Source organism: Kitasatospora sp. NPDC040550 (assembly GCF_055594965.1).
In genome coordinates, this window is the sequence record NZ_JBVIWC010000020.1 from 112533 (window position 1) to 166813 (window position 54281).

Genomic DNA, 54281 nt, shown 5'->3' on the forward strand with positions numbered 1-54281 from the left:
CACCTCGACCCGGTGGCGGGCCTTCGCGGCACCGGCAGCCAGCCTGATCCGACTGGAGATCGAATGGCTCCAGCCCGTGCACGCGACCCTAGCCCTCGTCCTCGACGTCGACGAATACGCTCCCGCCCTCAAGGCCCTCACCCGCTCCGACCACGTGCAGCTGTCCGCCACCGATCCTGTCGGCCAGCCGCGCGACGCGGTCATCCACAGCGTCAAGGTCCCCACCAACGGACCCGCACTGCATCACCTGCTCACCGAGGCCGCCCGACGACGCCAGGACTGAGCACGCGGCCTCACCACGGCAGCTGGCGGAACCGGACGCGGCAACGTCTCCCACGCACTCGTCGTCCCGCTCTGGCCGTTGCGGCGGTTTGACCAGAGCGCCGTCACACCTATCCGCCGAGCGCGACGACGTTTCCGCAGAATCCGACGATGACGCCGGCCAACAGCATCACGGGTCCCCGGACGCTGACTGCCGCCTTCTTCAGTCCGCCTTCCAGATACTCGTTGACCTGCTGGAACTGGGTCTCCACGGACTGGCGGGTGGCCTCCAGGTCGCCTTTGAGCCGGGTCTCCAGGTGAGCCGTCATCTGGCGGTCGCGGCGGTCGAGCTCTTCGGGCACACCGCGTCTCCACGCCTCCAGAGCCTCGACGCGCTGGGCGAGCGTCTTCGGCTCGCCTGTCTCCGCGGTGACGCCGAAGGCCTCCGCGCCGACACCAACGTCGAACCCGTACACGTAGCGGGGTCGATGAAGGTGTGCGCGTAGTCTCCGCCGCGCCTCGTGGATGTCGTAGAAGGTCCAGGCGAAGCCACCCACCTCCAGGACGAGCGCGATCACGAAGAGGACGACTGCCGCAGCCATAAGCACACGTTAGGCCCCGGCAGGTGTCGCAACCGCGAACGAGGCCGCGTGGACGGCCAAGCCCCCTTCTGCCGGAGCCGGGCGCGTGACGCCGGCGGGCCTCCCCGTTCCCCTGCGGGGTGGTGTGCGGTTCCGCTACCGTGTACCGGCATGACGGTGCTGATCATCGGCGGCAGGGGGTTCCTGGGAACCGAGCTGGTGCACCAGGCGACGTCCGCCGGTCGCGTCACGGCCGCGACGTTCAACTCCCGCCCTGGCGACGCCCCCGGCGCCTCGTGGCACCGTCTGGACCTGAGGGAACCCCGTGGGCTCGACGAGGTCATCGACACGGTGGCACCGAGCGTGGTGATCAACGCGTCCAGCGGGGAGGCCGACTGGGCGGTCACCGCCGACGGCCCCGTCCGCCTCGCTCAGGCGGCCGAGCGGCGGAGGATCCGTCTGGTGCACGTCTCCAGCGACGCCGTTTTCTCCGGTTCCGACGTCAACTACGACGAGACGGCCTTCCCGGACCCGGTGACCCCCTACGGGGCGGCGAAGGCCGCCGCCGAGACTGCGGTGCGTCTCCTTCACCCTGCCGCGGTCGTCGCCCGCACCTCGCTGATCATCGGCGATGGCCGGTCCGCTCATGAACGGATCGTGCACGAACTGGCCACCGGCGGACGGGAAGGAGTCCTCTTCACGGATGACGTGCGCTGCCCCGTGCATGTCGCTGACCTGGCGGCCGCCCTCTGGGAGCTGGCGATGTCCGACGCGGCCGGTGTCTTCCATCTCGCGGGACGTGACGCCCTCAGCCGCTACGAACTCGGTGTGCTCATCGCCCGGCGCGACGGAGTCGACCCCTCCCTGCTGCCCGCCGGCCGCCGGGCGGACACGCGCCTCCCGCAAGCCCTGGACGTCCGGCTCGACAGCCGCGTCACGCAACGCCGGCTGCGTACCAGACTCCGCGGCGCCAGGGACTTCCTGGACAAGGGTTGATGACCAGCCAGCCCCGCCGCCCCCGGCCGGTACCCAGGGATGCGCACCGGGCCGGGGGCGCCATCACGTCACGGTGCCCGGATGGAATCCTGGGGGCTCCGGCAGGAAGAGAGGCGGGCCCGGACCTCAACGCCGGATCAGAACTCCCCCGGCACGCGCAGGGTCACCCGCCAGCGACCCGGCGCCGACTCCTCGGCCGCGGTCGCGCTCGCGCCGCGCAGGTCGTCCTCGTACGCGCGGTCGATGTAGGCGAGCAGGCGCGCCTCGGCCTGCTCGGCGGTGCCGGCGTCGAGGGTGAAGTCGGCGACCGCGACCGGCCGCCCTTCGGCGGGACGCTCGATCCCCCGGTCGGCGAGCTTGTCGGCGTTCCACCGGTTGTCGGGGACGGCGGGGAGGCTGGTGGGGTAGGTGGTGGGCACGGTTCTCCTCGGTGCGCGGGGTCAGGCCGCCAGCCCGAGGGCGGCGGTGGGGTTCTGGTCCCAGGTCAGCTTCTTCTTGCGGTAGGCGTCGAACGCGGCGGAGCGCGGCGAGTGCCGGGAGTGGACGGCGACCGCCTCGGGCGGGTTCCCGGCGTCGAGCATGGCCTGGATGCAGCCGCGGCGCATGGAGTGTCCGGTGATCCGGCGGATCGCGGCGCGGGCCGCGCGGCGGGTGGTGCGCCAGGTCTTCATGATGGCGTTGGACTCCTCGGCGGTGGCCGCGTTCTCGGCTGCCTCCTTCGCCTCTCGCGCGGCCAGTGCCTCGGCCGCCCGCTCCTCCGGTGTCTGGGTGGGGGTCAGCTTCGCCTTCTGCGCGGCCGTCTTGACGATGTCGTTGACGGTGTCGGCGGTGATGCCGCCGCGCCGCTTCTCGTCCTTGGTGTGGCGGCCGGCGGCGCGTACGCCGATGTTGCCGTGCCGGTCGATGCGGCGCAGCAGCGGGCCTGGGGTGAGCTGTCCGTCGTCGGCCAGCACGTCGAGCCACGCGCGCAGCGCGAACAGCGGGCACAGTTCCTGGTCGTCCGGGGCGAGGATGCGTACCTCCTGGCCGCGCGCCTGCTGGTCGGCCTTGGAGCGGCGGATCTTGACGATCAGCGCCGGGCGCTGGGTCTTGTTCTTGGTGGCCGGGTCGGTGACCTTGACCGTGGTGAAGTGGATGTCGTGGAGGTTGAGCCGGGCGGGTTCGGAGGCGCGGCCGGCCATCCACCAGTCCAGCAGCAGCACCGCCGCGTCCCGCTTGCCGCGCACCGTGGTGCGGTCCAGCGTGCGCACCATCAAACGGAGTTCGTTCAGGTCGACGCCGTCGGCCTGCAGCGGGCCGGGCTCGACCAGCGGGTCGTCGGCCTCCTCACCGCGGCGCTGGGAGATGATGGCGAGGCAGCTCTTGATCTCCACCTTGTCCAGCGGGGTGCGGTGCATGGCGCGCAGCATCCGCAGGGTGCCGAAGTGCGCGTCCAGGGTGGAGGCGGGGTGGCCCCGGTCGGCGAGGTCGTCGAGGAAGCAGAGCACGGCGTTGGCCTCGGCGGTGTCCCAGCCGTAGGTGTCGCACCAGTCCTGATAGGCGCTCCAGCGCGAGTCGCGGGCGCTGCGGGAGTTGCGCGGCACCGCGTTGTTCAGGCGCCGGGCGGCCGAGGCGGTGATCCGCCCGCCGCCGGGCAGGTGCACATCGGCCTCGGCGCGGGGGCGGCGGCGCACCGCCGGGGCGGGCCCGGCGGCGGGGACGAGTTCGGTCGACGCCATCGGGGTTACGGCTCCTCGTACGGGGTGGGCGGGGCCTGCCAGGTCAGGGTTTCCAGCGGCGAGCGCGTCGTCCGCACCCACTCCGGGACCCGGGCGGCGTGCGCCACGGCGGACGCCTCGTCGCTGAAGAGGACGACGGGCCGGGCGGGCGCGGCCGGAGCGGGCGGCAGGGCTGGGAGGCGGCGGGCGGCGGGGTCGGGCTGGGGTGTCACCGGCTGGCCTCCGGGGGCTCGATGTGGAACTCGGTGACCTCGCGGCCGCCGCGCAGCGCGGTCTCCTCCCGGAAGGCGGCGCCCTCGGCGGTGAGCTGGGCCCGCATCCGGTCGGCGTCGCTGGGCGCCTTGCCGCTGCTCATCGCCCCGAAGACGACCGCGTCGCCGGGGAGGCCGCCGGGGGTGTGCGGCAGGGCCCAGCGCAGCGTGCCGCGCGGGCCGGGGCCGGCGGGGGCGTGGCGGCGGCCCGTACGGGCCAGGCGGTGCAGCAGCTCGGGGACGGTGAGGCCGCGCCGTTCGGCCTCGGGCTCCAGCAGGGTGCGGGCCCGCGCGAACGGGTCCGGCGCCTGCTGCTCTTCGGGCGCGGGGCCGGTCACCGGGCGCCGCCGCGGGCGAGGGCGTGCAGGCGGGCGAAGTCGCCGTCGGTGAGCGCGCCGCCGTCCGGCCGGGCGTAGGTGACCTCGCGGCGCACCGCGGTCACCGTCACCGGGAACAGTGCCTGCTGGCCCGGACCCGTGGGCACCTGCTCCTGCGGGATCTCCCCCGTCATCTTCTCCCCCTGCGCTCTCGGGCCGTCCTGGCGAAGTCGTTGCGTCCGCCGGATACCGGCTGGCGCGTGTTGTCGTGTCCGCGCCGGTTTCTGATTCCAGCTAAGGGGAGCGTATCCCGAATCAGGCCCTCGGGGAGGGCCAACACGGCAACGTCCGGGATTCAACGACTTCTGTGAGCGGCCTCCTGCGCGCGGCACCGTCCCGCCGAGAGCGGGCCCAGCGCCGCAGCGGCCCGGCTCACCAAAGCCATTCTGAGCGCTCCAAAGTGGCTTGCAAGGACATTGGTTCAGGAACCTTCATCGCCTCTCAGATTCGCGTACAGGGATTTCCGCACGTCATGGCATATTTAACCTCACTCATCTCTCGTCAATTTTACTCAAAAGTGAGTTGAGTTAGGATAGTGAGGAAGGTTCGTCGGGCCGGGAAAACGGCAGGCTAGGGGCCCGGCGCGGTACTCGCGGACTACCGGGGTACGTCCCGATCAGGCGACAGGCCCCAGGGCTGGGGAGAAGAGGGGGGATACTCCGGGCATGGACTTCGAAGGACGCATGCACCGCAAGCTCGTCAGCGTGCTGGCCGCCGGCGGGCTCACCGGGATCACCGCCGGGGCCCTGGTCGCCTGGCTGCTCGGCACCGGGGTCCCCGGGAGCGGCGGCGTGTGGGTCTGCACGGGCGGCGGCCTGCTGGGCGTACTCATCGCCGCCGCCCTCGGCTGGCGCGCCGTCAAGGACGTGTAGAAGCGCCCGCCGCCGAGGCCTCGGCCGCCGCTGGGCGGGGCGCCAGGAACGCGGCGAGCGGCAGGCTCGCGGGCTCCGGATGCCCGCCGGGACGTACGAGAGCGGACAGCAGGGCGCTGGGCGGCATCGCCCGGCGCCGGGCCGCCCGCCGATAGGATCGACTCGCCCGAAAGCGGGCACCGGAACATGAAGGGGACATGGTGGCGGACCAGTTGAGCGTCGCGGAGGTCGTGGAGCATCTCACGACCAAGGAGGGCAACCAGTTCCTCGCCGACGCGCAGTACGCCGCGGCCGACGCCTGCCATCGCCGGGAGATCCGGCGCGGCGTCGCCCAGAAGGTCACCGCCCTGCTCGTCGACGGCGCCAACGGCGACCTCGTCGACGGCGCGGTGGCCGCCGAGCACCTGTGCAACACGATGTGGCACCTGGCCGGCCTGGCCGCCCAGGAGGACGAGCTCGCGCGGACCGAGACGGAGGCCTCCGGTGCCGGAGCTCACTGACGGCGTCGCCGCCACCGTCCCTGCCCCTGGTGCCGGGGACCCGTGGCTGGAACGGAAGTTCGCCGGCCACGCCGGGGCGGCGGCGGACTGCCGCTACCCCGACTGCACCGAGGCGCGCGAGACCCCCGCGAAGGGCCGGCCCGGGCCGCCCCCGGAGTTCTGTCCCGCCCACAACAACAAGCGGGACAAGCAGTACGCGTACCGGCAGGAGAAGAAGGCGGAGGCGGAGGCCGCTGCACGACGCGCCGCCGAGGAAGTCAGCGAGTCCGCCCCCGCGCCGGACCCGCTGCCGGTCGTCCTCGCCCGGCGGGCCCGCGAGCAGAGCGTGCTCGCCGAGTTGCTGCCCCGGGTGGCCGCCGCTCTGGAGACTGTCCTCGCCGGTGAGCAGGCCGCCGCCGACACCGACGCCGTCGCCGCCCACCTCGCCGCCGTCGACCACGCGGCCGCCGTCCGGGTCGAGGAGGCCGCCTCCGCCCGCGCCGCCGCCGAGCAGACGGCGGCCGCCGCGCAGGCCGCCGCCGAGGCGTCCGCCCGTGCCGCCGCCGAGGCGGACCAGGAACGCGCCGCCGCCGTACGGGAGGCGGCGACCGCCCTGCGCGAGGCCGCCGAGGCCGACCAGCGGGCCGGCGCCGCGACCGAGGCCCTGCGTCAGCTCACCGACGACCACCTTGCCCTGCGCGATACGCACCAGGACCTCCAGGGCGAGCAGCGGCGCCTCGCCGAGCGGCATACCGAGCTGGTCGAGGCCCATACCTCCCTGAACCGGCAGCACGTCGAACTGACCAAGCACGCCGGGCGCCTGGACGGCGAACTCGCCGCGCTCCGCCCCCGGCTGGAGGAGCAGACGGGTCGGATCACGGCTCTGGAAGACGAGCTGCGTACCACGAACGACGCCCTCGGCGACGCCCGCGAGCGCGCCGGAGGCCTCCAGACCGCCCTCGACGAACTCCAGCGGGCACGGCAGGCCGACGCTGACCGGCACACCGAGGAGCTGGACGGCGTCCGCGCTGAGCGGGACGAGGCCGCGGGCAAGCTGGCCGCCACCACCACGAACCTCGGCGTGGCCCGCGAGCGCGCCGAGGGCCTTCAACGGCAGCTCGACGTCCTCGATCGGGACCGGAAGGCAGAGCAGACCCGACACACCCAGGAACTGGCCGAGCTGCGCGCCGAGCACGAGCGGGCCCTGGCCGAGCTGCGGGAGGGCGTCACCCGGCTCACCGCCGAGAACGCCGCCCTCACCGCCCTGGCGGCTCCGCCAGCCGTCGCCGAGGCGGAGGAGACCGGTCAGGCCGCCCAGCAGGACGTGTCCGCAGGGCAGATGGACATGTTCACGCTCAATACGGCCGGCCAGCCCGTGCCCGGCCCCGCCGCACCGCCCCAAACTCCGGCCGAGCCGAGCCCGCAGGAGCAGTCCCCCGGATCCGACACCGTCGGCAGCGGATCCGGAGCGCCGGACGAGGCCGACCAGCTACCCGCGGCCATCGAGGACCTCGGCTTCCAAGCAGGCTCCGGCTGGTGCATGGCCCGCTACCCCTCGTCCGGGGACACGTGGACGGTCCTCCGCGACGGCCAGCAGGTGGGGACGGTGACGCCCGAGCGTGCGAGCACCGGGCGCCGCTCCCTCCTCGGATGGTCGGCCCGGGAACAGCTCACGGCCGTGCGCCCCACGAAGGGCAGGCACTTCAACAACCGCGACATCGCCGCGAAGGCCGTCATCAAGGCGTCGTTGCGCCGACAGCCCGAGCTGGCCACCGCGATGCCCACCTGGTGGGCCGCGCTGACGGAACAGACAGCCACGGCGCTGGCTCGCGCCGCGGCGCCCTTGGCGACCGCGTCCGCCGGCCGTGGCGGGCACCTGTCTCTCTTCGCGCCGGCGCTTCGCCACGCGGCGCTCCGCATGGCCACCCGCGCCCCGCACGAGGGCGACCTTGCCCAGCTCCAGAGCATCTCGGAGTCCGTCCTAGACCGCAGCAAGGACGGTGCCCGGCTCATCGCCGCGCTGCGGGCGGCCGCCGTGGCGAGCGAGACCACCGCCCTCGGCACGGTCGACGGCCGGGCCTGGACCCTCGAACCCGACCTGGACCACGGCGACGTGCTGATCGTCTGCGCGGACGGCCAGCCGGTGGGCACCCTCGAACCGACTTCCTCCAACCCGGGCGGGCGCTGGACAGCCAAGCACCGCCGTTGCACCCTCAAGCCGGCCACCGGCCGCGCCTTCGCCGACCGCGACACCGCCCTCCAAGCCGTCATCGCCGCCGAGCGGGACCACCGCCCCCTGCCCGCCCCCCACGACCCGGCGTGGCACCGCATCCAGCCCGGATTCCGCGGCTCCCTCTACAGTGCCGCGCGTGCCGCCATGGACCTGAAGAACTCCCACTCCCAGCTGGAACCGATCGAGTACAGCCGGGCGGTCACCAACGCCCTCGTGGAAGCGAGGCGGAGCGTCAACGCGCCCGTGGAGCCCGCACACCTTGCCGTCCTGCTCGACGCGCCCCGGGAAGACCTCGGCCCGAAGCAGAGCGCCCGCGCTGACCGGCTGTACGAGGTCCTCCAGCGGATCCGGGACGACCTCCTCACGCAGTCGGCCCGGGGGAAAACCGACCAGGCATAAGTTCAGGGTGGTGCCCTGCGGGAGGGGCGCTGTCAGGTGCGCCTCCCGCAGGAGCGGCTCATGACGAACCTCTGCGGCCCGCCGAACACCACACTGCTTCCCCGCTGGCAGAGCGAGCAGGCGGTTGCTGATCCGGGGCGTCGGCTTCCCCTTCGGCTCTGCAAAAACGTCCGTTTTTGCAATCCCTCACGCTACGCTACGGGGCGTACGGGAAGCTGTGGCAGAGGGGATGACCACCATGACGGCAGGGCAGTTCGAGGACGCGGACAGCACCGCGCAGCGGCTGCGGGCCATCACGTCCGAGCTGACGGACCGGTACTACGAACGAGAGGACGTCGTGCGGACTCTCGTGACCGCGATGCTCGCCGGCCAGCACTCCCTGCTGCTCGGCCCGCCCGGTACCGCGAAGTCCGAGCTCGCCCGGGAGCTGACCGGCCGCATCGAGGGGGCGAACCTCTGGGAGATCCTCCTCTCCAAGTTCACCGCGCCCACGAGGATGTTCGGCCCGATCGATGTTGCGGCCCTCAGCCGCGGCGAGTACCGACAGGTCTACGACGGGCGGGCCACGACCGCGCACATCGCCTTCATCGACGAGATCTTCAAGTGCAGCACGGCCGCGCTCAACGAGACGCTGGGGCTGCTCAACGAGCGGATCTACCACCCGGAGAACGGCGGCGCCCCCATCGCGTGCCCGTTGATCAGCGCGATCACGGCGTCCAACGAGCTGCCGTCCGGCGAGGACAGCGCGGCGATCTACGACCGGCTCCTGGTCCGCCTGGAGGTCGACTACCTGAACGACCCCTCGAACTTCGCGGCCCTCATCCGCTCCGCGGTCACCGAGGCCGCCCCGGTCGCCCGCACGACCATCACCCTGGCGGAGCTCCAGCACGCGGTCTCCACCGCGGTGCCCGCGGTGGAGGTCCCGGACGTGATCGTGGACGCCATGTGCACCCTGCGCGCCTCCCTCCGGCGCCGCGAACTCATCTCCTCCGACCGGCGCTGGCGGGTGTCCGTACGACTGCTCCAGGCATCCGCCCTCCTCGACGGCCGGACCGAGGTCAGTGAGAACGACCTCTCCGTGCTCACCCACGTGCTCTGGGACTCCCCCGCGCAGCGGCCCACCGTCGAGCGTGAAGTGCTCCAGATGGTCAACCCCGACGCCAGGGAAGCGCTCGACCTCGCCGACGCGATCGAGGAACTGGCGGCCGACCTCGACGCCAAGGCCGGTCAGTCCCGTGAGGCGCTGTCGGACTGGGCGATCAAGGAGGCGAACACCAAGCTCGCCCGCGCCGGCAAGAGGCTCGGAAGGCTCCGCGCGGACGCAGAGCAGGCCGGCCGCTCCACCGCGTCCATCGACCGCGCCATCGCCCGCCAGAAGGCCGTCCACGCCCGCGTTCTCACCGAAGCGCTCGGTGTCGACGCCTCCCTGGTCCAGGCGCAGGTCTGAGCCGGCGGAGGGAAGGGCTGTGGGTAAGAAGCTGACCAAGCTCAAGGACCTGGCTGCGCGGGCCGGACGCTGGCTGGGGCTCGCCAGCTCGCCGCCAGAGCCGAAGGCCACCGCCGTGGTGGTCTCGGACCGGTTCGACGACATGACCTGGGCGGAGACCTTCGAGGAGGCCTCCGCCCTCCAGGATCTGGCGGAGGAACTCAACGACCGGTTCGACCACACGCCGGACCTGCTGCGCGACCTTTTCCTCTCTGCGTTCAAGGCGGCTCCCCAGCTGCGCGAGCGGGCGGACATGGATGAGTCCCGCCTGATCAACCACCAGGTCGTCACCGCGATGGTCGGCAGCCCGGAGTACGGGGAACTTCACCGTGCGACCGTCGGCGATCCGTACGCCGCGGCCATGGCCGTCCTCGCCCAGAGCGACGCCCTGCGGCGTCTGCTCGAGCAGACGCGGGACGCCCAGGAGAAGGGGCGCCAGGCCCACGACGCCCAGGACGACGTCGGAGACGCGGCTCGCGCTGTCGCCGAGGCGCTGGCGCGGGCCGGGGGCACGGAAGACGAGAACGGCGCCGTGCCCGATGACGTGGCCGCCGCCGTGGACGAGGCGATCGAGGGGGCCGAATCTGCGGACAAGGCCGCTCAGCAGGCCGTGCAGGCGGCCGCGCACGCCCTCGCCGCGGTGACCCCCACCATCCGTACGGCGATCCGGCGGGCGATGGCCCAGGCCGCGGAGGCCGCCCACGAGGAGGACGCCCTGATGCGGGCCTGGGGCGTGGACCAGGGGCAGTTGGAGCGGATGCCCTTCGAGGAGCGGGCCCTTCTCGCCGAACGACTCCGTACAGGACGCCTGGGACAGTTCGCGGACCTCATTGGGAGGTTCCGCCTCATGGCCCTCGGCGAGCGGGCCCGGAAGGTGGAGAACGCCCCCGGAGAACTCGTCGGGATCACCCTCGGCGACGACCTCTCCCGCGTTGTGCCCTCCGAACTCGCTCACCTCGGCATTCCGGTGATGCGGGCCGTCTTCGCGGCCAGGTACGCCGAGGCCAGCCTCATGCTCTACGACAGCCGAGGGGAACAGAACACGGGGCAGGGCGCGATCATCGCCTGCATCGACACCTCCTTCTCCATGACCACCGCGGATCCCGCCGGCATCACCAGGGAGGCATGGGCCAAGGCATGCGCCCTGGCGCTGCTCGACCAAGCCCGGCAGGCCAAGAGGGACTTCGTCGGCATCCTCTTCAGCTCGGCGAGCGAACTGAGCGTCCACCGCTTCCCCAGCTCCGCCCCGGCCGGCATCGCCGACGTCGTCGACTTCGCGGAGTGCTTCTTCGGCGGTGGAACGGACTTCGAGGCGCCGCTCACAGCGGCAGTCGACCTGCTGGAGGCGGAGTTCAACGAGGTTGGCCGGGCGCGCGGAGACATCGTGCTGATCACCGACGGGGAATGCGGCGTCACCGAGGAATGGATGCACCGCTGGAACGAGACCAAACGGCGGTTGGACTTCCGCACCTTCGGCATCTCCATCGGCAACGGGCCGGCGACCGCGCCCGGGGTCGTGCTGGACGCGCTGTGCGACAACCTCCGCGGTCTCGACGACCTGACCGATCCCCGGGCAGTGTCCGACCTCTTCCGGCTGCTCTGAGCAGGCTCGCCGCCCTTCTCGTCCCTACCCCAACGCACGTTTTCGCACGGAGCCGAGCGATATGACTACTCCCCCGCCCTCAGCGGCCGACCCTGAACTCAAGACAGGTGACACGGCCTTCGACGCCTACGCCGAGGCGATGTCCGAGGAGGGCACCCCGCTCCTCGGCCACCTCGTCCTCTACTCAATCTTCGACGGCAAGGTGACCCGCGACGATCTCGTCCGGTGGTTCACCGAGCTGGACCTGGACGAGGCTCTCCTGCCTCCGCCTGTGCGCCACGTGGACGCGTTCGAGCGAGTCACCGGCCCCGACGGCGTCCGCGTGACATACCCCTTGGACGACCCGAGCGCAACCGGCCCGGCGAGCAAGCGCGGCCGGCGCCGCGGGCGCAACGAGCTCCTCAAGACGGCCACCCTGATGGTCCGGCCCGTACGCCGAGACGGAGGCCAGATCGTGCGGCACGTCGTCCGTGAGATCCGCGACGAGGAACGAACGAGCCTGGAGTACGACACGCGCATCGCGATCTGCACCTTTGACCGGGACAACTCCGAGAACAGCCCCGAAGGGGCCGGCGCCCTCACCATCGAGGAGGACCGTTCCGCCATCGCCAAGCTCCCCGAGGCCGAGCAGACGACCGTCCGACAGATGCTCACCGACATCAACGAGGCGTTCCGCCATCGATGCACCTATCTGACCAGCGACAAGCTGCGCTCGGTGGTCCGACGGTACGTCGAGCACCTGAGTGCCATCCGGGTCCGGCCCACCGGCGGGGTGTACTTCGTGCACCGCCAGCACGCGGAGGTCCTCGGCTCACTGCGGGAACTCGTCGGCCGGTTCGGGGAGGGCAGCCACCTCGTACGAGTCCCCCTGCCGGATCAGGAGGAGATGCGCGAGATGATCATCATGGCGTTCACGACCAAGGCAAAGGACGAACTCGACGAACTCGCCCGGGACATCGCCGCCGCCCAGCGCAGCGGGAAGGCCGACGAAGCCAGGAAGCTGTACGAGCGCTTCACCGCTCTCCAGGAGGCCACGAACGAGCACTCCGACCTGCTCTCCACCTCCCTGGACGACACGCGAGCTGCCCTCCAGCTCGTGAAGGTCCAGTTGGGGGGTCTCCTCGCCACAGCCACCGACGAGGGATAGTCGTCCCGGCGTTGCCGGGGCCGTGTTGTCTCCGTACGGTCCTTCGCTGCGCTGCGGTCCGTACGGGTTTCCCCCGCCCTCCCTGCTTTTCGATTCTGGGGGCCGGGCGGCTGCGTGCAAGGTCGTCCGGTCCGTGTCCTCGCCGGCCCGCTCCTTCGTCGCTCTACCGGCTGCGGTACTCCCTTCCTCCCCTGCACTCCGCCGCCCGGCCCCCGACATCTCACAGCGCAGGGAGGGCGGGGGAAAAAGGGTCCGCGGTCATCAGGCCGTACACACCACCCGCCGCACCCGACCAACCCGAACGAGCACCCGGAAGAGGAACCCGATGAACACGCAGCTCCCCGCCCTCGTTGCCGACCACGCCATCCCGTCCGAAGCCATGAACGAGGCCGTGGACGAACTCGCCCACCTCGTCCACCGAGCGGCCCAGCGGAACGACACCACGGAGGAAGCCGTCCTCGGCGACCTCACCGACGCGATGCTCGGCGCGGCGTACCTGGGATACGCGCTCGCCATCAGCCAGCAGCTCACCGGCGAGGCCAAGGAGGACGCCGCCCGGCGCGCGGCGTACCGGAAGCTGCACGAGGCAGGTTCTCCCGGTTTGGCCTACCGAACCGTGCTGCGGCTCTGGGGGAGGCCCCGCCGTCGCCCGCTCACGGGAGCCAGCACGGTTGACAACCCTCAGCCCGTGCAGTAAATTAGTACATGTCGAGAAGGGGAGGGCAAGCCCCGCGTCGACCACCACAACCACCCGTGAGGAGTGCATCGTGAGCGCCCACATCGAGACGCCCGCCGCCACCACCGCCCGCCCTGTCGAGCGACGCTTCCCCCGCTTCTGGGCGCGGCGCCAGCCGTCTCCCCCGCCGTACGCGGAGCTGGACTGCGCGTGCGGGGTGCGCATTGCGGCGGCCGGCCTGGTCGGCGTCCTCGCCACGCGCAAGAGCATCTTCCATCACACCTGCCGAGTCGAAGCCGTTCCTGCTCCCGCGAACGCCAAGTCGTAGCCGCCCGGGTGCCCCCTCGCGCCCGCCGGTCAGGAAGGTCCGCGGGTGGCGCCGCCTGAGGGTTCGCGCGAGCGCGGCTACCCCCACAGCAACGACCCACCCCGGCGGCGGGGTGGGATCCCAGAAGGAGGAGACATGGCGGTCCTGAACTATCGCCTCGTTCCGGCATTCCCCGACGAGCGGCACCCCGGACCGCGCCAGCGCGGCGCCCGGCGGCGCCGTGCGCGCCGCTGGGCCCGTCGAGAGGCGAAGCGAGCCGACGAGCGCCTGTGGCGCCGCGAGCTTGCTGAACGGTCGACCTCCGCAATCAGGGAGAGTTGACACCCACACCTCATAAAGGTAGATTAGTACACGTCGAAACGGGGAGGGCAAGCCCCGGGTCGAACACCACGAACCACCGTGCTCCAAGGAGATCGCATGACCACCCCTGACCGTCGGCACCTGATCGTCGTCCTCGATCGCTCGGGCAGCATGAACCGCGTCCGAGAGGACACCGAGGGCGGACTGAACGCGCTCCTCGACGAGCAGCGCAAGGCGCCCGGCGTCACCACCGTCACTCTCGTGCAGTTCGACGACGAGATCGAGACCGTCTACACCGGCCGTCCGCTGGACGAGATCCCTGAGTTCACCTTCCAGCCGCGCGGCATGACCGCCCTCCTGGACGCCGTCGGCACCACGGTGTGGCAGGAGGGGCAGCGAATCGCCACGCTGCCGCCCGCCGAGCAGCCGTCCGAGGTCACCCTCGTGATCCTCACCGACGGCAAGGACAACCGCTCCAAGCGCTTCGACCCCGGCCTGGTCCGGTACCTGGTTGACGGAGCCAGGGAGCATCAGGGGTGGACGGTGGTGTTCCTCGGCGCCAACCAGGACGCGTTCGAGGTCGGCGGCAGCCTGGGCGTTCCCGAGGCGACGACCCTGGGGTTCGACACCTCGCAGACGCGGGCCACCCTCACGACGGCTGGCCGAATGGTCTCGCGAGGCACGCGCACCGGTGAGTTCACCTTCACTGGCGAGGAGCGGAACGCCGCCGTGGACAGCGTGAAGTAGCCGAACCCCGGTCACCGAGCCCGGGGCGCACCGCGCCGCCCCGGGCGCCGTCCCGACGAAAGGCGCATCCACCCATGTCCACCCCGACTCATGCCAACCCTGAGGCCAACGCCGATTTTGCACGTGCCGTCGCCGCCGAACTGGGACCGCAGTGGGCACCCCGGCCCGCGGACTGGCCCGGCCACTACCAACTGACCGACGGCCGCGGAGCGCGTCTCGTCCTCCTCCCCGGGCTTGTGCGCGGCCTCCTGCCGGCTGCGAACAGCCATAGGGTCCGCTACGGACCTTCATCCCCTCAGATCGGCGTCACGCACCGCGATCCCGTGCATGTCGCCCGACATATCCGCCGCAGGCTCCTCCCTCAGTACGAGGCCGCACGCGCCCAGCACCAGGCGCTCGTAGGGGCCGAGCGCGCCGAGCGCCGCGCGCGTGCCCGAGTCGCGCAGGGCCTTGCCGAGACGCTCGAGACCCCTGCTGCGACCGTCGTGGTCGTGCCGGACTCCCCCCGCAGCGGGCAGACCACCGTCCGATGCGCATACATCAACGGCGGCTCCGTCGAGGCGGTCGTTGAGGGAGGCGGGGCGGGTGTCTCCCTGGATCTTCCGGGCTTGACGGCTGATCAGGCCAACGCCGTCGCCGGAATGGTCAGAAGCCTGAACGAGTCTCGCAAACGGGAGTTGACGCCAGGACCTCAGTAGAGTAAATTAGTACACGTCGGAACGGGGAGGGCAAGCCCCGGGCCGGACACCACAGACCACGAACCAAGGAATCTCGTGACCTCACACCGGGCCGAAGGCCCCATCGTCCAGCTGCACGTCGTCGTGACCGAGCGCACCGCCCCCGAGCCGGAGCCCGTTCACCTTCACCCGCTCGACCTCATCGCCGCGATCCTGCTGGCCCACTACGGGCCGGACACCGGACCGGACACGCCGGAGCCGCAGGGAGGTCCCCGTCCCCGGTGCCGTCACACGACCTGGGCGGCCCCGCTCACCGAGGCCGACGTGTACGGGTTCCTGATCGATCTCGGCTGATCCGCCACCGGGGCCGGGAAGGCCCGGCCCCGCCCCCCTCCCGGAAAGGAAGGCCATGGAGGCCAGCACCATCACGTTCGACGACGTACTCGCGTTCGTCCGCAGCCAGGCCACCGACGTTGACCTGGAGCGCTTCGAGGACACTGCCAGGAAGCGGCGCAGCTCCCTGAGCAAGGAACGCGCGAAGAACCTCGCGCCGGGGCAGAAGGTCCGGCTCGACTCCTACAAGGACGCCCGCCTCAACGGACTGACGGGCGAGGTCGTCCACGTCGACCGCCAGCCGCGGAAGGCGGCCTACGCCGCCGTACGCCTCGACGAGGAGTCCACCCGGCGGCTCGCGAACTTCCGGCATGTCCCGGAAGGCGAGAAGGAGTACACCCTCACCCGCCTCGCAGCCTCCGGCTGCTACCCGGCCTGAAGCCCGCCCACTCGAAAGGAGCCCACCGTGATGGGACTCACCGCTGACGCCGTCAACGACTTCCTCGCGCAGCACGCGAACGACAGCCACCTCGACGCGCTCTTCCCGGCCACCAAGAAGCGGCGGGAGGCGCTGGAAACGCTGCGCGTGACGATGCTGAAGGTCGGCGACGAGATCACCGTCGCGCGCATCCGGCCCAAGTACTTCGCCGGACTGAGCGGCACCCTGATCAACATCTCGGCACCGTCCCGAGGGCGGCAGAAGACGGTCATCCGGCTCGACGAGGAGTCCACCCGGCGCCTCCGCCAGCACGAGTGGGTGCCCGAGGAGGACAAGGAGCACGAGATCGACTGCATCCCTCTCAGCGCGTGCTTCCTCAAGGGGGAGGCCCCCACGAAGTAGCCCGAGAGATCGCGCGGCGGCTCCGTCACGGCCGCCGCGCCCCGCCCACCCGGAAGGACACGATGACCACCCAAGGGCTGCCGCCCTTCAGGCCCACCGACTTCGAGGAGCCGTGCGAGGGGTGCGGAGCTCCCGCGGGGGCCTACTGCCGCCCGGGCTGCGACTGCGGGTACACCGCTGAGAACGCTCGCGCCGACGCAGTCCGCGCCCAGCGCCGCTCCCTACACCAGACGTGACCGGCTGCCGGGCTCCCGACTCCTCCGCCGGGAGCCCGGCAGTCGGCCGTACCGCAACCGCCGAAAAGGAACCCCGTGTTTGTCGTCGCCCCCCGGCTCCCCAAGGAGCTCAGGCCCTCCCACGCGGCATGGCGCGCAGCACAGCACGCCGCCGCCCTCGCCGGGGCCGCCCTGCTCCGCTCCGCCTACCCCGAGCTCGACGCCGAGGACCCGGAAGACCCGCTCTGCCTCACGGGCCGCGCCGCCGAGGATGGCAAGATCACCTTGTGGCCAAGTGCGCCGGACGACCTGCCGGGATTCCACCTCGGCGCCGAGGCCCTGCCCGTTCCCGTCGCCCAGCTGATCACCGACATCGTGCACGGCCGTGACTGGTTCCCCCTGGTCAGGGCGGGGACGAACGAGCCGACCAGCGACATCGCCGCCGCGGAGCCCGGCCGGTACGCCCAGGCCGAGGCCGGGCGACCGGCGGCACACGAGCTGACCATCGACGACGACGGAACGGTCGCTCTCCACTTCCCCGGCCTCACCATGAACGCCGTCCTCGGCGCCCTCGCGGTCCTCCGAGACCCCGGCGCCGTGCGGGTCCACCAGGCCGGCTGCACCCTCAGGCACTGCACCTGCCAATGCCCCACCGTCGACGACTGCCGCCCGTGCGACAGCTGCGCCTGCCAGTGCCAATGCACCGGCGTGGCCACCTGACGGCCTCCCCGCACCGCCGAGGCGGCCGGAGCCGACCCCGAGTCCCCCTCCAGACCAACCCGCGGAGACACAGATGTTCCCGACGTACAGCGCCCTTCTCGGCCGGGCCCAGGCGGCACAGGACCCCAAGGTCCGGTGCGCCTTCCTGGTCGCTGCGATCACCCACGCCGCCGACCTCCAGGCCCGGGAGACCGGAGACGGCCACCGCCGCGCCCGGACCGTCACCGTCGAAGTCGGCGCAGACCCGGACACTCTCGTCGTTCTGCACATGACGACGGACGACGGAGCCCGCCTCGACCTGGACGGACTGCACTTCGACCAGGTCGCGGAACCTCTCGCCGACCTCGCTCGGCACCCGTATGAGGACTGGGCTGATCACTGCGCGCGCAGCGACGACGAGCTCGGCGTGTACGAACTCGACGTGCAGGCCACGGCCCGCGAGGCGCTGAGACTCCTGTGTCCGTGGAGTGACCTCCGGACGGGGTTGATCACCATCGACAAGTAAGGTAAATTAGTTAATGTCGGAACCGGGGAGGGCAAGCCCCGGCCGTCCACCACAGGCCCCATCCGCACAAGGAGTGCCATGACGAACCACTGCGACGACTGCCGCCGCCCCGAAGCGCTCAAGCGCCACTCCCGCGTGGCCCTGAACGGCGCGATCATCAGCGCCTGGCTCTGCCTCCCGTGCGGAAGGCGATTCGATGAGATCACGACGCGGCTCAACTCGGCCGCCCTGCTCGGAGCCTGACGCCGCCCCCGCTCCAGGGTGCCGCACTGACTCGGCGCCCTGGGGCGTCATCCCCGACCCCACGGACATCCAATGCCGAACCTCCTGTCCGCAGCGACGAAGCGCCTCGCCGGCGCGGCGTCGCGCACGCTCCTGGCGAGCGCTGACCTCGCCGCCCGCCGGACGGGCACCCTCAACCCCTTCGACGTCACCCGCATCGTCCTGGAGGAACTGTCGAAGCCCGACGCCTCCGGCGCCGACTTCTTCAACGAGGTCCAAGGACGCGTCCACGCCGCTGGCTTCCGGTGGTCGTGCGGCACGTGCGCCTGCGGGCGCCCCGCTGGTGAAGACGAGCTCAGCCCGTGCGACGCCTGCCAGAGCGACGGCTGACTGGGCTACGCGTTCGACGCGGTACTGCGGTCCTCTGCCCGGCACGAGACGGGGCGCGCGGCGCGCCCGTCGCGCCTCGGCCGGCCCAACCTCGGACAGCCCGGTTACGCCCCCCAGTCGTAGGGGTCGTCCTCAAGGCCCGCTCGCTCGCCGAATCCTTCGTCGAAGCCCTTGAGGACGGGGTCGAGCTCGGCTGCCGCACACAGGGAGCAGAGCCGGACGCCCGGGCGCTCGGCAGCGTCGAGCGCCTGCTCCCACGTCAGAACGGGGACTCCCTCCGGGGCTTCGGCGCAGTCGACGGCGTGCACGACGCCCTGGGCCGGTCCTCGGCGGCCGCCGAGCTTCTGCAGCACCCATCCGGAGGGCCGGCGGGGCCCGAGGATCTGCTCGACGAGGGGTGGCGGGGCCAGGCGCTCGATGGGGATGGAGTCGTACGCCGCCCCGTCGACGGGGCGAAGGTGCTCTTGGGGACGCAGCCACATCCGGTACTCCGCAGCTTCGATGCCGCCGTCCTCGGTGGTCCTGTAGACCGGGATCGAAACGAGGTAGAGCCAGCCGTCGGGCAGCTGCCGCCGGGCGTGGAGGCGCCCGACGATCTCCTGTTCGCCGTCGGGCAGCAGGATCCGGATCGGCGCCGGCCGGGAGTCGGACAGGGGGGTAGTCACCTTTCCACCGTAGGCACGAGCGCGCCGTCCGTCGTGCGACCGCGCACCCGCCGAGAGGGAGCGGAGCTCCCTCGGGCCCTGCGGAGCCGAAGGGAGGGTCACCGGCAGGTCGCCCGCGGCCCGCTCGGTGGAGTACGAGGTGCGGCACCGCGTGAGGCACCTCGCAAACGGGGCGGTGGCCGCCCGTCTCCCCTCACTCAAGGCGTCGGATCGCCCGAAGGGGGATCCCCTGGTCGGTGAGCAGGTTGCCCTTCATCCCCAGATGGGGTAAATTAGTACACGTCATGAAGGGGAGGGCAAACCCCGGCGTGACGAGACCACCACAAGCCGCCTCGACCCAGGGGACCTCTATGACCGAGCAGCACGTGCCCGCCACCCAGTCCGACCAGATCCTCACGCCGGAGGTCTGGCGGCGCGAGCGCGGACACGACTTCTACCCGCCGAGCGAGGTCCTGCGGGACGTCCCTGCGATCTATGCCACGGACGGCATCCCGTGCGAGCACAAGACGATCCACGCGCACTACTTCGCCGCGTGGGGCGACTGGTACGTGGCCGAGTTCGATCCGGCCAGCGGGGAGGCGTTCGGCTGGGCCCGGCTCGGCGCCGACGACACGCAGGGCGAGTGGGGCTACATCGACCTCCCTGCCCTGGAGTCACACCGCTCCACCACGGGGCTGCCCAACTTCGTCGAGCGGGATCTGGACTTCGAGCCGCAGCTCGCTGCCGACTGCCTGCCGAAGGGGCGCCGCCGCCTTGGGTGCGATGTCGAGGACTGCGTCACGTGCGCGCCGCAGTCGTAGGGCCCCGCCGAAGGCGGAGCCGCCGCACCGGCTGAGAGCCGGTGCCCGGCCCGGCTCTCAGCCGGTGCGCTGTCGCGTGAGCGGTTCCGCCGGCATGGTCCGGCCCGTGGATCCGGCCCCGGCCTTCCGGGTCGGACGGGGCTGTCAGCGGCCGTCCGCTCGGTCCGTCGCCCTCATGATCTCGTCGATCAGGGCCAGGTCGGTCGGGACCGGCTCGCCCGCGGGAAGGTCCAGGACGACGGCGCCGTACGCCGGCTGGGGCTGGGCGACGAGCCGCGCGGGCGCGACTCCGTCGCCCGGGATGATCCCGCCGGTCGCGCTCGATGTCTTGGCCGTGCCGCCGCGGGTCGCGTGCAGTTCCATGCTTCCCCCTCGAATGTCGTCGGTCGAGCGTATCGGCGAGTTGGGGGTTCGGGGTCGCGCCGTCGACAAAGGGGCCGGAAGCGGAAGTTGACAGCCTCACCCCAGATGGGTAAATTAGTATACGTCGAAACGGGGAGGGCAAGCCCCGGATCGGTCACCACACGCCGCCTTCCTCCAAGGAGTTGCGCTCATGCTGCACCAGCCTCACGCCAACGGCCCCTGCGAAGCCTGCCTGGCCACGGGCCTGCCCGCCGTCGCGGCCCGCGACCTCAAGGTCGGCATGCTCATCCAGGACAAGTTCACCCCCGGGCCGTACACCGAATACTCGGTCGGCGAGATCGGCACCGTCGAGGTCGACGAAGGCAGCTACTTCGCCGTCCGATGGTCCTTCCGATGGCACCGGGTCTACCGGGGAACCGAGCTGATCTACGCCTACCCGGACAGCAGCCGCTGCACCTACAACGTCACGGGAGCTCACGAATACCTCCCGCTCGAAGCCGGCACTGCCGCACCTCCGACCGAGAAGTACGTGAACCCGACCTACCCCTGAGTCCAGCGCGCCCCCGCACCACCGGGGACGCAGCGACTTCGCCGGTCCGGGAGGGCGAACCCGGACCGGCGCACCACAACCACCAGCCCAAGGAGGAATCCCGATGGGAGCCCGAGCCATCGTCGAATGGCACCAGCCCAAGAACGAGTTGCCTGCGCTCCTGCAGCGCAACCCCTGGCTGAGCCCCAGCACCTTCCTGCCTGCGCTCGCGGACTTCGTCCACGTGGCTCGCGAGACCGACCAGGCGCCCAGTGCCGAACTCTTCCGAGGTTGGGCCGCCGAGCGAGTGCCGTACGTGCTCGGCGAGGACGAGACGCGCGACCGGATGACCTTTCTCAGGCCCGGGGCCGACGTGCAGTTCCACTACCTCGTCCAGCTCGCCGAGGATGACCAGCCCGCCGGGCGGGCGCTCAGTGTGACGGTCCGCGAGAAGAACCTCTTCCAGCCGGGCACCGGCGGTCGCTGGGAAGTCATCCACCAGGCCGGGGCCGACGAGGAACTGTTCGAACTGGCCGCCGGCATCCTGGAGCGGCAGGCTGCCCGCATCCGCCGACTCGCAGCCGAAGGCCGCGGCGGACCGATGCCCGCGGCCCACGAGGTCGCCGACCGCGCCGCGCAGATCCGGGCGCGCATCAGCCAGCCCGCCGAAGCGGATGGTCGCGCGCACGCGGTCACCGGGAGCGTGACCGCGTGAGCAGCCGACAGACCCTGTGGGACCCGCCACCGACGCTGAGTCCGAGCAACCTCGAAGGACTCAGCGTGCTCGGGCACGCCCACGGACCGACCCACGCCCCATGGACCGGCAGGGGAAGGAGCCGCACCCGGTACTCCATCCACGCCGTCGACGTCGAGCAGGGCAGGCTTCTCGTCTCGATCAGCAGCATCGTCCTCTCCGGGGGCGACACCGAGTATCCGCATCCCCAGCGCGGCATCACCGGCTGGGCGAAGCCCAGGAGCTTCGAGCTGATCCTGCTGTCCCACCTGCGCGCCGAAGGCGCACATGCGGGGTACCAATGCCATCACCATGTCACCACCTACCCCGATGCCCGGCCATGCTGGCACTGCAAGGTCCACCCGCCGGCGGACGGCTGCACGTACTTCTCCGTCGCCCGCCACACGTTCGTCGAGGACACGGCGCGGTGAACGGGATGGCCATCGTCCAGAGCAGGGTCAGCGACCGCCAGGGCCGCTGCCTCGCCGCTGCGGCCCGCGGTCGCCTCTTCGCCGCCCGGGAGTACGGCGCCGTGCGCTACTTCACGCTCCGGCCAGGTCCTGACGCCCCTGCCGTCTTCAGACCGGACGACATCCACGAGTGCGTCAGCCGAGGCTGGCTGGAGTGGGCCGACGGGGGCGCGGCCGCGGTCATCACCGAACCCGGACGCGCCGCCCTCGACGAGTACCGGCTCGACGCCCAGCGCCGAAGCGAACTCCCGTACACCATCACCAGGAACGCCATGCGGGGCGAGCTGCACGCGCCGCACGAGCCGATCCGGATTCTGCGCGACGCCCGGACCGGCCGGGAGATCAAGCCCGGCGACAGGGTCACGGACCCGTTCGGCGAGCCGATCACCTACCTGGGCCCGACCATGAGCCGGACCGGCGACACCGGAGCGTGGCGGCCCAGCCGGATCGCCCGCGTCCTGTACCCCGGAGAGATCCCGTGGGTCTTCCTCCCCGCCGAGATCGGGGCCGCCTACGACGACATGCCGCCCGCGGGCGGGGCCTGAGCCGGGGCGCGGCCGAGCGGGCGCCGGCCACCGTGCTGTCGAACGCGGGGCTCCGCCCCGGACCCCGGCCTCACTCCCAGAGGGGGGGAGGGCCCCGTGTTCGACAGCGGCACGTGGGGGGTGAAGGGGCGGGGCGCGGGGTGTCCCTCCGGCCGATCGACGTCCGAACCCTGCCACACCCGGCCGGGACCACTAGCCCAAGCCGCTGCGCGGTCGCTGCGCGAGGCCAGCGGCCCCGGCCGGGCGCGGCACCACCGCGCCGCCGACCGACCGGAGGGACACCCCGCTCACACGGGGGCGCAGTCTGCGGGCCGCAGAAACCTGCCGAAAAAACCGGCGAAATCGCTGGTCAGGAGTTGCGCCGACTCCCCCAGTGAGGTAAATTAATACATGTCGGAACGGGGAGGGCAAACCCCGGGCCGGCCGCCACAGACCAGCCTCACAAGGAGCGCACCATGGCCATCGAGACCGCCGAGCAGTTCACCCGCCGCGCCGCCGTCGTCATCCCGACCGACGCCGCGTCGAACGCCCGGAACGCGGACCTCCCCGACCTTGCGCAGATCCTCAAGCGGCAGCAGGACGCCAAGATCGACATGGTCGCCCCTGCCTCCGCCCTCACCTTCCAGGGCGGCAACCTCAACGTCCAGGGCCTCTCCCCCATCCTCACCGACACCGGCGTCACCATCGCCGACGGGACCTACCGCCCCACCACCGTCGCCGACGAGGGCATCGCCTCCAAGCTCGGCATCCCGCTCGCCTACCTGCGCCGGATGCGCGCCGAAAAGGTCGACCTGTACGACGCGAACGTCATGGGGTGGCTCGCCGAAGACCCCGCCCGCAAGTTCCTCCTGCGCGGCTTCACCGGCCACCAGGGCGGCGAAGGCGTCCTCCGCGCCTTCCTCTCCGACAGCTACAAGATGATCGACAACTTCGACGTCCTCCTGGCCGCGCTCAGCGGCGTGAAGGCATCCGGCCACGACGTCCGTATCACCGGGTGCGACCTCACCGAGCGCCGCATGATCGTCCGCGTCGAGTCCGAGCACATCAAGGTGCTCGCCCCCACCCTCCTGCGCGGCTACCGCTCCCCCTTCACTGGCCAGACCGGCGACGAGCTGCCCATCGTCAGCGCCGGATTCGTGATCGCCAACTCCGAGGTGGGCGCGGGCGCGTTCACCATCACCCCCCGCATCACCGTCAAGGTGTGCGAGAACGGCATGACCATCCAGAAGGACGCCCTGCGAGCCGTCCACCTCGGCGCCAAGCTGGACGAAGGCGTCATCCGCTGGTCCGGCGACACCGAGACCAAGAACCTCGAACTGATCACCGCCCAGGCCCGCGACGCCGTCGCCACCTTCCTTGACCGCGAGTACGTCGAGACCAAGCTGACCCAGATTGAGAAGGAAGCGGGCCGCCCGATCACCGACCCCGTCAAGACGATCGAAGTCGTCTCCAAGAAGCTCAAGTTCACGGACGGGCTCCGTGAGTCGATCCTGACCCACTTCATCCAGGGCGGCCAGACCACGGCGGGCGGCCTCATGCAGGCCATCACCGCCACCGCCCAGACGCTCGACGACGCGGACGCGGCCTTCGAGCTGGAGGGCCAGGCCCTCACCGCCATGAGCCTCGCGGCCAGCGCGTAACCCCAAGACCGCCGCTCCGGGACACGGCCCCCACCCCATCCCGGAGCGGCACCCGCCCGGCCCGTCCGACCACCCCACCCCGGACGGGCCGGGCTCCCCGGGCCGGGGCCGCGATCACGGCGGCATCGAGCCGCCGCGCCCGCGCGCGCCCACCGCCGCCGGCCCCCGCCGCCGTACGCGGCCCACCGCAGCACGTCGAAGAGAAAGGCCCGCCGCCCATGCAGGCGACCGCCACCCGCCCCCAGCCCGCCCGCCACCTTCCCCTTCGCGTCCCCAGCGACCGCACCACCACCTCCACGTGGTGGTTCGTCGTGACCGAGTCCGGCACCGAGATGCTCACGCTCTGCCCGGACACCTCCTACGCCCCCGTCAACGTCTACGAAAACGGCTATCTCGTCCCCATCAGGGCCCGGGAGCGCTGCACCCCCGACCAGCGCCCGGACATCCGGCTCGAAGTCCGCCCCGACCACAGCGCCGCCAGTGCCTCCTGCCGCGTCCCCGTCCACCACCCCGTGTGGCAGATGCGGCTCCACCAGGAGAACTGACCACCGGCTTCACCTCCCGGCCCCGGCCGCAGTCCCGACCGCCGGAGGCCGGGCGCCCGCCAGCGCGGCAGCCGCGAGCGCGGCGGCATCGAGCCGCCCCGCCCGCGCACGCCCCGCTCCCGCCCGCCGCCCCCGGCACCGCGGCGGCAGCGCGGAATCCCGAAAGGCCCAAACCGTCATGCCCACCCTGATAGCCGTCGACCCGCCCGGCTGCGGCTGCACCGAGTGCATCACGGGGCAATACGTCCCCCTCGACCGCGCGACACCCCAGGACATCGCCGCTCTGCTCAACGGCCGGCTGCGCAACCACACCGGCGCCGCCCTCCGCGTGACCGTCGTGTACGCCCTCAGCCCCGGCGGTGCGCTGGACGACGCCGTACCGGACACGGTCCGAGTCGACTGCCAAGGGCTGCCCTGGGACCTCGAGCCCCAGCACGCCGCTCCGCGAGAGCGGTAAGGCCCCGGCCCGTCCGCCAGCCGCGGTTCCGGCGGCATCGAGCAGCCAGGACCGCGCACGCCACCGCCCGCCCCACGCCGGGCCGCCCCGCTGCCCACCGAGAGCAAGGACACCATGATCATCACCCTCGAACCTCCTCAGACCATGCACCATGAGGAGCATCTCGGCCAGTACGGCCTGCTCCGAATGGACATCACCACCAACCCGGCCGACGGCAGCAGCACGTACAAGCTCCGCGCTCCCCACGTCCACGGTCACGCAGTCCTCTCCCCGGGAACCCTCCTCGCGGACCCCACCGAGTCACCCCGCCCGCGGACGGTCGACCTCCTGGTCCTCTTCGGCACAGAACCCGCAACCCCTGCCCACCGACGAGAAGACCCGCTGACGATCAACGGGATCGCGCTCGCCAGCCTGACCCGCGTGTTCTTCGAAGACGTCGACGCCGGCGCCCGGGTACCAACCTTCCGGCGGAACAAGAACTCCAACGCGATTCCCCTGCCCCCCGCCACCGGCCGGCACGCCGCGGCCGTGCTCGGCGCAGTCGTCGCCCACTGGCGAGCCCGACCCGACCGAGAAGCCCTCGAAGCCGCAGGACGCCGCATCGCCGCCGCCACCTACCTGGAGAGGTACACCAAGGAGCTGCACCAGCTGGACCAGACCCTCAACGAGACCCGGGCCGCCCGGGTCAGGACCTCCCAGCGGGTCGAGACCCTCCGCGCCCTCCTCCCGGGCACCGAGCACGCTGCCGCGTAACCGACAGGCCCCCGCATCAGGCCGAGCGCCCGAACCGCTCAGGCACGCCGCGGACCTCGGCTCCTCGTTCACCTAGCCGCCGCGGGCGAAGGCTGACCCGGCCCCACCGCGCCGGGTGCCGCCCACGACCCGGCCAGCTCGGTGCAGCCTGGCGTCCCCCGCGGGGGATCCGCTGTCGGCGGGGGGAGAAGCACGGGCCGGGGGCTCCGCCCCGGGCGGAGCCCGGCTGGCGCCGGGCGCTGCTCCCCGGCGCCAACCTTCGCTGCGCTCCGGCCGGCACCGGGGTCTACCTCCATCCCCGGCTTTCTGATTGTGGCCGCGCGGGCCTGGCCCTCAAGCGCTCCAGTCCGTGTCCTCGCCGGCCCGCTCCTACGTCGCTATACCGGCTCCGGTACTCCTTCCCGCGCTTGACCGCCAGGCCCGCGCGGCCTGGAACTACCTTTGCCGGGGCGGGAGGAAGAAAGGTCGGCGGGTATCCGCTCGTAGGGGCTTCGGCCGTCCCCCGGCGGCCGGGCTGACGGGGGTGCTCCGTAGAGGCACACAGCCGCTCCGCGCCTGCTCCACCCCGGACGATGGCGCCGAAATCGGGGAAAAGTCGCTGTTCAGAGATTGTGCAAAGGTCACCGCAATGGTAAACTAGTACACGTCGGAACGGGGAGGGCAAACCCCGGGCCGGCCGCCACGATCCACCGATCCAAGGAGTCGTCCCATGGTCGCCGTCCTCACCGAGGCCCCGCCCGCGCAGATCGCGGTCGCGCCGCAGCTCGAAGAGTACGACCGCATCCAGTGCGCACGTGAGGACTGCCGGGCCGACTCGGGATTCCCCGACGACGCCGACGAAGGGGCCTGGGCCGCCTACGACCAGGGCTGGCACATCTCAGACTTCAACCGCGACACCTGCGGCTGCCCGCATCTGTGCGCCGACTGCGCGCACGACTGGTGCGGCGTGATGGACGACAGCCCGCGCCTGATCGGAATGCGCGTCGTCGGTTAAACGCCGCCGGGCGGCCCGCGCAGGGCCGCCCGCCCCGCCCGCACTGGCACCCCAAGGTAAGGACGTTTTCCGTGAATGCCATCTATGTCGCCTCCCTTTCCGACTACAACGCCGGACGGCTCCACGGAAAGTGGATAGCGATCCACGGCGATGCAGACGACGTTTATGGCGAAATAGACGCCGTACTCAGGGCCTCTCCGCAGGGAGGAGCGGAAGAGTACGCGATTCACGATTTCGAAGGATTCGGCGGAATCGAGCTGCGGGAAACCGAAAGCATTGAAGATCTGGTCCTCATCGCCGAAGCCCTGGACCATTACCCCGCCGAAGTCGTCAGGTACTTCCACGAGAAGGTGAGCGCCGAAGATCTCACGGAGAAGTGCCAGGATGGATACATCAGGACGACTGAATGGAACCTTGACCCGGAATCGGCCGTCGCTGAATACGCGCTCGACTATCTGACCGACCACGGCGCCGAGGGGGTGCCGCAGCTTTGGCGCGATCACATCGAGGCCGTAGCGCAGTCGCTCGCGGTCAACTGGATAAACGACGGCGGTGTCATCCCCATTTATGCCGGAGCCGGGACCTATCACCTTGTGCGCGGCCATTGAGTCTCTCGATTTCCCGCCCGGAAAGCGCCGGGAAGGTTGACACACCTTTCCTGTGAGGGTAGATTAGTACATGTCGGAACGGGGAGGGCAAACCCCGGGACGGCCACCACGAACCACCGAGTCGAGGAGACCTCATGCCCGCCGTGATGCTGACCGCCGCCGACCAGCTCGACACCATCCGCGAACTCGTCCACGAGCTGTACGGCAACCGGGCGGAGACCGTGGACCGGGGTGGCTTTGGGTACTACCGGGTCGACGACTACGAGTACGGGGCCGAGTTCGTCGCCCGCCCCCTCGATTCCCTCGACCCCATCCAGGCGACCGAGCTGCGCCACGAGCTCTCGCACCACGTCGCCGAGTACGCCGACGACCCCCAGGCGGACCCCGACCGGGTCGAGGACCAGGGCCAGACCGTCCGTCTGTAGCCCGCACACTCCCCCGCGCCCCTCGGCGGGTGCGGGGACGCCCTCTACCGGCCGGGCATTCCGGCCGGCCTCAAGCCCCCACATGCACCCCTGAACGGACCTCCAATGACCCTCCAGAGCCCCGGAGACCCGCAGGCGGACCTGCTCGCCCGCGCTGCCGCAGGCGACCGCGCCGCCCAGGTCGCATTCGCCGCCGGGCGCGCCGCCCGCATCCGGGCCCGCCACCTGCTGACCGCCAGCGGCCGGGCCGCCGCCTACCGCATGATCCGGCGCAACCCGGAGAGCGAGGCCGACTGATGAGCACCGACACCGCCAAGTCGCCCCTGCCCGACCCGTACGCGGACCCCGCCGCCCACCTCGCGGCCCGCGCGCATCGGCTCCACGAGGCCCATACGGAGATGGCCGGTGCCTTCCTCCACTCCGCCGCCCCCGCCATCCGCGCGCTGTGGCCCCGGGCAGAGCGCGTGATCTTCGACCGCACCGCCCACGACGCCGACCCCCGCCACCCGGTCACCTTCCTGCGCATCGAAGGCGTGTACGGGGCCGTCATCGCCACACGCGAGGAAGCCGACGCGCTCGACCGAGACGGCCAAGCGCTCCTGCGTGACGCACTCGCCGAGGTCTACGCGGCCGTCCTCCACTGGGACGCCGGGGCCGTCCCCGGGGCCCGCCCGTGGTGCGTGCACTCCACCTACGGGTTCCAGGACGGGGCCACGCCACCGTTCCTGTGCACGGTGACCCTCCCTCCTGCCGGAGCAGCGGCCTCGCGGCTTGATGTGCTCGACCGTATCGGGTAAACTAGTAAACGTCGGAACAGGGAGGGCAAGCCCTGGGCCGCGCACCACGAACCACCGAACCGAGGACCGTCTCACGGGATACACCCACTACTTCGCCTACGCCCCGCAGTCGGAGACCTTCCGGGTCAACTGGCTCCAACTGCGCATGGACGCCGCCGCCGTCATGGACTTCACGAAGGCGTCCGGGATCCCCCTGGGCGGATCCGACGGGCGCGGAGCGCCGGTGATCGGCGAAGGCCTGATCCTCTTCAACGGGCGAGGCGACGAGACGTGCGAGGACTTCCGCCTGGAGCTCGACCCCGACCGGCTCTCCCCGTCCGGTCCGTTCGTCTGGGGTTTCACCAAGACCGCCGCATGCCTCTACGACGTGGCCGTCACCGCCGTACTCCTGCGCGCCCACGTCCTGATGCCAGAGGTGTTCGCCATCGACAGCGACGGCGCTTGGGCCGACTGGCTGGAAGCCCGAGCCGTCAACCAGGCCCTGTTCCCCGACTCGCCCCTACCTGTGGCCGAACCGTTCACCGACACCACCTGCGGCCCCCTTGCCGCCCGCCGCTGACCATCGCCGCCGGGCCCGCCCGGGCCCGGCGGTGGCCGGCCCCCCGCGCCGCTCATGGAGCGCGTACGCGGGACTGGTGTTGACACCCCACCCCAAAGCTAGTAAATTAGTACACGTCGGAGAGGGGAGGGCGAACCCCGCACCGGCCACCATAAAAGCACCGCCGCAGACGAGGAGCACATCATGGCCCGCACCGACCGCGCCGTACGCGACCGCAAGGCATTCGAGGAGCGCCTGAAGACCGCCGCCGAGGCCGGCCGGAAGAACGCCCGGCGCTACGCGAACGACTGGTGGGGTCGCCTCCATGCCGAGGAGCTGACGGCGGAGAACGTCCGGATGGACAGTTTCTTCGAGGCCATCACCGGCTACCAGTTCCAGATCGAGCTGTGGGTGAACCTCATCGAGGCCCTGGAGGTCAGCGGCGACGTCGTCGCGACGTGGCACGAGAAGATCGCCGAGGCTGAGCGGAACTCCGAGCGAACCGGGGGGAGTATGGGCAACCCTGTCGCCGACGCCCGGCAGCACCTCTGGCGCGACGCGAATGAGAAGTTCGCCCGATACGCCGCCGACTCCTTCCGGCGCGTCGGCTGAACCGTCCCGCGCCCGTCCCCTTCGGTCTTCCGGTTGAGGTCGGGCGTGCGAGGTTGCCAACTCAACCCGCAAGAGGTAAATTAGTATATGTCGGAACGGGGAGGGCAAACCCCGGGTCGAACACTACGAACCATCGAGCGAGACGAGCGAACATGTCCACCGCCACCCGCCCCGCCATCGGCCCCCGCCTCCTGGAGGCCGTCGACGAGAGCCCGTACGGCGAACTCAGCAAGACTCACGTCCGCTACATCAACGGCCGTCCGTACCGCTTCCACTGGTGGGAGTACCGCTCCGGCGACACCTTCGTCGACGTCTCCGTCCCCGACGAGCCGACGTCGGCGTTGATCGACATCTTCCCCGAGTACGGCACCATGCCCGAACACTTCGGCTGGACCCTGCTCCGCCAGTTCAGCAGCTACATGTTCGACTAGCCGCCGCCCGCCGGGGCGGCGAAGCCCCGGCACTCCCCGCGGAGCGCCCGCCGAAACGGCGGGCGCGCCGCGTCCGCCCACCGAAACGAGACAGGGCATGACCATTCCCGGAATCCTCGCCGCGCTCAGCCTGGGGTACGCGCTCGGCCGCCTCCGCCCCTGGGGCCGGCTCGGCAACTGGGCCGACTGGCAGGTGCGGCACCGCCCCGGGCGCTGGATCGGGAGCCGCGCGCGCGAGTCGGCGCTGTTCGTGGCTCTTGCCGCCACCCAGCCGCGCGCCGCCTTTGCCGCCCTGCGGCAGGTGCGGGGCACATCACCGCGCCAGGTTGACACGTTCACCCGCGAGAAGTAAACTAGTACACGTCGAGAAGGGGAGGGCAACCCTGGATCGGCCGCCACAGAACCACCAACGAGGAGAGACCCCCATGGCAGGCGAGACCACCATCACCCTGATCGGCAACCTGGTCGACGACCCAGAGCTCCGCTTCACCCCCTCCGGCGCCGGAGTCGCCAAATTCCGTGTCGCCTCCACCCCGAGGATCTTCGACAAGACCACCAACGAGTGGAAGGACGGCGAGAGCCTCTTCCTGACCTGCTCCGTCTGGCGACACGTCGCCGAGAACGTCGCTGAGTCCCTGACCAAGGGCATGCGCGTCATCGTCCAGGGCCGCCTGCGCCAGCGCAGCTACGAGACCAACGAAGGCGAGAAGCGCACCGTCTACGAGCTCGACGTCGAGGAAGTCGGCCCGAGCCTGCGCAACGCGACCGCCAAGGTGGCCAAGGTGCAGCGCAACGGTCAGGGCCAGCAGAACGGCTGGGGCCAGGCGCAGCAGAGCGGAGCCCCGCAGGCGGACCCGTGGGCGACCGCCCCCAGCGCGGACGACCAGCCGCCGTTCTAGCCGCCCCGGGGGCCGCGTCGCGCGATGCGGCCCCCGGCCCGCCCGCCGCCCGTCCGCGCGGGACCGCGCCCAGACCGGCATCGAGCCGGCCCGGCCGCGTCCGCGCCGAACCGCCCGAGCCGCGCCCCGCCGTACGCACCACCAGGCCGCTGACAGCCGCCAGCGCGCGGCCACCATGAGCCCGGCGTCCGTTTGCTCGCCGGCCGACCGCGTCCGCGGCGGCATCGAGCCGCCTCGTACGCGAACACCCCCACCACCCCCGCCGTCTGCACAGGAAAGCCCCATGCCGTCCCGAACACCCCCGTCCCCGACGGTCGCCCCGGAAGACGAGTTCGACATGTACGGCGTCCAGCTGCCCCTCGGGGGTTGGACGTACGCCCTCGACGACACACCCGTGGTCTACGGACCCGGCTGGTACCCATTCCACCGGCACGTGCAGCGGACCGAGCCGCACCCCGAAGCGCCCCTCCTGACCCGCTCGGCCAGCACCGGGCGGACCGTGTCCACGAGCGTGCGCATCTCGCCGGACACCGAGTTTCGGTCCTGGCGCAACGAGTACACCCTGCTCCGCCCCTACGACCACCGGGTCCACGCACACCTGACGCTGTTCGTCGAACCGCACGGTGGGGGCGCGATGATCCGCCGTGTAACCGCCGAGATCGACCTCCGCACCTCCCGCGTCACCGTCCCCGCACAGTGCCCCGTCCACCTCCGAGAGCAAGCCGAGGTCAAGGCGCAGCGGGCGATGGACCTCCTCGCCGCTGCGCGCGCGGAACGACGTCACGGCCGCCCGGCTCCGGCAGCCGTACTCCACCCCGGCCTACGCCACCACGGCCCCCGCTACCCCGACTACACCGACACGGTCGAGGCCCCACGGCTCGCGGCCGCCATCACACAGGAGACATGGTGATCGTCTACGTCCGCTTCCGCCCCAACGACCGAGCCGAGTACGGGCCGCTGGAGGTCATCTCCTCCCTCGGAGTCGCCCAGGGTGAGCTGTCCCGCAGGGCCCGCGATGGGCAGGGCACCATCAACACCGCCACCACCGTGCTCGGAGTCGCGAAGGAGCGGAACGCGACGATCTACCAGGCACTCCGTAGCTTGTGGTCGCTGAACCGCGAAGCCCTGGACGGCTGCGACGACACGGCGTCGATGCTCGTGTGGGAGCCCGGCCCGGACAACACCCTGCCGTCCGAGGGCGCCGAACCGGCCGAGCGCTGGACCGTGCGCGGGCCGGCGTGCGTGGTCGAGCGTGAGCCGCTGCGCGGCAGGATCCAGGCGAAGCGAGGCCTGTGAGCCGGCCGTCTGCCGGTGCTCTCCAGCGCCCGCAGACCAGGCGGCGCCTCTCCGTGGGGCCGTCTTTCACTTCTGGCACCCCTGCGACGTACGCGGAGCTGCCCTACGCCCAACGAATTGGTCAATCAAGACGGTCGCCCGCGCGGCGGCCGGGAACGGACACCTCATGCCCGAGCGGGCCATCCTCGACTGGCTCGGACCGGACGACCGGACCGAAGCCCGGATCTACTCGCGTTGGGCACCCCCGACGCACCAGGTCCCGGCCCTGGCCGACTACATCACCACCCTCGCGCGGCCCGAGCAGATGACCCTGGCCGGATACCGGGCGTGGGTCCACGCCCGGGCGCCCCACCTCATCACCGCCGTTGTCCCGCCGTCCGTACCGGAGAGCCCCGGCCAGCCCGACTACCGGTACACCCTTCGTACGGAGCCGTTCCGTGTCACCGTGCGGGGCCAGCGCGACGGCACCTGGGCGGACCTCGTTTCGGCCGACTCCCTCGGCGACCTCTTCGCCGCCGCTGCGCGCATCCTCTCCGAACAGGCCCTCCGCATCCGATCCCTCGCGGAAGCCCTCCCCGCCTCGCCGTTCGCCGCCTACCTGGGAAGCCCCGACACCCTGGAGACCGCCGCGATCGGGCACGAGGCCAACGCCGCCGCCGCCGGCTGGTGGCCTGACGAGCACGAGCTATCGGCGGCGTCGCTTGACCAGACTACTCAGAGTAGGTAATTTAGTAAACGTCGGAGACGGGAGGGCAAGTCCGGACCCGGCCACCACAACCACCGAACAGGAACAGACCATGACCACCACACTGGACCTCCAGCACGACAACGCCACCACACACGTGCTGAACCAGACCCGCACCATCGCGCCCGCCATCGCCAAGGCCATCGGACACGTCAGCCCCTGCACCCACCTGCCCGCGTGGCACTGCGCACCGATCACGCTTCCCGCCGATCTCCGTGAGCACCAGGAGCACGCTCGACGCTTCCGCACCGAACTCACCGAGACCGCCTGCACCTGCCTCCACGGCCTCCCCGAACAGCTCCTCGCTGACCTGGCCCGCCGCTGGGCCGACGCGCTCGACGCCGGAGTCTGGTACGGCCAGTCCGCGCACCGATCCTCGCCGGAGGTCCGCGACCACAGCCGTCGCGAGTTCGACCGAGCCCTACGCGACATCCGAGCCCTCGCCGACTGGATCACCAGCGGCACCGCTGCGCACACAGCCCGAGGAGCGTGGTGAAACAGCCATAGCCACCCGTACGAGCAACCGCACCGAACCGCCGTGCCACACACCACCACGGCGCCTCGGCCGACGACGGACACGAACCTCTCGTCCTCACGAGCGAGAGCGCCGCCCCGTCGTCGGCCTCTTGGCGTCCCCCCAAGCCGCCGAGCGCCGGCCACCACCAGGAGCACCAGCCCATGAAACCGATCAACGAAGTGCGCACAGCCTTCGCCGAACTCCCCGCGAAGATCACCAACAAGCAGATCGCCGACGCGACCGGCCTCACCCTCCACGGCGTCCGGAACTGGGTGTACGACAAGGAGCTGTTCGCCGACTTCCCTCCCGAGCTCCCCGAAACCGGACCCCGCGGCGTCAAGTTCCGCGACCGCGACCTCGTCCTGAACTGGATCGTCGACAGGTTCGGCGGGGAGGACATCGCCTCCGGCCCTCGCGATGTCGCGGAAGCAGCGCGTCGCGCTCGCCCCCGCCGCGCGAAGATGGACAGCAAGGACCTCGCCCGTACCCTCGGGATCAGCGTCCGCGGCGTGAACTACTACGCCAGCGCCTACAGCGCGGAGAAGACCGACACCCCCTTCCCCGAGCCGGACGAGAGCGGCGAGCGGGACTGGCAGGCCGTTCGCGAGTGGATCCTGCAGAACGCCGAACGGGAGCGGAAGCCGTCCAAGACCTCCACCCGCGACGCCCGCGGTCTCACCACGAGGGAGCAGGAGGTGCTCGAGCTGGTGCAGGGCGCCGAGAACGCCGGCACCACCGTCACGCCGGCCTGGCTCGCCGAACAGCTCGGCCTGAAGACGACCGACTCCGCCAACCGGCTCCTGCGGGCCATCGAACCCCACCGCGGCCAGACCGCCGACAGGCTCCGACCGACCGCCCTGGCCGAAGCCGTCGGCACCACCACCGACATGCTGAAGTACTACGCCACGACGTACGGCAACGACCCGGATGACCCGTTCCCGGCGAAGGACGCCAACAGCGCCCGAAGCGTCACCGAGGTGAAGGAGTGGATCGGGCGGCGCGAGAAGGCCGCCAAGGCCGGCCGCCGGTCCTAGTGGGTACGACCCGGTGAACAGCAGACGGCCCTCCTCGCTGCGCAGGTGCGCGGCAAGGAGGGCCGTCCCGTGTTGAACTACGCAGCCGACACCTCCGCCGCCGGTACCACGTCGCTCGCGGCCGCGGAGCTGGTGACCGCGGCAGCCCCACCCGCCGCCGGGCCGTCCCCCGTAACCGTGCCTTCGGCTGCGCCGGCCTGGACATCAGCAGCACCCTTCGCTCCATCCGTACCGTCAGACGCCTCAGCCGCCTCGTCATCGTCCTCCTGGTTCAGGAAGCGACGTATCTCCCGAAGCGACAGACCGAGCTCATCAGCGGCGCTCTGCTGACTGCCGAACACGTCGACGGCCTCGACGATGGTCTTCGCCATCTCCCTCTCGACAGTGGCCGCCTCGTCCGCCGCGTCCTTCTCGATCGCGGCGATCTTCCGCTCCTTCTCCTCCTGGATGGTGGCCAGCTTCTTCTCGTGCTTCTCGACCGCGTCCAGGACCTTCAGCTGCCGCCTCTGCTTGTCCCGGAGCCTCTGCTTCCGGGACAGCACCGATTCGTTGTTACGTGAAGTCATGCCGGGATCTTAGGCAGACGCCCAGACCACAGGTAAGGCCGGACCCCGCCCCCGACCTGCGGCGATGCTCACACTCGACCGAGAGTAAGCAGATCGACCGCCCTGCCCGCCTCCGTTTCCACCGCCCCGAAGGGTCGTTGAGCAACGAGCCGCAGACGACGACCGCCACGTGAAGGAGCGACCGGAATGACGGACCCTGTGCTCTACGCCGTTGAGTACGACCCCAGACCCGCACCGCTGCCCTGCCTGAAGTGCGGTGTGCTGGTCGAGCACAGCAGCGAACCGTTGATCTTCGCCTACCCTGCCCAAGGCCCGAGCGGTGTCCTGTGCGAACCATGCCGCGATCGAGCACCTGAACCGGTGAAGACCTACTACCTTGCCACGCTGGCCGGCAACATCACCCTCGCCGCACAGGTGTGCAACCTCATGGGCGTCGAAGCAGGTCCCGGAGAGGCCGCCTCAGCCATCCCCATGCCGGCCCCGGCCATGGGCCTTGACGAGGCCCTGCGGCGCGCCGCCGAGACGCCGGAAGTTCGAGCAGCCCTTGAGCAGCGGGAGAAGGCACGAAGGGCCGCCTCCGTCTACCTAGTGCCGGCCAGCTGAGCCTCAGTCGCTCGTACGGCGGCGTCAGGTCAGAGGCGCCCTGCACCGCCGCGGAGCTTCCGCAGGAGATCGCTCAGCAGCTCGGCGTCTGCCGCGTCCATCAGCGTGATCACCGCGGTGCCGCGTAGTGCGGAGGCGACGGTGCGGAGGTCCTCATCGCTGTAGCCGGAGGCGACGACGAGCAGGTCCGCGTCGCTGTAGTCGTTCATGCGCAGGCCCAGATCGTTCATCCGCTCGACCAGCACGCGGAGCGCACCCGCGGTATCGACAGCCTGGCGGGTGAGGTCAGCAAGATCATCGGTCCGGTTCGCCATGTCTCCAGGATGGCCTGGGGGAGACCAGCCGTCAGGGCGAGGTATCGGGCACTTCGCGGACGAGGGGTTCGGGGCCGGCATACAGGGCGGTCCGTGCCTGCTCGGCGTCGAGGAGTACCGCGAACTCTTCGAACGCCACCGCCATCACCTCTTCCGGGTGGGCTGCTGGCCCTCGGGCGCCCGACGTACGGCCAGTTGCGCGGCGCCGCGAGCCACCATTTGCTCACGGGCCGCGTCGTCCAGGGTGTTGTCGGTGAGCGCGGCCAGGACCTGTCGCCACAGCATCACCGCTCGCGCCCGATGTGAGGCGAGGGCACCGCGGTGTCGGGCGCGGCAGCGTCGTGCTCCTTGTCGTCACCGGGCCAGCAGCCGAACGGGCCATCGGGCTGTTCAGGCGTGGCACCGAGGATGCCGGGGCCCTTGGTTCGATGCGGCGGCAGCGGAATCACGTCGGTCACCCTACGCGGCCGCCAGCAGTCGGTGGAGACCGAGGCCCTCCTCTCGCCACCGCGGACCTAGTCATGCGACATCGCCGACCTGCTCTCCGACAACGTCGCCCGCAAGCTCCGATGCTCCCTGACCGCCACCACCAGCTGACACCGCACTGTGCCTCCCGCTGAAGCAACTCTGCGTTCCGCAGTTGCTCTGACCTGCACCGACGCTCGTCATCATGATCTGTGCCAGATCATCCAGCCACACCATGTGCATTACCTTTGGCATATGCGTCCCGATCAAATACGATCACCATCATGAACGACTCGCTCACGCTCTCCTCGGCCCCGCGCCTGAGCGTGTCGAGAGGGCGGCGTGGACGCCCTTGCTGACGATCCATCCCGTCAGCGCCGGCACCGGTATCGACTACCTCCTCAGCACCGTCGCGAGCGACGACCGGACCCTCGGCGTCAAGGAGAACGCGGACCACTGGGCCGCCGGGGCCGACACCCCTGGAACCTGGATCGGCCTTGGTGCTGATGCCCTCGGCCTCGCCGGTGAGGTCTCCCAGGAACACGCGGACGCCCTGTTCAAGTTCGGCGAAGACCCGATCACCGGTGAAGCCCTGGGGCGCCGCTGGCGTCAGTACAAGACGGTCGAACAGCGATACGCCGAGCGGCTTCGCCTGGAGCCCCAGGCATCCGTTGCCCGCAAGAAGGAGCTCCGGGACCAGGTCGAGCGTGAGGGCGAGCGCTCGGCCCGCGCCGGATGGGAGATGGTCGTCGCCCCCGTCAAGTCCTTCGCCGTGGCGTACGCCCTGGCGGACGACGAGGGACGGGAGAAGCTCCTCCAGATCGAGGAGCGGGCCTTCCTCAAGATGTGGAACCGCATCGAAGCCGACGCCGCCTACGCGCGCATCGGAGCCAACGGCGTGGCCCAAATACCCACCGACGGACTGACCGCAGCCATCTTCGTCCACCGCTCCAGCCGTGCCGGCGACCCCGCCTTCCACCGGCACATCGCCATCAGCTCGAAGGTCTTCGCCGACGGCAAGTGGCTCGCCCTCGACGCCCGCCCTCTTCACCGTCAGCGCGTCACCTTCGGCGAGATCTACGCCGCCGAGCTCGAACGCGGCATGGCGCAGGACCTCGGGATCACCGCTGTCGAACGTGAGGACAGCCTCAGCTTCGACAAGCGCCCGGTCCGCGAGTTCCGCGGCATCGGCAAGGAGCTGATCAGCGAGTTCTCCACCCGGCGTAAGCAGACCGAGCGCCACCTGCGGACACTGATGTCCACGTTCCGGCAGCGCGAGGGCCGGGAGCCGAACCGTGCCGAGGCGTACCAGCTCGCCCAGGCAGCCGCCCTCACCGACCGTCCTGACAAGGAACTACGGAGCCCCGAGGACGAACGCGCCCACTGGCGCGACCGGGCCCGCCGCCGAGGGCTCCGTCGCCCCGAGCAGGTCCTCGCTCTCGGCCGCGAGGAGTCCGACCGTGCCAGCCGGCGGGCCACCGACACCCCGGAGGCCCACGCTCTGGAGGCGCGTCGGGTGACCCGCCTGGAGGACATCCCCGCCGCCGCAGTGAGAGTCCTCGAACAGCAACGCGAGACCTGGACCCGGCCCAACGCCGAGGCCGAGGTCGTGCGTCAGCTCGTCTCCAGCGGACTGCACATCACCCTCGAAGGCCGCTTCGAGGAAGCCGTCCAGCAGCTCACGACCGCCACGCTCTCCGTCGAGCACTGCGAGCTCGTGGACATGCCCGAGCTGCTGCCCGTCCCTGCCGCCTACCGGCGCGCGGACGGCACCTCCCTCTTCCACGACGCCGGGTGCACGCGCTTCACCTCCCACCGCATCAAGGCAGCGGAGCGAGCAGTCGTGCAGGCCGCGAAAGCCCCGGCCGCCGTGCGCCGCCTGACCCACGCGCAGATATCCGCCGCGCTGCACGCCGGCCACGCGCAGCGCGGGTTCACCCCCAGCGAGGAACAGCTCGCGATCGTCCACGGCGTGTTCACCGGCGACCGCCAAGTCCAGGCGATCATCGGCCGAGCCGGCGCAGGCAAGACCACAATCATGGCCCTGATCCGCGAAGTGGGCGACGCCTACGGCATCCCGGTCATCGGCATGTCCAACGGACAGATCCAGGCGGATGTCCTCGCGGAAGAAGCCGCCATCCGTACGGAGAACATCCGACGCTGGCTCACGATGAGCGAGCTGGTCTCCCCCGGCGCGCCGAACTGGAGCCTGCCTGCCGGGGCCATCGTCATCGTGGACGAGGCGGGCCAGGCGGCCTCGACCGACATGGCCAGCCTCCTTCACCAGGTGACGGCCGCAGGGGGCCGACTCCTCCCCGTCGGTGACCCGCTCCAGCTCGGTGCGCCTGGGCCCGGTGGCCTTCTAGCCCAGATCGAGGAAGACGCGGGTGCGCTCTACCTGACCGAGGTCCGACGCTTCCGCGACCACGACGGCAAGCTTCGGACCTGGGAGATCGAGGCATCGAAGGCACTCGCCGAGGGCGACTCCACCAGCTCCTTCCAGGCGTACCACTCCCGCGGCCGCATCCACTTCGGCAGTGCCGACGCCATGGCTGCCGAAGCGTACGAGGCATGGCTCAGGGACACCAAGGACGGCCTCGTCTCCATCCTCATCGCACCCGACAACGCGACCGCCTCGGCCCTGTCCGCCCGCGCCCGTGACGATCGCGTCAGCGCCGGCCTCGTCGACTCGGCCAGGACCATCCGCCTGCGCGACGGAAACGAGCTCGGCGCCGGCGACCGAATCGTCACCCGAGCCATCGACCGCCGAATCCGCGTCCGCGGAGGCCGCGGATACGTCCGCAACGGCGACCTCTGGACCGTCACCAAGGTCCGTCGCGACGGCAGCCTCGTCGTACGCTCCGACCAGTCCAAGGCCAGCGCCGTGCTGCCTGCCGCGTACGTCGAGCAGTCCGTCGAGCTCGGCTACGCCATCACCAAGGACCGTGCACAGGGCATCACCACGGACACCGCGCATGCCCTCTTCTCGGCCGGTATGACGCGCAACGCCGCGTACCCCTCGGCGACGCGCGGCAAGTACGAGAACCACATCTACCTCGTTGTCACGCCGGAGATCGAGCCGATCGTCGGTGCCCCGGACCCGGTGCGGACCGCCCGCCAGGCGTGGGCTCAGATCGTCGGCAGGGACGGCACGACCCGCTCGGCCACCGTGGCACAGCGCGAATCCCTCGACGCCGCCGAAGCCCTTCACACCCTGGTTCCCCGGCTGCGGTTCACCCTCGACGACATCGTGGGCGAACAGCTCCTCCGTGAAATCGGCGACCGAATCCCGATGGCCCAGGCCATCGTCACGGCCGAGGCCTGGCCCGCGCTTCGGGACGTCCTCACCCGGATCGAGGCCGGCGGCGAGGATCCGGTCGCCGCGCTTGAGCGCGCCATCCCCACGCGCGGCTTCGGCGACGCGGACGACGTCGCCGCCGTCCTCCACTGGCGTCTGCACACCGACGACCGGGTCCTGCACGCCCTCGACCAGGCGGAACACCAGACCGGCGCCCTGGGGACGGGGGCCGATCTTCTCGCCCGCCTCCACCTCGTGGTTCCGGCCAGTCACAAGGGCGAGAAGGCGGAGTACGCCCACGCCCTCGCCGAGGCCATCGCGGCCCGCACGGAGGAGCTGGCCACCACCGCTGCCGAGGAAGCGACCCTCGGCGAGGGCTGGGCAGCCGCCTACGGCCGACAGCCCGAAGACCCCGAAGACGTTCGCCTCTGGCGCTCCCGATTGGCATCCGCCGCCGCGTACCGCGACCTCGCCCAGCTCGTTGGCGACGAGCCGCTCGGCCCGGCCCCCGCGCCTGGCCCCGATCACGTTCGCCGTATCTGGAGGGACGCCCAGCCCACCCTGGAGGAGGCCGTGTCCAGCGCCCGGGTGCTCGCCGCCGCCGACGCGGGTGCCCGCTGGCTGGACGCCCTCGGTCCTGTCCCCTTCGACGGCGACCCGCGTCGAGAACTCTGGATCCAGGCGGCCACCGCGATCGACCTGTACCGCGAGCGGTGGGACTACGGCCGCGAGGACCTGTCCCTGGGGAGCCGGCCCGCCGAGCCCGTACAGGCCCTCGACTACGACCTGGCCCATGCCGCCGTCGACCGCTTCCGCCAGGCGACGCCTCCCTCCAGCGCGCCGGAGGAGGACGACCGAGCACGCCTCCAGGACGTCGCCCGGCGCGGGGAACTCGGCACGATCCGGGCGCGGGAGGCCGCGCGCGCGGCTGACGAAGCACATGAGGCAAGGCGCTCCGCCGAGGCATCCGAGCAGGCCGCCGAGGACATCCGCAACCGGGCCGCGGCCGCGCGAAAGGCCCTGGAGAACCCGCAGCGGCGCGACGAGCGCGACGCCCTTCACGCGCGTCACGAGCGTCTCGCCGAGCTCGCGGCGCGTGCCGCCGAGGTCGCAAACGCGTCGCAGGCCCGGGCGCAGCAGGCCGAGGATGCCGCCCGCCGTCTAGCGGCGGAGGGCCTGGAGGCGCGTGCCGCCGCTCAGGCCGGACGTGATGCCGAGCGGGCACTGGACGCGCTCGGCCAGGAACCGGTCCCGGCTCCCGCAGGCTGGCGACAGCGACCGTTCGGGGCCCTCATGGGGAACGCCCTGCGGACCGCGGAGTCGTCTGCGCTGTCCCGAGCGCGTCTTGCCGACACGGAAGCCGAGGCGGCATTCGCTCGTGCAGACGAGCTCGCCGCGGACGCCGCGCCCGGTGGTCGGATCGACGTGGAGACTGCTGCACAGGCGCGTCGCGTGGCGGCCATCCGTGACCTGCGTCATGCGCAGGATCAGTTGGCTGTGGCCGAGTCGGACCATGCTGCTGCAACGGACCGCCTGGTCGGCTCGACGTCTCAGTTGGAGGAGACCGGACGCTTCGGACGTCTCTTCCTGCGAGGCGACGACAGGCGTGCCGTCGAGGAGCAGCGGGCCCAAGCCGTGGAAGATCTCGCCGACGCCAAGCGGCGCAGGACCGCGTGGCGCGAGGAGATCGAGACGGCCGCGCCCGTTGCTGGCGAGCCCAGTGAGCACGACCAGTTCCTGGAGCAGTGGGAACAGCTCGGCGGAACCGAGGAGGCCGTGGCCGCCAAGGAGAAGGAGATCGCCGCAGCGGACTCCACGCGCGCCCGTACCACCGGCGACCGGATGCGCCGCCGGGCTGAGGCGCAGCGGCAGCGTGCCCTCGAACTCCGCAAGGAGGTCGCCGTACGGGCCACGATGGATCCCGAACTGCGACGGGCGGAAGAGACTGAGCGTGCCCAGGCGGCCGAGGCCGAGGAGCAGCGCCGTGCCCACGACGCTGCCCAGGCGGCCGTACGGCAGCAACTCGACGACGAGCAGAACCGGCGCGACGGGCACCGGTACTGACGAGGCCGCCCACCGGCGGTGTTCGCGCCGGGGCCGACTTCGGCCCCCTCCGCGCAGCGGCTACCTGTGCGCCGCCTCCGGGGCGTCGACGAAGCCGAAACCGTGAAGCATCCGGTCCAGCGCCTCCCGCAGCAGGCGCTTCCGGTCAGCGGGCGGCAGGAGGACCCCCGTTCGCAGGGTGACGGACATGCGCGTCAACGGACGCCGATCGGTCGCCCCCAGCGGTGCCAGATCCACGACGTCGTCCAAAGGCATCTGCGGTGCCCCGTCGTGGCGCTGGCCGGCGGAGATCCCCAGCTCGACTGCCGGGACATCAGCCCACCTCATTGCCGCGGGGTCGTCGACAAGCACCCGTGCGGCGTGATCGGAAGCGGTCTCCCAGGCAGCCTGGAACACAGCCTCCACTTCCTCCCAGGACAGGCGCTCCTCCCGGCCCGTGCCGTCACCGGGGGACACCGCCTCCCGCCACGACGGCAGATCAACGCACAGCTCGGCGCAGGCCACGGCAGCCGGATCGAGCTGAGTGGGAAGCGTCGCCATCACGTTCGCCGCCAGTGCGCGCCCACCCGCGGCACCCACGAAACCGCTCGAGTAGCTGACGGCGTCCGAGGCATTCCTGTGCGGCCCCGATTCCCAGGAGGAGGCCCGCCAGGACATCCCCCGACGCTCCGAGAGGATCGACGCCACGCCGGCGAGCGGCGAGAACGGAAGCATGTCGGCGAGCTCCCGGCGGCGTGCAGGGCTGATGACGGAGCCCGACAGATCCGCCCACGGCAAGGTGACCGTCGCCCGCACACGCAGCGATGGCTCCGGCCCGCTCGTCCAGTTCCGGGACCCCCGCGTCACCTCGAAGCTCGGCGGCTGGCGCGGCTCCCACCGCCATCCAGAGCCGTCGGCCGCCCGTACGAGCTGTCCACGGCCCCAACGGCCGCCGTCAAGATCCACGCGTTCCGCGTCCTCGCCGATCACCTCGTGCGCCATGGATCTCGGTGGCGCGTACGGGTAGCCGATCGCTGCGAGCGGAGAGCCAGGAGCACCACTTCCAGCCTCGACGAGTGCCCGCCACACCGGCTCCGCTACGGCGACCGGCCGCTGATGAGGGAGTGCGCACAGGACCCATCCGGTGCGCGCCGGCGGCCGCGGCGCGAAGTGCTGTAGGACGCCGACTCCGCCGTCGTCCCAGTGGACTTCGGAACTTGGCTCGCCCACCGGAGCGTCGCGGGTCAGAGCGGCGTACGCCTCACGGAACTCCTGTTCCCGCGACGGTAGTCCCTGTCCAACCCGGTACCGAGGTTGCTCAGATCGCCGGGCCTCCGCTCTGCCGACCGCGTCTTCGACGAGTTCCGCGAGGGCCGCAGCCCCGGGACGTTCCTGAGCTGCCAGCCCTGCGGAGAGCAGGCGGTGAATATCCGACCGGGGCAGCCAGGTCGTGCCATCCGCTTCGCGGATCGGCACCGCTACCTTCGTATTGCTCAGGCGACCCGGCTTTCCGACAGGCGCCTCGACGAGGTACGGAAGGTTCCCAGCCGGCTGCGGGGGGATGTCGATGTAGACGCACAGCAGCTCGCCGTCGCGGTCGATGCGCTCGATAGCGACGTCCCGCGGGGCAGGTGTGATCCGCTCCTTCATGAGGTCGCGGAGCTGCTTGACATCGAGGGTGACCGGCCCGAGAGGAGCGAGTTCCTCCAGGACCTCGCGGCCGTGCTGCTCAAGGGTTCGGATGCCGAAGACGATGAGTCCGCCGTGCTCGGTGTTCGCAAAGGCCGCCACGTGCTTCGCCAAGGACTCCGCTCCCTGGGGACTCCGGAGGTCGTACAGCTGGGCCTTCGCGTCGAGCCACTGGGACTCGCGCAAACCGAGAAGCGCAGCGGGGTCTCCCGCCCGCAGGGCGGCCCGTGCGCCGCCGAGGTCTATCGCCATCGGGTCAGTATCGCCGCGCCGGGGACCTTGAACGACGAGGTTTCTCGATCTGGAACGACGATGGGCGGCCCCGGAGGAGCCGCCCCTCGTCAGCGTGCTGCTTCAGCCCGTGGAGCGGGCCTTCACCACTGCGGCCGGCAGCTGAGCGTCGACGAGACCGGGCGCCCCGGTGAGCATCACCACGACGTTGCCCGTGCGGACGGCCACCTGCTTGAGCACCGTGGTGGAGGCCCCGCTGGCGACGGTCATGGTGTGCGCGTACCGCTCATCGCCGAGGTCCGAGGGCGCACTCGCGCTGCCGATCTCGATCTTCACGGGAGTGGTACCTGACGTCATCGTGAAGCTCGGGCAGGACTCGTACGCCTTGAACAGGGCCCGGGTGCCCTCGGACAGCTTGGCCGGAGTATCGCTGTGAAGCTCCTCGCCCAACGTCGAGTTCCCCGTTGATCCAGCGGTGTATGCGAACCCTGCCTTCGCCTTCACGGCGAACGCGAGCTCGCCGTCCTGGGCGCTGTCGCCTAGCTTCTCCAGGGCCGGGCAGCCCGTGATGCCGACGTCGCTTCGCTGCTTCCCGCTGTCCGGCACCTCCGTGTACCCCTGGCCCAGATCGGCGGAGGTGAGGAGCCGCCGGTGCAGCTCGGACTGGCTCACCGGAGGTGTGGTCGTGTCCTCGCCGGCCGCGGCGCTGTTGGCGGCGCCGGGGTGGCTGGTGCCGCTCGCGCTGCTGCAGCCGACGGCGGCCAAGGCGACGAGCGCGGCCAGGGCGAGTCCGGTGGTGCGGTTGTTCATGGAGACCCCCTGGGTGTGTAGGGGGCGACTATAACCACGAGCCCGGACAACGCCGGAGGTCAGGCCCCGTCGTCGGGGCAGCACTGGGAGGCCAGCTTGATCATCCGGAGAGGGTTCCCGGCTCCGGTGTGGACCTCGCAGTCCGGGGACCATTCGGAGATCCCGCCGCAACGGTGGCGCGGGCACGGGCACGGTGGGTCAGGCTTCCCGTTGGGCATGAAGCTGTGCATCTCGGGCCAAGACGGGGGGATGGTGCTCATGGTGCTCTCGATCTGTTCGTCGTACGTCGCCGGCGGCTGGTGGAGTTCGCGCGTCAGGCGCGGACCGCCCGCTGCTGATGAGGTGTCGCTGCCGTGGCGCGCGCCATCACCGATACCCGGGTGGGCTCGGCCTGGGCGGCGACCTGACCGTTAATCTCCCGTCGGATGACGGTCTCAGCCGCGCGCTCCTCGGGGGTCAGTTCCGACCGGCGTGCGACCTCCGTCTTCGCGAGGTCGGCTTGGCCGCGGAGTTCGTTCGCCTGCCCGCGGAGTTCCTGAGCCCGGGCCTCCTTCCGCTCGACGTCTTCACGCTCGCTGTTGGCGGCGCGCTGGACGATCTCGTCGTCCGCACCCATGTCCCGAAGCGATGAGGCGAGAGAGCCGCCGCCCGACGCCTCGAAGTTGTCGCGCATCCACTTCGCCTCGCGCTCCGACTCCTCTGCGACGGCCTCAGCCGCATCGGCGAGCTGCCGGGACTTCGCCCCGGTCACCATCAGCTCGTGGTCGGTCATGAGTGACTGCGGGGAGTTCTCCGCGATCCGGTCCGCAGCCCCCTCGGCCTGATCGGGCAGCAGCGCGCTGATCCCGGCCGCCGGGCCGGCGGCATCGACCGCCAGTGGATTCGGCTTCGCCGGTGCCAGCTCCCCGGCCCACGAGAGGATGTTCTGGCGCACCTCGGCGGCCTTGAACGCGTCCACCGCGTACACGGCGAACTTCTCGTCGGGGATCTCCGCGACCTTGCCCAGTTGCGAGCGGAAGACGACCTCGTTGACGGGGTGAGGGTTCGCCGCCAGGTACTCGTCGACGACCTCGGCCCCCAGCATCGCGTTCATCTCGGACAGGTCGACGTAGTCCTTGGCCTCGGTACGCCAGGCCACGGCTTCCGCCTTCATCTGCACGCAGTCCTGGACCGACATGACCCGGATGCCGTCGATGTCGGCGGGGAAGTACCGCATCTCCATCGGGACCATCTGGATGGTCACCGGGGAGACGTCCAGGCGCTCGGGGTCGCGTACGCCCAGGTTCGCGGCCTGGTCCATGGCCCAGACCTTCTCGACCTCGACCTGGTAGCCGGCCGCCGTGAGCGCGGCGATCACCTCGGCCCGTGCCTGCACGGCGTCCGTGCCGGTGTCGGGCATGTTGAACAGGTCGATGTCATCGACCGGTCTCTCGGCCAGGCCGTGGGCCCGCAGCGCCATGCTGCCGGCGAGCGCGTAGTCGTACCTCTCCCCCACGGCATCCAGGGCGATCCGGGCTATCCGCCACTTCTCGTCTTCGTGCACGCGTCAGTCACCGCCCGGTGAGCTCGGGGAACCGGCTCTCCCACACACGCATGATCGGTTCCTCGGCCAGCCCGGGGCCCCAGAGGGACTTCAGCAACGTGCGGTTGAGCAGGCTCGCCTGCTGTTCGGCGGTCCCATCGGTCAGCACCAGGCGGTACAGCTCCCAAAGGGCACCCGAATCGGTCGTGTCGACCTCAGCGGGAACTGCCTCCCGTACGAGGTCGTCCGGGACCTGGATCTTGCCCGTCGAAGGACCGGTCAGGGCTTCGATGTGGGTGACGACGGCGAAGCCGTTGGACGCGCGCCACCGGCTGAGGGCGGGATCGGCCATAGCGTGTGCGATGTCCGGGGCGATCCGTCCAGCCGCCACCGCCTGCTGGAGCCGCTCCTGCTGAGCGGCTCGGGCGCGCTCTCCTCGCTCGCGGGGAATGGGAGTGCTGTTCATCGAGGTCTCCTTGTCGTGGTGGGGCAGTCGAGTCAGCCTAGGAAGCCTGCGCGACGGGCATGGTAGGGGCGAGCCACCGGAAGGCCTGCCGGTGCGCGAGGGTGATGTCGCCCTCCACCAGACCTTCGTCGCCCTGGGCGAAGCGCCACAGCAGCTTGCGCAGTTCCGCAGACCCGGCGGCCGCGGCACGACCCGAGTCCCGGGTGGTACCGACGAGAACGTGGACCAGCGCGGCGATGTCGCTCTGGACCTCGGAGAGCTCGATCGTGGCGGTACGTCGGCCGCGGAGTACACCGCCCGTGGGCTGCTCGAACGTCACAGAGGCCAGCGACCGCGACACCGAGGCGTTGCGCGCCGGGTATGGGACGGACCAGTGGGTGGTCAGCCAGGGCGCGACCACCTCCGGGACCCGGATGGTCCATGTGTCCGTCGAACCGTCCTGCTGTGCGACGGCGGTGGACAGCGCGGAACGACGCGCCTGGTGCCAGGCTTCGTCATCCCCGTCGTACGCGACGGCAGGTGACCGGTCGGGGAGGATGGCGAACAGCGGGAACGCGTCAGCCACATCGAGGATGGACACGAGCCCGTCGCGCCGAGGCCACCCCGGCTGGGCCGGCTCGGCGTCGGCGGTGCGCCACCACTCGATCGGCTGGTTCAGGGCGTGGCGGGCGTACGGCCAGCCCATGACCTTGGTGAACTGGTTCCCGACGGCGTCCCGGCCCAGGAGCAGGGCTACGGACTCTACGTAGGGCGGGATCGTCAGACGCATCTGAAGCTGGCGGCGCAGGGCTTCGCCGGTGTCGCCCGAGAGGTCGGCGCCAGCGGCCCAGCGGGGCCAGATGCGGCCAACCGGGGTGGTGGCGGTCGTCGGCGGCACGGGTACGGTCACTGCTCTACTCCCTGTCGGATCATCTCGTGCAGGCCGGGGTGCTGGGCCGCGGCCGTCATGTCGTCCGAGACCTTGGAATGGACCTCGAAGACGCGGTCGGTGTCCTTGAACTCCCGCGCCCGCTGCTCGGTGTGCTTCTGCGGACCGCACTCCTGAAGCGACAGGCGCGGCATCGTCCGGTACAGGGCGTCGATCCACTCGACCTCGGCCGTGTCCCGCTTGCTCCCCGGGGTGTATGTCCTGACCCAGGAGACGAACAGTGCCGTCAGGTGCTCCCGGACGTCCTTGTGCTCGTACCAGCACGGCGTGACGTGGGCGTGCGTCCACGGGTACGTACGGACCAGCCAGTGGACCCAGGTCCGAAGCTCGGCCAGGCGCTCGCGGCGGACGGGCGGCTCCATCGCTTCCCAGACCCACCCGGCCAGGTCGACCTCCTCGTCCTCGGCATCGTCGAGGATCTCGCCGGTGGTCTCGTCGACGTTGAGGTCGGCGGGATCGTCGAGGGACAGTTCGTCAGGCACGTGCCAGCTCCTTCTGGGCGGTGGGCTCGTTGATCAGCTGTTGGAGGTCCTCGTCCTTGAACGTCATCCGCAGGCGGACCCGCACCGGCTTCTGGTTGCCGTACTGCACGACGGCGGTCCCGTCCTCCAGCTGCTGGAGTTCGTGGATGGGGGCGAGGTCGCGTTCGCTCGTGGAGGTGGTGCTGGAGTGGCCGCCGTCGCTGCCCCGCGTCACGGTTGCCCGTTTCACCTCGGCGCGGCCGAGCATGGTGTTGAAGTACTTCAGCGTCTCGGGGTCGGCGACGCCGGGGAGCAGCATCCGCAATGGTGAGGCGGAGAAGACAGTGTTCGCCTTGTCGTCGCCGAGCGAGGTGCGCAGCTGGGAGAGGTCGTGCCAGATCGTGAGCATCACGATCCCCTGGCCGCGGCCGGTCGTGAGCACCGTCGCGAGGTCCGGGTACCGGAGGACGTTGCCGGCCTCGTCGATCAGCAGGCCGAGAGCGGGAGACAGCGGCTTGCCGGTGCGGCCGTACTGGGTCTCGGCGGCGTGGATCACCGAGGCGATCAGCGCGGTGATGAGCGGCGCGAAGCGCTTGCTGTCCGACGCGGAGGCGACGATCGCGATGGTGCCGCCCTTGGCGAGGACCTCTTCGGCGGTGAAGTCGCTGCCCGAGCTGGTCTCCCGTACGGCCTTGTCCTGGTAGACGCGGGCGATCACGTTGAGCGTGAGCTGGACCGATCCCTGGCCGTCGGCGTGCAGTCGCCGCCACGGTGAGGCGTAGTCCTCCGCGGCCTCGGTGAAGCCGGCGTCGAGCAGGATGCCTTCGACGGTGTCGGCGGCGTCCTTCCCCAGCGACAGCCAGCGGCGGAAGGCGGTGATGCCTTCCCCGGACACGCGGGCCGCCAGGAGGAGGCCCTTGATGATGGGCTGCGCCTGCTCCAGCCAGGTCTGGGCCTTGGGGTCCGAACTGTTCGAGGAGGCCTCGGCGAGCCACTTGGCCATCTGGTCGGCGTCTTCTTCGGTCTTGCAGTACTCCACCGGGGACCACCGGGCCGTCGCGCGGCCGGGTATGCCCTTGGGGGCGACGACGTAGACCGGCCCGAGTGCCGCCCGGCGGGCGTAGATCATGTCCAGGTCGGACGCCTTGACGGTCGTGATCACCAAGGGGCCGGCCCACTCCAGGGCGTTCGGCAGCAGGAGGCCCATGGACTTTCCGGAGCCCGGGACACCGAAGGCCAGACCGGACAGGCAGGGCTCACCGGCGACGAGCTTCTTCGTCACGGTGCCCCGTCCGGCGATCAGCCGGTCCGTACGGGTGGCGAGCTCCTGCTCGGCACGCAGGTGCTTCTCCACCCGGCGGCCGCCCCAGGTCGCGCCGTCGCCTTGGCGCTCCCACGGCTTGAGCACCATCGCGGCGACCGGGGCGGCGACACCGAGCAGCGCCCAGGGACCGTACTGCATCAGACCATCGCCCCCGAAGAGCGAGGGAACGTCGGTCATGAGGGCCTCCTGGACACGGAGTTGATCGGCAGGTTGAGGGAGCGGGCGTCCTTCGCGGCGGACAGGGCCGCACGGACGCGGGCGACCCCTGTGGCGTTGGTGTCGGGATCCACCGCAGTCACCAGGTCGAGAGAGCTGTAGGGCGGAGGCGTCGGCGTGGGGGCCGCGTGGCGCTCGGGCCCCGTCGCCGCGCGTCGCTCTGAGGCCTTGATCCGGTGGTGGTCCTCGCTTCGCTCTGCGCAGCGGGGGCACGGAGTCCCCGTGTCGAGCCCCACGCCGTCCTCGCACCGCGGGTCCGGGCAGGCTCCGGGCCGCAGCAGGGCTATCGCGACCCCGACGGGGCTCTGGATCGAGGCAGCCTTGACCGCGTAGCCGTGCGCCCACCAGCGGCGCAGCACCCGGGCGCACAGGTCCTCGGGTGTACGACCGGCGGCGAGAGCAGCCTCTGCGGCGGACTGGATGGCGGTGGGGAGGGGGGACGGCAGCAGGGCGGTGAGCTGTCCCGGCAGGGAATCGAGTACGGCTCGCACCGATGCGGCGGTGACCAGCTCGATGTCCTCCGGGAGGACTCGCGGTTCGGCGGGGCGCCGCGGCGCGGTGCCCCGCTCGGCTGGGGTCGTCGGCTGTGCCTCCGAGGTCTGCGCCGATTCGACGGTGACGGTGACCGCGTCAGAGTGCCGGGCCCGCACCGCTTCAAGTTCCTCGGCGGTGAGCGGGGTGTCGAAGGCGAACAGGTCGGTGGCCCACCGCCCGCCGCGATCCTCGTGCTTGACTCGGACCAGGTGGCCGGAGGCGATCAGGGCGCGGGCGGCGGCGTGCAGTCGCCGCGCGGGCAGGCCGCGCTCCTCCGCGATCGCGGCCAGAGCGACCGGATGCCCGTCCGGAGCTTCCAGGAAGGTGGACAGGAGGCCATCGGCGACCGCATCGAGTCCGGGGCGTCGGCCAGCTCGCTGGACGACCCGTTCGTCGCGGCCTCGGAAGATCCTCACGATTCACCTCCAGCGGGGTAGACGGCGAAGCCGTCGTGGAAAGGCAGCAGTACGCAGGGCTGGGCCCAGAACGCGGTGGCGTGGCGGGCCAGCGCCTCCGCGGTGGCGTCGGCCGGAAGGCAGACCAGCGGCTCGTAGCGCTGCTCGTGGCAGCAGCCGCAGGTGAAGAAGGCCCACCAGCCGCCGACCCGGCCCGGGGCCCAGCCGGGCCCGGAGGCCGGGTAGGACTGCTCGAAGACCGTCTGGCCGAGCAGCGGAGGTCCGGGCGCGTGGGCCCGCACACCAGCAGGGGCAGGAGCGTTCATGGAGCAGTCCCCCGGCGGTCATGCGGCCGCGAGCTCGGCCGACTCGTCTTCGTCAGCCGCGATCTCGGACATGGCGTTCGAGGAGAAGCAGAGCTGCTCCTCGGTGGTTGTCAGCAAGTGCTGGACGCCGGGGTAAACCGTTTCTCCTACCTTCCACAGCGCCACGCCGCGCCGAAGACGCGGGATGTGGTCGGCCGTCCAGGCCGGCAGGTTGAGCCGGGCCACCACCTCGCGTGCCTCGTCCGCCTTCATCGAGTAGATGACGAGGGTGTCCGCCATCTTCAGTGCGGCGGCGGTCTCGGTGCTGTCGTCCACGTCCGAGAGATGGTGGACGATGAAGATGCAGCTCAGGCCGTACCCGCGGGCGAATTTGAGGAACTTCTCCAGCAGTTTTGCGAGCTGCGGGGTGCCGAGGATGTGCCAGGCTTCCTCGAAGATCAAGATCCGCTTGATCTGGTTGTAGCTCCGGCAGCCCGTAGCCGGGTTCCCGCCGCGCTTCCACGCGCCGGACGCGGCATCGGTGATGACGCGGCCGTGGGCATCGGGCGGAGTCCCGCACTCGCACTCGCCCCGCAGCCACACCTCCTCCAAGAACACGCTGATCACGGCCATGAGGATCGTCATCGCCGCGCCGCCCGAGGGAACGCGCGCGAGGTCGAAGACAATCATCAGTGCGTCGAGATCGACGCTCAGAGAGGTGGGACCGTCGAGCATCCCGACCAGGTCGCCGCCGCCGGCCACGTCGTCCTCGGTGCCGCCGCACAGCCGGTCCAGGACGTACGACGCCTCCAGGCCATCCGCCAGGAGCTCGTCGAGACTGCGCTTCTTGGCCGCTGCATCCTGCTCGGTCGGGTGGCGGAGCGCGTACGCCACGTCGGGCAGGATCGCGACGCGGTCCTCGCTCGCCGCGCGCTCGTTCGCCCGGCGCACGGCGATGCGGAGGGCGCTGCCGGCGAACTCGTCCAGGTTGCGGCCGAGACCCAGCTCGACCACGGTCCGGACGAGCTCGACCTGACGTCGGCCGCTGATCGCCGGGTCCAGCGGGTTGATGCACGCCGAACCCGGGCCGCCGCCCGGAACGAACTTGATCGGCTCGGAGCCGGTCAGCGCGCGGCACACGGCCGCCCACTCGCCTTCGCCGCTCTCCTTCTGTTCCTTGGTGTCCAAGATGGCCAGGCGTCGGCCCATGCGGGCCTGGCGCAGGGCGTACGTCTTGTTCAGGGCGGACTTGCCGCGGCCCGTGTCGCCCATGACCAGCATGTTTCCACCGGGCAGGCCGTCACCGAAGATCGAGAACGGGCAGTAGATGAAGGCCTTGCCGCTGAACAGCTCCCGGCCGACGACCACGCCGGCCGTGCCGAGCGTGGGCGGGGCGATCGGCAGGTACAGGGACTGCGAGGCCCGGGTGGTCGTGTAGAGGGGGCGGGTCGCGGTTTCCTTCGAGGGGGCGAAAACGCTCACTTCTTGATCCCTCCAGCGAAGGGCAGGGTGGTTGCGAAGGCACGGTGGTGCTCGAGGTCGAGCCACTCGATGCCGAGGTGGGAGGAGCGGGCCTTGGCGCCGGTGTCCCGCTTGGCCTTGGACAGTTCCTTCTCGGTTCGCGCCGAGACGGTGATGTAGCCGACGATCGCCGCACCGGCGGCACCGGAAGCGGCCAGTTCCATGCCGCGCTTGGCCGTGGCCTGCGTGGCGATCAGGTCGCGCGGGTCGACGTTCCGGCCGAGACGCATGTCGCGCTGGATCTCCGCCTGGTTGTTGGTGTCCTCGCTGAGCATCCGCTTCACGGCGGCGTCGTTCGGCTCCAGGTGCGTCGTGACCGCGACCGTGCGGATGATGTCCGGCAGGCCGATGAGCAGCGGCGCCATGAAGTCGGGGCCGACGGGGGTGTTCGGCCAGGACACGACGGCCGCGGTCGAGTGGTACCAGCCGTCGGGCGAGTCGGCCGCGCGGGCACGGAACCAGCGCTTGTCGACGACCTCGACCTGACGGGGGAAGGCGTGCTGCATCGGCAGGCTCTCGTCCCAGATCAGGTGATCGGGGTCGTACGAGTTCCTGATCAGGGCGGTGAGTGCTCCGAGGTCCATGGGAGCGACGACGCGGAGTTCGGCATCCTCGCAGCGGGCCCACAGTTCCTCGGCCGCGGCGGCCATCACGGCGGCGATCCCCTCGTCGCCCTCCCCGCGCTCGTGGGACTCTGCGGCGAAGTCCTTGTTCCAGGTCGCGTACGCGACGACGTAGTACCGGTGTTCCTCGGCGCTCGTGCTTACCGCGTCGGACAGTGCGTCGTACGACTGGGCGAGCCAGCCGGGAACCTTCGCCGTGGCCGGCGACTGCGCACGGGTGGCGATGTGCTGCTGGTGTGCCTCCGGGTCGCTCTTCAGCTGGCGGGCGAGGACCGAGATGCGGTCGATCGGGTTGTCCGTGCTGTTGCCGAAGGAATCGAGCAGTGCTCCCCACCGTTCCAGGGCGAGCTCCTGCTCGGACCGGTCCTTGCCGGCGTGCCCGCGCGAGGCGATCTCCAACGCGAACGTGACGCATCCGAGCTCCGGCTGGAGGACGACTGCGATGTCCTGTCCGCGGACGGAAGTGGTGATCGGACGCATCCGCTGGATGCCGGGAGCGGGTTCCAGCGCGGCTTCCGGCGCGGTCCCGTCGCGGCGGACGCCGGCCTCGATGGCCGGGGACGTCCACACACCGCTCGTCACCTTCAGGGTGCGCTTGTGGTCGCGCTGGATCTTCCACCACTTGTAGAGGGTGCGTCGGGAGGAGGCGCCCTTCGGCTTGTACGGCACGAACACGGCGCCCGCTGCCGCACCGAGGGGCAGGATGATGGCCATCACCGCGAGGATCGGCACAGCGGAGAAGATCCAGCCGGCCAGGACCGCGATGGCCGCGGCGCTGACCAGGAGTACCTGCTCGCCGAGGTCTCGCTTGCCGACCAGGCCGGTCGGCCGCGGCTTGCCGAAGACGTATGTACGGTCTGCGGCCATTAGCTACCACTTCCTCCTGATATCGGCCGGGTGGGATTGGCCGGGGCTGACGGGGTGGGCACGGTCGAGGGGACGGCGCGTGCCGCGGTGCCGCTCTGGGTGCTGGATGCGGGTGAGGGAGGCGTTGCTCCTCCGCCGTTGGGCGAAGGGGGCGCTGACGCCGAAGGCGCGCTCGCGGGTGTGGGTGACGGGATCCGGGACGGGCCGGTCGGTCCGGACCCAGACGGTCCGGCGGCCGGGGTGCTCGCAGGCGTCGGGATCGTGGACGGGCCCGTGGGCGTGGTCGGCGCAGACGACGGGGGCGAGGAGGAAGACCCCTCTCCGGAGCCACCGGCGTCGGCCGGGAC

General features: G+C 71.0%; 68 protein-coding genes (2 of these 68 cut by a window edge). 44 read left to right on the forward strand and 24 right to left on the reverse strand.

From position 1 onward, the window contains the following. Positions 1-283, forward strand: partial view of a hypothetical protein gene (locus ACZ58X_RS27130; RefSeq protein WP_470336190.1) — the end only. Its footprint begins 707 nt before the window's first position; the window shows 283 of its 990 coding nt (coding positions 708-990); the start codon falls outside the window, past its left edge; its stop codon occupies positions 281-283. A gap of 109 nt (positions 284-392) precedes the next feature. On the opposite strand, the gene ACZ58X_RS27135 is transcribed toward ACZ58X_RS27130, so the two are convergent. Beyond that, positions 393-863, reverse strand: a complete 471-nt coding sequence (locus ACZ58X_RS27135; protein WP_470336191.1) for a hypothetical protein — start codon at positions 861-863, stop codon at positions 393-395. Between the two features lie 150 nt (positions 864-1013). On the opposite strand from ACZ58X_RS27135, the gene ACZ58X_RS27140 reads away from it, so the two are divergent. Continuing rightward, complete coding sequence (locus ACZ58X_RS27140; protein ID WP_470336192.1) at positions 1014-1838, forward strand: SDR family oxidoreductase; 825 nt, start codon at positions 1014-1016, stop codon at positions 1836-1838. Positions 1839-1975: 137 nt separating this feature from the next. Here ACZ58X_RS27140 and ACZ58X_RS27145 read toward each other — a convergent pair whose 3' ends face one another. The 5 genes from ACZ58X_RS27145 to ACZ58X_RS27165 are packed head-to-tail and all read right to left on the reverse strand — an operon-like array spanning position 1976 to position 4318. Continuing rightward, on the reverse strand, positions 1976-2257 hold the full coding sequence (locus tag ACZ58X_RS27145) for a hypothetical protein (RefSeq protein ID WP_470336193.1): 282 nt from the start codon (positions 2255-2257) through the stop codon (positions 1976-1978). A 21-nt stretch (positions 2258-2278) separates the two neighbouring features. Next, a complete protein-coding gene (locus tag ACZ58X_RS27150; protein ID WP_470336194.1) occupies positions 2279-3556 on the reverse strand; it encodes a site-specific integrase in 1278 nt (425 codons plus the stop codon). Between the two features lie 5 nt (positions 3557-3561). Beyond that, the gene (locus ACZ58X_RS27155) at positions 3562-3768 is read right to left on the reverse strand and encodes a hypothetical protein (protein WP_470336195.1); all 207 of its coding nucleotides are present in this window, start codon (positions 3766-3768) and stop codon (positions 3562-3564) included. After that, positions 3765-4145 (reverse strand): hypothetical protein, encoded by a 381-nt coding sequence (locus ACZ58X_RS27160; RefSeq protein WP_470336196.1) that lies wholly within the window; start codon positions 4143-4145, stop codon positions 3765-3767. The genes ACZ58X_RS27155 and ACZ58X_RS27160 overlap by 4 nt, the downstream gene beginning before the upstream one ends. Further along, complete coding sequence (locus ACZ58X_RS27165; RefSeq protein ID WP_470336197.1) at positions 4142-4318, reverse strand: hypothetical protein; 177 nt, start codon at positions 4316-4318, stop codon at positions 4142-4144. The genes ACZ58X_RS27160 and ACZ58X_RS27165 overlap by 4 nt, the downstream gene beginning before the upstream one ends. Positions 4319-4849: 531 nt before the next feature. On the opposite strand from ACZ58X_RS27165, the gene ACZ58X_RS27170 reads away from it, so the two are divergent. The 16 genes from ACZ58X_RS27170 to ACZ58X_RS27245 all read left to right on the forward strand — a co-directional run bounded on the left by ACZ58X_RS27170 (position 4850) and on the right by ACZ58X_RS27245 (position 18357). Beyond that, entirely contained in the window at positions 4850-5056 is a 207-nt protein-coding gene (locus ACZ58X_RS27170; protein ID WP_470336198.1) for a hypothetical protein, read from the forward strand. A gap of 230 nt (positions 5057-5286) precedes the next feature. Beyond that, complete coding sequence (locus ACZ58X_RS27175) at positions 5287-5556, forward strand: hypothetical protein (protein ID WP_470336199.1); 270 nt, start codon at positions 5287-5289, stop codon at positions 5554-5556. Beyond that, a complete protein-coding gene (locus tag ACZ58X_RS27180) occupies positions 5540-8167 on the forward strand; it encodes a hypothetical protein (RefSeq protein ID WP_470336200.1) in 2628 nt (875 codons plus the stop codon). Before ACZ58X_RS27175 ends, ACZ58X_RS27180 begins: the two co-directional genes overlap by 17 nt. Before the next feature lie 238 nt (positions 8168-8405). Further along, on the forward strand, positions 8406-9614 hold the full coding sequence (locus ACZ58X_RS27185; RefSeq protein ID WP_470336201.1) for an AAA family ATPase: 1209 nt from the start codon (positions 8406-8408) through the stop codon (positions 9612-9614). A 19-nt stretch (positions 9615-9633) separates the two neighbouring features. Next, positions 9634-11256, forward strand: coding sequence for a VWA domain-containing protein (locus tag ACZ58X_RS27190; protein ID WP_470336202.1), 1623 nt, complete (start codon positions 9634-9636; stop codon positions 11254-11256). Positions 11257-11395: 139 nt separating this feature from the next. Next, a complete protein-coding gene (locus ACZ58X_RS27195) occupies positions 11396-12403 on the forward strand; it encodes a DUF6744 family protein (RefSeq protein WP_470336203.1) in 1008 nt (335 codons plus the stop codon). A 325-nt stretch (positions 12404-12728) separates the two neighbouring features. Beyond that, on the forward strand, positions 12729-13100 hold the full coding sequence (locus tag ACZ58X_RS27200; protein WP_470336204.1) for a hypothetical protein: 372 nt from the start codon (positions 12729-12731) through the stop codon (positions 13098-13100). A 70-nt stretch (positions 13101-13170) separates the two neighbouring features. Next, positions 13171-13407, forward strand: coding sequence for a hypothetical protein (locus ACZ58X_RS27205; protein WP_470336205.1), 237 nt, complete (start codon positions 13171-13173; stop codon positions 13405-13407). Between the two features lie 417 nt (positions 13408-13824). Continuing rightward, positions 13825-14454: a VWA domain-containing protein gene (locus ACZ58X_RS27210; RefSeq protein ID WP_470336206.1), complete on the forward strand. Its 630-nt coding sequence runs from the start codon at positions 13825-13827 to the stop codon at positions 14452-14454. A gap of 773 nt (positions 14455-15227) precedes the next feature. Continuing rightward, positions 15228-15485, forward strand: coding sequence for a hypothetical protein (locus tag ACZ58X_RS27215; protein ID WP_470336207.1), 258 nt, complete (start codon positions 15228-15230; stop codon positions 15483-15485). A gap of 55 nt (positions 15486-15540) precedes the next feature. After that, positions 15541-15903: a hypothetical protein gene (locus ACZ58X_RS27220; protein ID WP_470336208.1), complete on the forward strand. Its 363-nt coding sequence runs from the start codon at positions 15541-15543 to the stop codon at positions 15901-15903. Between the two features lie 30 nt (positions 15904-15933). Continuing rightward, positions 15934-16305, forward strand: a complete 372-nt coding sequence (locus tag ACZ58X_RS27225) for a hypothetical protein (protein ID WP_470336209.1) — start codon at positions 15934-15936, stop codon at positions 16303-16305. 311 nt (positions 16306-16616) lie between these two features. After that, positions 16617-17240: a hypothetical protein gene (locus ACZ58X_RS27230; RefSeq protein ID WP_470336210.1), complete on the forward strand. Its 624-nt coding sequence runs from the start codon at positions 16617-16619 to the stop codon at positions 17238-17240. 73 nt (positions 17241-17313) lie between these two features. After that, positions 17314-17745 carry a hypothetical protein gene (locus ACZ58X_RS27235; RefSeq protein WP_470336211.1) on the forward strand — a complete coding sequence of 144 codons (432 nt, stop codon included), beginning with the start codon at positions 17314-17316 and terminating at the stop codon, positions 17743-17745. A gap of 78 nt (positions 17746-17823) precedes the next feature. Then, positions 17824-17988, forward strand: coding sequence for a hypothetical protein (locus ACZ58X_RS27240; protein ID WP_470336212.1), 165 nt, complete (start codon positions 17824-17826; stop codon positions 17986-17988). 72 nt (positions 17989-18060) lie between these two features. After that, positions 18061-18357, forward strand: coding sequence for a hypothetical protein (locus tag ACZ58X_RS27245; RefSeq protein ID WP_470336213.1), 297 nt, complete (start codon positions 18061-18063; stop codon positions 18355-18357). A 104-nt stretch (positions 18358-18461) separates the two neighbouring features. On the opposite strand, the gene ACZ58X_RS27250 is transcribed toward ACZ58X_RS27245, so the two are convergent. Then, entirely contained in the window at positions 18462-19022 is a 561-nt protein-coding gene (locus tag ACZ58X_RS27250; RefSeq protein ID WP_470336214.1) for a DUF6233 domain-containing protein, read from the reverse strand. A 350-nt stretch (positions 19023-19372) separates the two neighbouring features. On the opposite strand from ACZ58X_RS27250, the gene ACZ58X_RS27255 reads away from it, so the two are divergent. Beyond that, positions 19373-19822, forward strand: coding sequence for a DUF2958 domain-containing protein (locus tag ACZ58X_RS27255; protein WP_470336215.1), 450 nt, complete (start codon positions 19373-19375; stop codon positions 19820-19822). Positions 19823-19966: 144 nt separating this feature from the next. Here the strand turns inward: ACZ58X_RS27255 and ACZ58X_RS27260 are convergent, their stop codons facing one another. After that, positions 19967-20185, reverse strand: coding sequence for a hypothetical protein (locus ACZ58X_RS27260; RefSeq protein ID WP_470336216.1), 219 nt, complete (start codon positions 20183-20185; stop codon positions 19967-19969). A 190-nt stretch (positions 20186-20375) separates the two neighbouring features. Here ACZ58X_RS27260 and ACZ58X_RS27265 point away from each other — a divergent pair, with 190 nt between their 5' ends. The 23 genes from ACZ58X_RS27265 to ACZ58X_RS27375 all read left to right on the forward strand — a co-directional run bounded on the left by ACZ58X_RS27265 (position 20376) and on the right by ACZ58X_RS27375 (position 34753). After that, positions 20376-20735 (forward strand): hypothetical protein, encoded by a 360-nt coding sequence (locus ACZ58X_RS27265; RefSeq protein ID WP_470336217.1) that lies wholly within the window; start codon positions 20376-20378, stop codon positions 20733-20735. Positions 20736-20838: 103 nt separating this feature from the next. Next, the gene (locus ACZ58X_RS27270) at positions 20839-21429 is read left to right on the forward strand and encodes a hypothetical protein (RefSeq protein WP_470336218.1); all 591 of its coding nucleotides are present in this window, start codon (positions 20839-20841) and stop codon (positions 21427-21429) included. After that, positions 21426-21878 (forward strand): hypothetical protein, encoded by a 453-nt coding sequence (locus ACZ58X_RS27275; RefSeq protein ID WP_470336219.1) that lies wholly within the window; start codon positions 21426-21428, stop codon positions 21876-21878. Before ACZ58X_RS27270 ends, ACZ58X_RS27275 begins: the two co-directional genes overlap by 4 nt. Positions 21879-21883: 5 nt before the next feature. After that, positions 21884-22462 carry a hypothetical protein gene (locus tag ACZ58X_RS27280; protein WP_470336220.1) on the forward strand — a complete coding sequence of 193 codons (579 nt, stop codon included), beginning with the start codon at positions 21884-21886 and terminating at the stop codon, positions 22460-22462. Positions 22463-22917: 455 nt separating this feature from the next. After that, positions 22918-24102, forward strand: a complete 1185-nt coding sequence (locus tag ACZ58X_RS27285) for a DUF932 domain-containing protein (protein WP_470336221.1) — start codon at positions 22918-22920, stop codon at positions 24100-24102. A 218-nt stretch (positions 24103-24320) separates the two neighbouring features. Further along, the gene (locus ACZ58X_RS27290; protein WP_470336222.1) at positions 24321-24647 is read left to right on the forward strand and encodes a hypothetical protein; all 327 of its coding nucleotides are present in this window, start codon (positions 24321-24323) and stop codon (positions 24645-24647) included. A 178-nt stretch (positions 24648-24825) separates the two neighbouring features. After that, complete coding sequence (locus ACZ58X_RS27295) at positions 24826-25104, forward strand: hypothetical protein (protein ID WP_470336223.1); 279 nt, start codon at positions 24826-24828, stop codon at positions 25102-25104. 114 nt (positions 25105-25218) lie between these two features. Next, positions 25219-25857: a hypothetical protein gene (locus ACZ58X_RS27300; protein WP_470336224.1), complete on the forward strand. Its 639-nt coding sequence runs from the start codon at positions 25219-25221 to the stop codon at positions 25855-25857. 709 nt (positions 25858-26566) lie between these two features. After that, complete coding sequence (locus ACZ58X_RS27305; RefSeq protein ID WP_470336225.1) at positions 26567-26851, forward strand: hypothetical protein; 285 nt, start codon at positions 26567-26569, stop codon at positions 26849-26851. A gap of 71 nt (positions 26852-26922) precedes the next feature. Then, a complete protein-coding gene (locus ACZ58X_RS27310) occupies positions 26923-27459 on the forward strand; it encodes an antirestriction protein ArdA (RefSeq protein ID WP_470336226.1) in 537 nt (178 codons plus the stop codon). A gap of 134 nt (positions 27460-27593) precedes the next feature. Beyond that, positions 27594-27884 carry a hypothetical protein gene (locus ACZ58X_RS27315; protein WP_470336227.1) on the forward strand — a complete coding sequence of 97 codons (291 nt, stop codon included), beginning with the start codon at positions 27594-27596 and terminating at the stop codon, positions 27882-27884. A gap of 105 nt (positions 27885-27989) precedes the next feature. Further along, the gene (locus tag ACZ58X_RS27320) at positions 27990-28181 is read left to right on the forward strand and encodes a hypothetical protein (protein WP_470336228.1); all 192 of its coding nucleotides are present in this window, start codon (positions 27990-27992) and stop codon (positions 28179-28181) included. Next, on the forward strand, positions 28181-28681 hold the full coding sequence (locus ACZ58X_RS27325) for a hypothetical protein (RefSeq protein ID WP_470336229.1): 501 nt from the start codon (positions 28181-28183) through the stop codon (positions 28679-28681). The genes ACZ58X_RS27320 and ACZ58X_RS27325 overlap by 1 nt, the downstream gene beginning before the upstream one ends. Before the next feature lie 145 nt (positions 28682-28826). Further along, complete coding sequence (locus tag ACZ58X_RS27330; RefSeq protein ID WP_470336230.1) at positions 28827-29240, forward strand: hypothetical protein; 414 nt, start codon at positions 28827-28829, stop codon at positions 29238-29240. Between the two features lie 183 nt (positions 29241-29423). After that, a complete protein-coding gene (locus tag ACZ58X_RS27335) occupies positions 29424-29831 on the forward strand; it encodes a hypothetical protein (protein ID WP_470336231.1) in 408 nt (135 codons plus the stop codon). 152 nt (positions 29832-29983) lie between these two features. Then, positions 29984-30262 (forward strand): hypothetical protein, encoded by a 279-nt coding sequence (locus ACZ58X_RS27340; protein WP_470336232.1) that lies wholly within the window; start codon positions 29984-29986, stop codon positions 30260-30262. A gap of 97 nt (positions 30263-30359) precedes the next feature. Beyond that, complete coding sequence (locus ACZ58X_RS27345) at positions 30360-30614, forward strand: hypothetical protein (RefSeq protein WP_470336233.1); 255 nt, start codon at positions 30360-30362, stop codon at positions 30612-30614. A 73-nt stretch (positions 30615-30687) separates the two neighbouring features. Continuing rightward, on the forward strand, positions 30688-31161 hold the full coding sequence (locus ACZ58X_RS27350) for a single-stranded DNA-binding protein (protein WP_362430089.1): 474 nt from the start codon (positions 30688-30690) through the stop codon (positions 31159-31161). 283 nt (positions 31162-31444) lie between these two features. Then, entirely contained in the window at positions 31445-32071 is a 627-nt protein-coding gene (locus ACZ58X_RS27355; protein ID WP_470336234.1) for a hypothetical protein, read from the forward strand. Next, positions 32065-32457, forward strand: a complete 393-nt coding sequence (locus ACZ58X_RS27360; protein WP_470336235.1) for a hypothetical protein — start codon at positions 32065-32067, stop codon at positions 32455-32457. The genes ACZ58X_RS27355 and ACZ58X_RS27360 overlap by 7 nt, the downstream gene beginning before the upstream one ends. Before the next feature lie 166 nt (positions 32458-32623). After that, positions 32624-33184 carry a hypothetical protein gene (locus ACZ58X_RS27365; RefSeq protein WP_470336236.1) on the forward strand — a complete coding sequence of 187 codons (561 nt, stop codon included), beginning with the start codon at positions 32624-32626 and terminating at the stop codon, positions 33182-33184. A 70-nt stretch (positions 33185-33254) separates the two neighbouring features. Continuing rightward, complete coding sequence (locus ACZ58X_RS27370) at positions 33255-33698, forward strand: hypothetical protein (protein WP_470336237.1); 444 nt, start codon at positions 33255-33257, stop codon at positions 33696-33698. Between the two features lie 182 nt (positions 33699-33880). Further along, positions 33881-34753 (forward strand): hypothetical protein, encoded by an 873-nt coding sequence (locus ACZ58X_RS27375; protein WP_470336238.1) that lies wholly within the window; start codon positions 33881-33883, stop codon positions 34751-34753. A gap of 77 nt (positions 34754-34830) precedes the next feature. Here the strand turns inward: ACZ58X_RS27375 and ACZ58X_RS27380 are convergent, their stop codons facing one another. Then, positions 34831-35319 (reverse strand): hypothetical protein, encoded by a 489-nt coding sequence (locus tag ACZ58X_RS27380; protein ID WP_470336239.1) that lies wholly within the window; start codon positions 35317-35319, stop codon positions 34831-34833. 186 nt (positions 35320-35505) lie between these two features. On the opposite strand from ACZ58X_RS27380, the gene ACZ58X_RS27385 reads away from it, so the two are divergent. Continuing rightward, on the forward strand, positions 35506-35922 hold the full coding sequence (locus ACZ58X_RS27385) for a hypothetical protein (RefSeq protein ID WP_470336240.1): 417 nt from the start codon (positions 35506-35508) through the stop codon (positions 35920-35922). 29 nt (positions 35923-35951) lie between these two features. On the opposite strand, the gene ACZ58X_RS27390 is transcribed toward ACZ58X_RS27385, so the two are convergent. From ACZ58X_RS27390 to ACZ58X_RS27400, 3 genes are all read right to left on the reverse strand, one after another. Continuing rightward, on the reverse strand, positions 35952-36236 hold the full coding sequence (locus tag ACZ58X_RS27390; protein WP_470336241.1) for a hypothetical protein: 285 nt from the start codon (positions 36234-36236) through the stop codon (positions 35952-35954). 144 nt (positions 36237-36380) lie between these two features. Beyond that, complete coding sequence (locus tag ACZ58X_RS27395; protein WP_470336242.1) at positions 36381-36521, reverse strand: hypothetical protein; 141 nt, start codon at positions 36519-36521, stop codon at positions 36381-36383. Beyond that, complete coding sequence (locus ACZ58X_RS27400) at positions 36521-36685, reverse strand: hypothetical protein (RefSeq protein ID WP_470336243.1); 165 nt, start codon at positions 36683-36685, stop codon at positions 36521-36523. The genes ACZ58X_RS27395 and ACZ58X_RS27400 overlap by 1 nt, the downstream gene beginning before the upstream one ends. 221 nt (positions 36686-36906) lie before the next feature. Here ACZ58X_RS27400 and mobF point away from each other — a divergent pair, with 221 nt between their 5' ends. Further along, positions 36907-42063, forward strand: a complete 5157-nt coding sequence (gene mobF / locus ACZ58X_RS27405) for a MobF family relaxase (RefSeq protein ID WP_470336244.1) — start codon at positions 36907-36909, stop codon at positions 42061-42063. Between the two features lie 60 nt (positions 42064-42123). Here the strand turns inward: mobF and ACZ58X_RS27410 are convergent, their stop codons facing one another. The 12 genes from ACZ58X_RS27410 to ACZ58X_RS27465 form a co-directional block, all read right to left on the reverse strand. After that, a complete protein-coding gene (locus ACZ58X_RS27410; protein WP_470336245.1) occupies positions 42124-43983 on the reverse strand; it encodes an AlbA family DNA-binding domain-containing protein in 1860 nt (619 codons plus the stop codon). Between the two features lie 102 nt (positions 43984-44085). Then, positions 44086-44772 (reverse strand): hypothetical protein, encoded by a 687-nt coding sequence (locus ACZ58X_RS27415; protein WP_470336246.1) that lies wholly within the window; start codon positions 44770-44772, stop codon positions 44086-44088. 313 nt (positions 44773-45085) lie between these two features. Next, positions 45086-46315: a nucleotidyl transferase AbiEii/AbiGii toxin family protein gene (locus ACZ58X_RS27420; protein ID WP_470336247.1), complete on the reverse strand. Its 1230-nt coding sequence runs from the start codon at positions 46313-46315 to the stop codon at positions 45086-45088. Positions 46316-46322: 7 nt separating this feature from the next. Further along, the gene (locus ACZ58X_RS27425; RefSeq protein ID WP_470336248.1) at positions 46323-46760 is read right to left on the reverse strand and encodes a hypothetical protein; all 438 of its coding nucleotides are present in this window, start codon (positions 46758-46760) and stop codon (positions 46323-46325) included. Between the two features lie 37 nt (positions 46761-46797). Continuing rightward, a complete protein-coding gene (locus ACZ58X_RS27430) occupies positions 46798-47649 on the reverse strand; it encodes a hypothetical protein (RefSeq protein ID WP_470336249.1) in 852 nt (283 codons plus the stop codon). Next, positions 47646-48170 (reverse strand): hypothetical protein, encoded by a 525-nt coding sequence (locus ACZ58X_RS27435; RefSeq protein WP_470336250.1) that lies wholly within the window; start codon positions 48168-48170, stop codon positions 47646-47648. Before ACZ58X_RS27435 ends, ACZ58X_RS27430 begins: the two co-directional genes overlap by 4 nt. Beyond that, positions 48163-49650 carry a type IV secretory system conjugative DNA transfer family protein gene (locus tag ACZ58X_RS27440; protein ID WP_470336251.1) on the reverse strand — a complete coding sequence of 496 codons (1488 nt, stop codon included), beginning with the start codon at positions 49648-49650 and terminating at the stop codon, positions 48163-48165. The genes ACZ58X_RS27435 and ACZ58X_RS27440 overlap by 8 nt, the downstream gene beginning before the upstream one ends. Then, positions 49647-50639, reverse strand: a complete 993-nt coding sequence (locus ACZ58X_RS27445; RefSeq protein ID WP_470336252.1) for a hypothetical protein — start codon at positions 50637-50639, stop codon at positions 49647-49649. Before ACZ58X_RS27445 ends, ACZ58X_RS27440 begins: the two co-directional genes overlap by 4 nt. Next, positions 50636-50944, reverse strand: coding sequence for a hypothetical protein (locus tag ACZ58X_RS27450; RefSeq protein WP_143660106.1), 309 nt, complete (start codon positions 50942-50944; stop codon positions 50636-50638). Before ACZ58X_RS27450 ends, ACZ58X_RS27445 begins: the two co-directional genes overlap by 4 nt. Before the next feature lie 18 nt (positions 50945-50962). Beyond that, a complete protein-coding gene (locus ACZ58X_RS27455; RefSeq protein WP_096631646.1) occupies positions 50963-52405 on the reverse strand; it encodes an ATP/GTP-binding protein in 1443 nt (480 codons plus the stop codon). Further along, positions 52402-53934 carry an SCO6880 family protein gene (locus ACZ58X_RS27460; RefSeq protein WP_470336253.1) on the reverse strand — a complete coding sequence of 511 codons (1533 nt, stop codon included), beginning with the start codon at positions 53932-53934 and terminating at the stop codon, positions 52402-52404. The genes ACZ58X_RS27455 and ACZ58X_RS27460 overlap by 4 nt, the downstream gene beginning before the upstream one ends. Then, on the reverse strand, positions 53934-54281 hold the final stretch of the coding sequence (locus ACZ58X_RS27465; protein ID WP_470336254.1) for a hypothetical protein. It continues 1431 nt past the right edge of the window; only the last 348 of its 1779 coding nucleotides appear in the window; its start codon lies off the right edge, out of view; it ends in the stop codon at positions 53934-53936. The genes ACZ58X_RS27460 and ACZ58X_RS27465 overlap by 1 nt, the downstream gene beginning before the upstream one ends.

What these genes read in the sequence shown, in the direction of transcription:
- ACZ58X_RS27450 (WP_143660106.1), bottom strand. Translation starts at nt 50,944, where the DNA reads ATGAACGCTCCTGCCCCTGCTGGTGTGCGGGCCCACGCGCCCGGACCT.
- ACZ58X_RS27355 (WP_470336234.1), top strand. Translation starts at nt 31,445, where the DNA reads ATGCCGTCCCGAACACCCCCGTCCCCGACGGTCGCCCCGGAAGACGAG.
- ACZ58X_RS27255 (WP_470336215.1), top strand. Translation starts at nt 19,373, where the DNA reads ATGACCGAGCAGCACGTGCCCGCCACCCAGTCCGACCAGATCCTCACG.
- ACZ58X_RS27235 (WP_470336211.1), top strand. Translation starts at nt 17,314, where the DNA reads ATGTTCCCGACGTACAGCGCCCTTCTCGGCCGGGCCCAGGCGGCACAG.
- ACZ58X_RS27300 (WP_470336224.1), top strand. Translation starts at nt 25,219, where the DNA reads ATGATCATCACCCTCGAACCTCCTCAGACCATGCACCATGAGGAGCAT.
- ACZ58X_RS27185 (WP_470336201.1), top strand. Translation starts at nt 8,406, where the DNA reads ATGACGGCAGGGCAGTTCGAGGACGCGGACAGCACCGCGCAGCGGCTG.
- ACZ58X_RS27295 (WP_470336223.1), top strand. Translation starts at nt 24,826, where the DNA reads ATGCCCACCCTGATAGCCGTCGACCCGCCCGGCTGCGGCTGCACCGAG.
- ACZ58X_RS27395 (WP_470336242.1), bottom strand. Translation starts at nt 36,521, where the DNA reads ATGCTGTGGCGACAGGTCCTGGCCGCGCTCACCGACAACACCCTGGAC.
- ACZ58X_RS27225 (WP_470336209.1), top strand. Translation starts at nt 15,934, where the DNA reads ATGGGACTCACCGCTGACGCCGTCAACGACTTCCTCGCGCAGCACGCG.
- ACZ58X_RS27385 (WP_470336240.1), top strand. Translation starts at nt 35,506, where the DNA reads ATGACGGACCCTGTGCTCTACGCCGTTGAGTACGACCCCAGACCCGCA.
- ACZ58X_RS27290 (WP_470336222.1), top strand. Translation starts at nt 24,321, where the DNA reads ATGCAGGCGACCGCCACCCGCCCCCAGCCCGCCCGCCACCTTCCCCTT.
- ACZ58X_RS27350 (WP_362430089.1), top strand. Translation starts at nt 30,688, where the DNA reads ATGGCAGGCGAGACCACCATCACCCTGATCGGCAACCTGGTCGACGAC.
- ACZ58X_RS27325 (WP_470336229.1), top strand. Translation starts at nt 28,181, where the DNA reads ATGAGCACCGACACCGCCAAGTCGCCCCTGCCCGACCCGTACGCGGAC.
- ACZ58X_RS27240 (WP_470336212.1), top strand. Translation starts at nt 17,824, where the DNA reads ATGACGAACCACTGCGACGACTGCCGCCGCCCCGAAGCGCTCAAGCGC.
- ACZ58X_RS27320 (WP_470336228.1), top strand. Translation starts at nt 27,990, where the DNA reads ATGACCCTCCAGAGCCCCGGAGACCCGCAGGCGGACCTGCTCGCCCGC.
- ACZ58X_RS27265 (WP_470336217.1), top strand. Translation starts at nt 20,376, where the DNA reads ATGCTGCACCAGCCTCACGCCAACGGCCCCTGCGAAGCCTGCCTGGCC.
- ACZ58X_RS27335 (WP_470336231.1), top strand. Translation starts at nt 29,424, where the DNA reads ATGGCCCGCACCGACCGCGCCGTACGCGACCGCAAGGCATTCGAGGAG.
- ACZ58X_RS27245 (WP_470336213.1), top strand. Translation starts at nt 18,061, where the DNA reads ATGCCGAACCTCCTGTCCGCAGCGACGAAGCGCCTCGCCGGCGCGGCG.
- ACZ58X_RS27270 (WP_470336218.1), top strand. Translation starts at nt 20,839, where the DNA reads ATGGGAGCCCGAGCCATCGTCGAATGGCACCAGCCCAAGAACGAGTTG.
- ACZ58X_RS27390 (WP_470336241.1), bottom strand. Translation starts at nt 36,236, where the DNA reads ATGGCGAACCGGACCGATGATCTTGCTGACCTCACCCGCCAGGCTGTC.
- ACZ58X_RS27315 (WP_470336227.1), top strand. Translation starts at nt 27,594, where the DNA reads ATGCCCGCCGTGATGCTGACCGCCGCCGACCAGCTCGACACCATCCGC.
- ACZ58X_RS27460 (WP_470336253.1), bottom strand. Translation starts at nt 53,934, where the DNA reads ATGGCCGCAGACCGTACATACGTCTTCGGCAAGCCGCGGCCGACCGGC.
- ACZ58X_RS27380 (WP_470336239.1), bottom strand. Translation starts at nt 35,319, where the DNA reads ATGACTTCACGTAACAACGAATCGGTGCTGTCCCGGAAGCAGAGGCTC.
- ACZ58X_RS27415 (WP_470336246.1), bottom strand. Translation starts at nt 44,772, where the DNA reads ATGAACAACCGCACCACCGGACTCGCCCTGGCCGCGCTCGTCGCCTTG.
- ACZ58X_RS27150 (WP_470336194.1), bottom strand. Translation starts at nt 3,556, where the DNA reads ATGGCGTCGACCGAACTCGTCCCCGCCGCCGGGCCCGCCCCGGCGGTG.
- ACZ58X_RS27365 (WP_470336236.1), top strand. Translation starts at nt 32,624, where the DNA reads ATGCCCGAGCGGGCCATCCTCGACTGGCTCGGACCGGACGACCGGACC.
- ACZ58X_RS27200 (WP_470336204.1), top strand. Translation starts at nt 12,729, where the DNA reads ATGAACACGCAGCTCCCCGCCCTCGTTGCCGACCACGCCATCCCGTCC.
- ACZ58X_RS27440 (WP_470336251.1), bottom strand. Translation starts at nt 49,650, where the DNA reads ATGACCGACGTTCCCTCGCTCTTCGGGGGCGATGGTCTGATGCAGTAC.
- ACZ58X_RS27260 (WP_470336216.1), bottom strand. Translation starts at nt 20,185, where the DNA reads ATGGAACTGCACGCGACCCGCGGCGGCACGGCCAAGACATCGAGCGCG.
- ACZ58X_RS27370 (WP_470336237.1), top strand. Translation starts at nt 33,255, where the DNA reads ATGACCACCACACTGGACCTCCAGCACGACAACGCCACCACACACGTG.
- mobF (WP_470336244.1), top strand. Translation starts at nt 36,907, where the DNA reads ATGATCTGTGCCAGATCATCCAGCCACACCATGTGCATTACCTTTGGC.
- ACZ58X_RS27375 (WP_470336238.1), top strand. Translation starts at nt 33,881, where the DNA reads ATGAAACCGATCAACGAAGTGCGCACAGCCTTCGCCGAACTCCCCGCG.
- ACZ58X_RS27410 (WP_470336245.1), bottom strand. Translation starts at nt 43,983, where the DNA reads ATGGCGATAGACCTCGGCGGCGCACGGGCCGCCCTGCGGGCGGGAGAC.
- ACZ58X_RS27220 (WP_470336208.1), top strand. Translation starts at nt 15,541, where the DNA reads ATGGAGGCCAGCACCATCACGTTCGACGACGTACTCGCGTTCGTCCGC.
- ACZ58X_RS27425 (WP_470336248.1), bottom strand. Translation starts at nt 46,760, where the DNA reads ATGAACAGCACTCCCATTCCCCGCGAGCGAGGAGAGCGCGCCCGAGCC.
- ACZ58X_RS27305 (WP_470336225.1), top strand. Translation starts at nt 26,567, where the DNA reads ATGGTCGCCGTCCTCACCGAGGCCCCGCCCGCGCAGATCGCGGTCGCG.
- ACZ58X_RS27280 (WP_470336220.1), top strand. Translation starts at nt 21,884, where the DNA reads ATGGCCATCGTCCAGAGCAGGGTCAGCGACCGCCAGGGCCGCTGCCTC.
- ACZ58X_RS27340 (WP_470336232.1), top strand. Translation starts at nt 29,984, where the DNA reads ATGTCCACCGCCACCCGCCCCGCCATCGGCCCCCGCCTCCTGGAGGCC.
- ACZ58X_RS27170 (WP_470336198.1), top strand. Translation starts at nt 4,850, where the DNA reads ATGGACTTCGAAGGACGCATGCACCGCAAGCTCGTCAGCGTGCTGGCC.
- ACZ58X_RS27360 (WP_470336235.1), top strand. Translation starts at nt 32,065, where the DNA reads ATGGTGATCGTCTACGTCCGCTTCCGCCCCAACGACCGAGCCGAGTAC.
- ACZ58X_RS27285 (WP_470336221.1), top strand. Translation starts at nt 22,918, where the DNA reads ATGGCCATCGAGACCGCCGAGCAGTTCACCCGCCGCGCCGCCGTCGTC.
- ACZ58X_RS27330 (WP_470336230.1), top strand. Translation starts at nt 28,827, where the DNA reads ATGGACGCCGCCGCCGTCATGGACTTCACGAAGGCGTCCGGGATCCCC.
- ACZ58X_RS27135 (WP_470336191.1), bottom strand. Translation starts at nt 863, where the DNA reads ATGGCTGCGGCAGTCGTCCTCTTCGTGATCGCGCTCGTCCTGGAGGTG.
- ACZ58X_RS27345 (WP_470336233.1), top strand. Translation starts at nt 30,360, where the DNA reads ATGACCATTCCCGGAATCCTCGCCGCGCTCAGCCTGGGGTACGCGCTC.
- ACZ58X_RS27140 (WP_470336192.1), top strand. Translation starts at nt 1,014, where the DNA reads ATGACGGTGCTGATCATCGGCGGCAGGGGGTTCCTGGGAACCGAGCTG.
- ACZ58X_RS27195 (WP_470336203.1), top strand. Translation starts at nt 11,396, where the DNA reads ATGTCCGAGGAGGGCACCCCGCTCCTCGGCCACCTCGTCCTCTACTCA.
- ACZ58X_RS27165 (WP_470336197.1), bottom strand. Translation starts at nt 4,318, where the DNA reads ATGACGGGGGAGATCCCGCAGGAGCAGGTGCCCACGGGTCCGGGCCAG.
- ACZ58X_RS27210 (WP_470336206.1), top strand. Translation starts at nt 13,825, where the DNA reads ATGACCACCCCTGACCGTCGGCACCTGATCGTCGTCCTCGATCGCTCG.